This is a genomic window from Streptomyces sp. NPDC017890 (assembly GCF_044328675.1).
Taxonomy (GTDB): Bacteria; Actinomycetota; Actinomycetes; order Streptomycetales; family Streptomycetaceae; genus Streptomyces.
The window spans coordinates 40937-96394 of the sequence record NZ_JBIRHU010000013.1 but is presented as its reverse complement, the minus strand read 5'-3'; the positions used below and the strand labels follow the sequence as shown (position 1 = coordinate 96394).

51 protein-coding genes, 1 pseudogene and 1 riboswitch are annotated in these 55458 nt (G+C 73.5%); of the genes and pseudogenes, 26 read left to right on the top strand and 26 right to left on the bottom strand.

The annotated features are described in order from the left end of the window. Nucleotides 1-183: 183 nt before the first annotated feature. The 3 genes from ACH4F2_RS18755 to ACH4F2_RS18745 form a co-directional block, all read right to left on the bottom strand. Nucleotides 184-873: a copper homeostasis protein CutC gene (locus tag ACH4F2_RS18755; RefSeq protein ID WP_398133807.1), complete on the bottom strand. Its 690-nt coding sequence runs from the start codon at nt 871-873 to the stop codon at nt 184-186. Between the two features lie 94 nt (nt 874-967). After that, nucleotides 968-1651, bottom strand: coding sequence for a maleylpyruvate isomerase family mycothiol-dependent enzyme (locus ACH4F2_RS18750; protein ID WP_398133806.1), 684 nt, complete (start codon nt 1649-1651; stop codon nt 968-970). Between the two features lie 33 nt (nt 1652-1684). Continuing rightward, nucleotides 1685-2332 (bottom strand): TetR/AcrR family transcriptional regulator, encoded by a 648-nt coding sequence (locus ACH4F2_RS18745; RefSeq protein WP_398133805.1) that lies wholly within the window; start codon nt 2330-2332, stop codon nt 1685-1687. A gap of 207 nt (nt 2333-2539) precedes the next feature. Here ACH4F2_RS18745 and ACH4F2_RS18740 point away from each other — a divergent pair, with 207 nt between their 5' ends. Together ACH4F2_RS18740 and ACH4F2_RS18735 are read left to right on the top strand one after the other, a co-directional pair. Beyond that, nucleotides 2540-3202: a hypothetical protein gene (locus ACH4F2_RS18740; RefSeq protein WP_398133804.1), complete on the top strand. Its 663-nt coding sequence runs from the start codon at nt 2540-2542 to the stop codon at nt 3200-3202. 10 nt (nt 3203-3212) lie between these two features. After that, complete coding sequence (locus ACH4F2_RS18735) at nt 3213-4289, top strand: GNAT family N-acetyltransferase (protein WP_398133803.1); 1077 nt, start codon at nt 3213-3215, stop codon at nt 4287-4289. A 41-nt stretch (nt 4290-4330) separates the two neighbouring features. On the opposite strand, the gene ACH4F2_RS18730 is transcribed toward ACH4F2_RS18735, so the two are convergent. Continuing rightward, complete coding sequence (locus ACH4F2_RS18730; protein WP_398133802.1) at nt 4331-4603, bottom strand: DUF4031 domain-containing protein; 273 nt, start codon at nt 4601-4603, stop codon at nt 4331-4333. Nucleotides 4604-4612: 9 nt separating this feature from the next. Beyond that, on the bottom strand, nt 4613-4996 hold the full coding sequence (locus ACH4F2_RS18725) for a hypothetical protein (RefSeq protein ID WP_398133801.1): 384 nt from the start codon (nt 4994-4996) through the stop codon (nt 4613-4615). Between the two features lie 55 nt (nt 4997-5051). Between ACH4F2_RS18725 and ACH4F2_RS18720 the strand changes: the two genes are divergently transcribed. From ACH4F2_RS18720 to ACH4F2_RS18705, 4 genes are all read left to right on the top strand, one after another. After that, nucleotides 5052-6020, top strand: a complete 969-nt coding sequence (locus tag ACH4F2_RS18720; protein WP_398133800.1) for a MurR/RpiR family transcriptional regulator — start codon at nt 5052-5054, stop codon at nt 6018-6020. A 129-nt stretch (nt 6021-6149) separates the two neighbouring features. Then, nucleotides 6150-7085 carry an N-acetylmuramic acid 6-phosphate etherase gene (gene murQ, locus ACH4F2_RS18715; RefSeq protein ID WP_398133799.1) on the top strand — a complete coding sequence of 312 codons (936 nt, stop codon included), beginning with the start codon at nt 6150-6152 and terminating at the stop codon, nt 7083-7085. 15 nt (nt 7086-7100) lie between these two features. Continuing rightward, nucleotides 7101-8675 (top strand): PTS transporter subunit EIIC, encoded by a 1575-nt coding sequence (locus tag ACH4F2_RS18710; protein ID WP_398133798.1) that lies wholly within the window; start codon nt 7101-7103, stop codon nt 8673-8675. Next, nucleotides 8623-9192: a hypothetical protein gene (locus ACH4F2_RS18705; RefSeq protein WP_398133797.1), complete on the top strand. Its 570-nt coding sequence runs from the start codon at nt 8623-8625 to the stop codon at nt 9190-9192. Before ACH4F2_RS18710 ends, ACH4F2_RS18705 begins: the two co-directional genes overlap by 53 nt. Nucleotides 9193-9211: 19 nt before the next feature. Here ACH4F2_RS18705 and ACH4F2_RS18700 read toward each other — a convergent pair whose 3' ends face one another. Next, nucleotides 9212-9805, bottom strand: coding sequence for a dihydrofolate reductase family protein (locus tag ACH4F2_RS18700; RefSeq protein ID WP_398133796.1), 594 nt, complete (start codon nt 9803-9805; stop codon nt 9212-9214). 81 nt (nt 9806-9886) lie between these two features. Here ACH4F2_RS18700 and ACH4F2_RS18695 point away from each other — a divergent pair, with 81 nt between their 5' ends. Beyond that, nucleotides 9887-10471, top strand: a complete 585-nt coding sequence (locus tag ACH4F2_RS18695) for a TetR/AcrR family transcriptional regulator (protein WP_398133795.1) — start codon at nt 9887-9889, stop codon at nt 10469-10471. A gap of 12 nt (nt 10472-10483) precedes the next feature. On the opposite strand, the gene ACH4F2_RS18690 is transcribed toward ACH4F2_RS18695, so the two are convergent. Beyond that, entirely contained in the window at nt 10484-11233 is a 750-nt protein-coding gene (locus ACH4F2_RS18690; protein WP_398133794.1) for an SDR family NAD(P)-dependent oxidoreductase, read from the bottom strand. A 96-nt stretch (nt 11234-11329) separates the two neighbouring features. Between ACH4F2_RS18690 and ACH4F2_RS18685 the strand changes: the two genes are divergently transcribed. Then, a complete protein-coding gene (locus ACH4F2_RS18685) occupies nt 11330-11938 on the top strand; it encodes a TetR/AcrR family transcriptional regulator (RefSeq protein WP_398133793.1) in 609 nt (202 codons plus the stop codon). A 234-nt stretch (nt 11939-12172) separates the two neighbouring features. Here ACH4F2_RS18685 and ACH4F2_RS18680 read toward each other — a convergent pair whose 3' ends face one another. The 6 genes from ACH4F2_RS18680 to thrC form a co-directional block, all read right to left on the bottom strand. Further along, entirely contained in the window at nt 12173-13735 is a 1563-nt protein-coding gene (locus tag ACH4F2_RS18680) for a carboxylesterase/lipase family protein (RefSeq protein ID WP_398133792.1), read from the bottom strand. Between the two features lie 79 nt (nt 13736-13814). After that, entirely contained in the window at nt 13815-14945 is a 1131-nt protein-coding gene (locus ACH4F2_RS18675; RefSeq protein ID WP_398133791.1) for an NADH:flavin oxidoreductase, read from the bottom strand. Between the two features lie 247 nt (nt 14946-15192). Continuing rightward, on the bottom strand, nt 15193-16818 hold the full coding sequence (groL, locus tag ACH4F2_RS18670; RefSeq protein WP_104635421.1) for a chaperonin GroEL: 1626 nt from the start codon (nt 16816-16818) through the stop codon (nt 15193-15195). Between the two features lie 426 nt (nt 16819-17244). Then, the gene (locus tag ACH4F2_RS18665; protein WP_004929928.1) at nt 17245-17448 is read right to left on the bottom strand and encodes a cold-shock protein; all 204 of its coding nucleotides are present in this window, start codon (nt 17446-17448) and stop codon (nt 17245-17247) included. Between the two features lie 406 nt (nt 17449-17854). Further along, nucleotides 17855-18130: a MoaD/ThiS family protein gene (locus ACH4F2_RS18660; protein ID WP_125630580.1), complete on the bottom strand. Its 276-nt coding sequence runs from the start codon at nt 18128-18130 to the stop codon at nt 17855-17857. Beyond that, entirely contained in the window at nt 18127-19431 is a 1305-nt protein-coding gene (gene thrC / locus ACH4F2_RS18655; RefSeq protein ID WP_398133790.1) for a threonine synthase, read from the bottom strand. Before thrC ends, ACH4F2_RS18660 begins: the two co-directional genes overlap by 4 nt. 17 nt (nt 19432-19448) lie before the next feature. Next, a riboswitch (SAM riboswitch) is annotated at nt 19449-19596 on the bottom strand. Nucleotides 19597-19766: 170 nt separating this feature from the next. On the opposite strand from thrC, the gene ACH4F2_RS18650 reads away from it, so the two are divergent. Together ACH4F2_RS18650 and ACH4F2_RS18645 are read left to right on the top strand one after the other, a co-directional pair. Beyond that, complete coding sequence (locus ACH4F2_RS18650) at nt 19767-20711, top strand: glucosyl-3-phosphoglycerate synthase (RefSeq protein ID WP_398133789.1); 945 nt, start codon at nt 19767-19769, stop codon at nt 20709-20711. A gap of 104 nt (nt 20712-20815) precedes the next feature. Next, on the top strand, nt 20816-22219 hold the full coding sequence (locus tag ACH4F2_RS18645; RefSeq protein WP_398133788.1) for a trehalose-6-phosphate synthase: 1404 nt from the start codon (nt 20816-20818) through the stop codon (nt 22217-22219). 269 nt (nt 22220-22488) lie between these two features. Here ACH4F2_RS18645 and otsB read toward each other — a convergent pair whose 3' ends face one another. From otsB to ACH4F2_RS18630, 3 genes are all read right to left on the bottom strand, one after another. Further along, nucleotides 22489-23355 carry a trehalose-phosphatase gene (otsB, locus tag ACH4F2_RS18640; protein ID WP_398133787.1) on the bottom strand — a complete coding sequence of 289 codons (867 nt, stop codon included), beginning with the start codon at nt 23353-23355 and terminating at the stop codon, nt 22489-22491. A gap of 248 nt (nt 23356-23603) precedes the next feature. Further along, nucleotides 23604-23828, bottom strand: coding sequence for a DUF3263 domain-containing protein (locus tag ACH4F2_RS18635; protein ID WP_398133786.1), 225 nt, complete (start codon nt 23826-23828; stop codon nt 23604-23606). Between the two features lie 53 nt (nt 23829-23881). Beyond that, nucleotides 23882-25099 carry an ABC transporter substrate-binding protein gene (locus ACH4F2_RS18630; RefSeq protein ID WP_398133920.1) on the bottom strand — a complete coding sequence of 406 codons (1218 nt, stop codon included), beginning with the start codon at nt 25097-25099 and terminating at the stop codon, nt 23882-23884. Between the two features lie 191 nt (nt 25100-25290). Here ACH4F2_RS18630 and ACH4F2_RS18625 point away from each other — a divergent pair, with 191 nt between their 5' ends. From ACH4F2_RS18625 to ACH4F2_RS18615, 3 genes are all read left to right on the top strand, one after another. Next, nucleotides 25291-26331: an ROK family protein gene (locus ACH4F2_RS18625; protein ID WP_398133785.1), complete on the top strand. Its 1041-nt coding sequence runs from the start codon at nt 25291-25293 to the stop codon at nt 26329-26331. Continuing rightward, nucleotides 26331-27476 carry an N-acetylglucosamine-6-phosphate deacetylase gene (gene nagA, locus ACH4F2_RS18620; RefSeq protein WP_398133784.1) on the top strand — a complete coding sequence of 382 codons (1146 nt, stop codon included), beginning with the start codon at nt 26331-26333 and terminating at the stop codon, nt 27474-27476. The genes ACH4F2_RS18625 and nagA overlap by 1 nt, the downstream gene beginning before the upstream one ends. Before the next feature lie 261 nt (nt 27477-27737). After that, nucleotides 27738-28670 carry a 1-phosphofructokinase family hexose kinase gene (locus tag ACH4F2_RS18615; RefSeq protein WP_398133919.1) on the top strand — a complete coding sequence of 311 codons (933 nt, stop codon included), beginning with the start codon at nt 27738-27740 and terminating at the stop codon, nt 28668-28670. A gap of 19 nt (nt 28671-28689) precedes the next feature. Here the strand turns inward: ACH4F2_RS18615 and ACH4F2_RS18610 are convergent, their stop codons facing one another. Beyond that, entirely contained in the window at nt 28690-29673 is a 984-nt protein-coding gene (locus ACH4F2_RS18610) for a carbohydrate-binding protein (RefSeq protein ID WP_398133783.1), read from the bottom strand. Nucleotides 29674-29791: 118 nt separating this feature from the next. After that, a complete protein-coding gene (cdgB, locus tag ACH4F2_RS18605) occupies nt 29792-31489 on the bottom strand; it encodes a diguanylate cyclase CdgB (RefSeq protein ID WP_398133782.1) in 1698 nt (565 codons plus the stop codon). Nucleotides 31490-31814: 325 nt separating this feature from the next. Between cdgB and ACH4F2_RS18600 the strand changes: the two genes are divergently transcribed. Continuing rightward, complete coding sequence (locus ACH4F2_RS18600; protein WP_398133781.1) at nt 31815-32423, top strand: flavin reductase family protein; 609 nt, start codon at nt 31815-31817, stop codon at nt 32421-32423. Between the two features lie 47 nt (nt 32424-32470). Further along, the gene (locus ACH4F2_RS18595) at nt 32471-32944 is read left to right on the top strand and encodes a GNAT family N-acetyltransferase (RefSeq protein WP_398133780.1); all 474 of its coding nucleotides are present in this window, start codon (nt 32471-32473) and stop codon (nt 32942-32944) included. 26 nt (nt 32945-32970) lie between these two features. Here the strand turns inward: ACH4F2_RS18595 and arfB are convergent, their stop codons facing one another. Then, nucleotides 32971-33408, bottom strand: a complete 438-nt coding sequence (arfB, locus tag ACH4F2_RS18590) for an alternative ribosome rescue aminoacyl-tRNA hydrolase ArfB (protein ID WP_398133779.1) — start codon at nt 33406-33408, stop codon at nt 32971-32973. A gap of 156 nt (nt 33409-33564) precedes the next feature. Here arfB and ACH4F2_RS18585 point away from each other — a divergent pair, with 156 nt between their 5' ends. Next, nucleotides 33565-34140 (top strand): TerD family protein, encoded by a 576-nt coding sequence (locus tag ACH4F2_RS18585; RefSeq protein WP_398133778.1) that lies wholly within the window; start codon nt 33565-33567, stop codon nt 34138-34140. Between the two features lie 108 nt (nt 34141-34248). On the opposite strand, the gene ACH4F2_RS18580 is transcribed toward ACH4F2_RS18585, so the two are convergent. Beyond that, nucleotides 34249-34962 (bottom strand): response regulator, encoded by a 714-nt coding sequence (locus ACH4F2_RS18580; protein ID WP_398133777.1) that lies wholly within the window; start codon nt 34960-34962, stop codon nt 34249-34251. Beyond that, on the bottom strand, nt 34959-36197 hold the full coding sequence (locus ACH4F2_RS18575; RefSeq protein ID WP_398133776.1) for a sensor histidine kinase: 1239 nt from the start codon (nt 36195-36197) through the stop codon (nt 34959-34961). Before ACH4F2_RS18575 ends, ACH4F2_RS18580 begins: the two co-directional genes overlap by 4 nt. Nucleotides 36198-36466: 269 nt before the next feature. Here ACH4F2_RS18575 and ACH4F2_RS18570 point away from each other — a divergent pair, with 269 nt between their 5' ends. Then, nucleotides 36467-37036 (top strand): heme-binding protein, encoded by a 570-nt coding sequence (locus ACH4F2_RS18570; RefSeq protein ID WP_398133775.1) that lies wholly within the window; start codon nt 36467-36469, stop codon nt 37034-37036. Between the two features lie 104 nt (nt 37037-37140). Next, on the top strand, nt 37141-38544 hold the full coding sequence (locus tag ACH4F2_RS18565; protein WP_398133774.1) for a M1 family metallopeptidase: 1404 nt from the start codon (nt 37141-37143) through the stop codon (nt 38542-38544). Nucleotides 38545-38565: 21 nt separating this feature from the next. Here the strand turns inward: ACH4F2_RS18565 and ACH4F2_RS18560 are convergent, their stop codons facing one another. Then, nucleotides 38566-39546 (bottom strand): GNAT family N-acetyltransferase, encoded by a 981-nt coding sequence (locus tag ACH4F2_RS18560; RefSeq protein ID WP_398133773.1) that lies wholly within the window; start codon nt 39544-39546, stop codon nt 38566-38568. A 107-nt stretch (nt 39547-39653) separates the two neighbouring features. Then, on the bottom strand, nt 39654-41396 hold the full coding sequence (locus ACH4F2_RS18555) for a protein kinase (RefSeq protein WP_398133772.1): 1743 nt from the start codon (nt 41394-41396) through the stop codon (nt 39654-39656). A 158-nt stretch (nt 41397-41554) separates the two neighbouring features. Here ACH4F2_RS18555 and ACH4F2_RS18550 point away from each other — a divergent pair, with 158 nt between their 5' ends. After that, nucleotides 41555-42055 (top strand): hypothetical protein, encoded by a 501-nt coding sequence (locus tag ACH4F2_RS18550; RefSeq protein WP_398133771.1) that lies wholly within the window; start codon nt 41555-41557, stop codon nt 42053-42055. 41 nt (nt 42056-42096) lie between these two features. Here the strand turns inward: ACH4F2_RS18550 and ACH4F2_RS18545 are convergent, their stop codons facing one another. Further along, nucleotides 42097-42795, bottom strand: a complete 699-nt coding sequence (locus tag ACH4F2_RS18545) for a pentapeptide repeat-containing protein (RefSeq protein WP_398133770.1) — start codon at nt 42793-42795, stop codon at nt 42097-42099. Between the two features lie 75 nt (nt 42796-42870). Between ACH4F2_RS18545 and ACH4F2_RS18540 the strand changes: the two genes are divergently transcribed. The 4 genes and pseudogenes from ACH4F2_RS18540 (at nt 42871) to ACH4F2_RS18525 (ending at nt 47083) form a co-directional block, all read left to right on the top strand. Continuing rightward, nucleotides 42871-44109: an NAD(P)-binding protein gene (locus tag ACH4F2_RS18540; protein ID WP_398133918.1), complete on the top strand. Its 1239-nt coding sequence runs from the start codon at nt 42871-42873 to the stop codon at nt 44107-44109. A 76-nt stretch (nt 44110-44185) separates the two neighbouring features. Next, a pseudogene (locus ACH4F2_RS18535) lies at nt 44186-44485 on the top strand (zinc-binding dehydrogenase); the annotation flags it as partial. Nucleotides 44486-44563: 78 nt separating this feature from the next. After that, the gene (locus ACH4F2_RS18530) at nt 44564-46066 is read left to right on the top strand and encodes an MFS transporter (RefSeq protein WP_398133769.1); all 1503 of its coding nucleotides are present in this window, start codon (nt 44564-44566) and stop codon (nt 46064-46066) included. A gap of 135 nt (nt 46067-46201) precedes the next feature. Next, nucleotides 46202-47083: an aminoglycoside phosphotransferase family protein gene (locus ACH4F2_RS18525; RefSeq protein WP_398133768.1), complete on the top strand. Its 882-nt coding sequence runs from the start codon at nt 46202-46204 to the stop codon at nt 47081-47083. A gap of 36 nt (nt 47084-47119) precedes the next feature. On the opposite strand, the gene ACH4F2_RS18520 is transcribed toward ACH4F2_RS18525, so the two are convergent. Beyond that, nucleotides 47120-50419, bottom strand: a complete 3300-nt coding sequence (locus ACH4F2_RS18520; protein WP_398133767.1) for an AAA family ATPase — start codon at nt 50417-50419, stop codon at nt 47120-47122. A gap of 399 nt (nt 50420-50818) precedes the next feature. On the opposite strand from ACH4F2_RS18520, the gene ACH4F2_RS18515 reads away from it, so the two are divergent. The 3 genes from ACH4F2_RS18515 (at nt 50819) to ACH4F2_RS18505 (ending at nt 54500) form a co-directional block, all read left to right on the top strand. Continuing rightward, nucleotides 50819-51550: a LuxR C-terminal-related transcriptional regulator gene (locus ACH4F2_RS18515; RefSeq protein ID WP_398133766.1), complete on the top strand. Its 732-nt coding sequence runs from the start codon at nt 50819-50821 to the stop codon at nt 51548-51550. 197 nt (nt 51551-51747) lie between these two features. Beyond that, nucleotides 51748-52425, top strand: a complete 678-nt coding sequence (locus ACH4F2_RS18510) for a DUF4255 domain-containing protein (RefSeq protein ID WP_398133765.1) — start codon at nt 51748-51750, stop codon at nt 52423-52425. Then, nucleotides 52422-54500: an ATP-binding protein gene (locus ACH4F2_RS18505; RefSeq protein WP_398133764.1), complete on the top strand. Its 2079-nt coding sequence runs from the start codon at nt 52422-52424 to the stop codon at nt 54498-54500. The genes ACH4F2_RS18510 and ACH4F2_RS18505 overlap by 4 nt, the downstream gene beginning before the upstream one ends. A 154-nt stretch (nt 54501-54654) precedes the next feature. Here ACH4F2_RS18505 and ACH4F2_RS18500 read toward each other — a convergent pair. Next, nucleotides 54655-55458: RICIN domain-containing protein (locus ACH4F2_RS18500; protein WP_398133763.1), on the bottom strand; the 804-nt coding region annotated here is incomplete at its 5' end.

Sequence of the window (55458 nt, the reverse complement as noted above, 5' to 3'; positions counted from 1 at the left end):
GCAGTGCCCGGCGTCCCCGCCGGGGGGGCGGCTGACGCGGCCCGGCGCGGGGGGGGCGGGTGACGCGGCCCGGCACGCGCCGGGTGCCGCCGCGCCCACCCGTGCCGCCCGAGGCCGCACGACTGCCCGCGGTCCAGCGCGGCACGCGGGCACGCGGTCCAGCGCGGCACGCGGGCACGCGGGTTACCCGCCCAGTACCCGCCGCCACTCCGCGACCGCCGCCGCCGACACCGGCCCGTCCCACCCGGAGGGCCGCGCCGCGCCGCCGATGTGGAAGCCGTCGATGCCCGCGTCCAGCAGCCCCGGTACGTGCTCCAGCCGCAGCCCGCCGCCGACGAGGAGCTGCTGCTCGTACCCCGGCTCGCCCCGCCGCCGGGCCTCGGCGAGCAGTACGGTCAGGCCGTCGTCCACCCCGCCGGCCGACCCGGCCGTCAGGTAGGTGTCCAGGCCGGGGAAGTCCGCGAGCTGCTTGCGCAGGGCGTCCCGGTTCGCGGCACGGTCGATCGCGCGGTGGAACGTCCACCGGCATCCCTCCAGCGCCTCGGCGACCCGCTCCACCGCGCCGAGGTCCACGTCGCCGTCCGCGTCGAGGAACCCCAGCACGAACTGCGTGGCCCCGGCCTCCCGCATCTCCGCGGCGACCCGCGCCAGCCGCTCGACGTCCCCGGCGGCGAACCCGTCCGCGAGCCGCAGCATGACCCGTACGTCGATGTCGACGGCGGCGCGGATCGCGGCGACGGTCGCGGTCGACGGGGTGAGTCCGTCGGCCGCCATGTCGGTGACCAGTTCGAGGCGATCCGCGCCTCCGGCCTGGGCGGCGACCGCGTCCTCGACGTCGAGGGCGATCACCTCCAGGACTGCACGCTTGCTCATGGGACCCCATTCGTCGGCCTACTACAGGTCTAGTCCAATCCAAGACTACGCCCCGACGGCAGGCCAGGGGCCCCCTCGCCCCGGACGGGCGCGCTCAGCCGCCGAAGAGGTTCAGCTCCGCCGCCTCCACCCCGGCCAGCTCGTACCCGGCCGCGTCGTCCACGGGCCGGCCCGCGTACAGCCGTACGAGTGTGGCGGCGTCTCCGATGAACCGCCCCGGCGGCCGCTCACCGCTCACCTCGCCCAGCTTCAGCGGCTCGTCCACGTCGTCGAGGTCGGCGTGGAGCGGCACGTGTCCGCGGTCGCGGGTGAGCGCGCCGAGCAGCGCCAGCGCGTCCGGCAGCCCGCGCCCCGCGTACGCCCCCGGCTCGCCGAGGGCCACCCGCACGTCACCCGCGTGCACCCACTCGCCCAGTGCGAGCCCGTCCAGGGCGCCGCCCGCGCGGACGATCACCGGACCGGCCTCGGTCATGCCGCGCTCCAGCTCGTCGAGGACCTGGGCGTTGGTCCAGCCGGCGCGTTCGGCGATGTCGCGGTCGTTGGACTCGGGCGAGAAGACGCCGTCCTCGAAACGGTTCTCCACCACCCGGATCAGCGCGCTGGAGCAGTGCGCCAGCACGTCCCGCACGGTCCAGCCCGGACACGCGGTCACGGGCAGCGCGAAGTCCCCGTCCGCCCGGGACCTCAGCAGCGGCAGCAGTTCGTCCCGCTCGGTGGCCAGCAGCCGCCCGGGCAGCTCGGGGTCGCGTACGTCGTACACATCCGCAGGAGTCGTCATGGGCTCCACGTTAGGGGCGGCCCCGCCCCGCGGTCAGCGTTCCAGCAGGCCGTCCAGTTCGGCGTCGTAGAGGAGGGAGGGGTCGAACCGCATGCCGGTGAAGTGGCCCGCGAGTTCCAGGGACAGGACGCCGTGCAGCCGGGTCCAGACGGTCAGCGCCCGGTGCAGGACGGCGGGCGGGGCGTGGTGGCCGCCCGCCCACTGCCGGTGGCCTTCGAGGTACGTGCCGAACGGCGTGGCGGGGTGGTCCGAGGGCAGTGCGGCGCAGGCGTCGATGATGACCGCCATCGTCTCGGCGGCGACCCGGGTGACGTCGTCCGGCGCGCGGTAGCCGGGGACGGGAGTGCCGAAGACGAGGAGGTAGCGCTGGGGGTCGTCCAGCGCCCACGCGCGCAGGGCGTGCGCCAGCCCGGCCAGGTCGGCGCCCGCTTCGGAGGCCGCCCGGAAGGTGTCGGCGAGGCTTCGGTAGGCGTCCCTGACGAGTTCGGTGATCAGCTCGTCCCGGCCGGCGAAGTACCGGTAGAGCGCGGGTCCGCTCATGCCCATCCGCTTGGCGATCGCGTTGAGGGAGAGCGCGGACGCCCCCGCCGTCGCGATCTGCTCCCACGCGTGTTCCTTGATCTCCGCGCGCACCTGTGTGCGGTAGCGCTCGCGCGGGGTCTTCGTACGCGCGTCCGTCATGGTCCGCCACCCTCTCCGCTCGGCTGCGGCTGCGGCTGCGGCTGCGGCTGCGGCTGCAGCTGCGGCTGCGGCTGCAGCTGCGGCTGCAGCTGCGGCTGCAGCTGCGTCACTACAGTCTCAAGTTTCGGTGAGAAGCTATCACCACGGCTGCTCGCGCCCCGTCCCGGAGCCGGCGCCCCGCCGCCGCCCCGCTGGAAGAATGGGCCCATGGCCGACCTCGACGCCCTGCGCTCCCGTTTCGCCCGCGCCCTGGACGGAGCCGCCGCCCCCGGTGCCCGCCCCGACCCGGCGCCGTACGCCGACAACCTGCTGGCCCGCTGGCAGGAGCCCGCCCGGCGCTACCACACGCTCGCGCACCTCACCGCGGTCCTGGACCACATCGACGTACTGGAGGAGTACGCGGACGACGCCGACGTCGTGCGTCTCGCCGCCTGGTTCCACGACGCCGTCTACCTCCCCGACCGTTCCGAGAACGAGGAGCGCTCGGCCCGCCTCGCCGAGCGCGCGCTGCCCGAGGCCGGGGTCCCGGCGGAGAGGACCGCCGAGGTGGCCCGGCTGGTCCGGCTCACCGTCACCCACGCCCCGGCCGGCGACGACCGCGACGGGCAGGTGCTGTGCGACGCGGACCTGGCGGTCCTCGCCTCGCCCCCCTCGGCGTACGCCGCGTACACGGCGGCCGTCCGCGAGGAGTACCACTTCGTGCCGAACGACGCCTTCCGCGAGGGCCGTGCCGCGGTGCTCCGCCAACTCCTCGCCCTGCCCCGGCTGTTCCACACCCCGCACGGGCGGCGGGAGTGGGAGGCGACCGCCCGCTACAACCTCACCGGGGAGCTGGAAATGCTGTCGCCGGGCGGTGACCCTGCCCCGTAGCCTGCCCGGCATGCGGAACATGGGCGGGGAACAGGTGGAGGAGGCCGTCGCGGGCGCCGTCGCGCTGCTGCGGACGGCGACGGACCGGGACTGGGAGGGGGTGCGGGCCGGACGGCTGGAGTGGAGCTGCCGCTACACGGCGGAGCACATCGCGAGCGACCTCATCGCCTACGCGGGCCAGCTCGCCGGACGCGCCACCGAGGCCTACGTCCCCTTCGAGATCACCCTCGACGACGGCACGGACAACGAAGACGTCCTGCGCGTCGTCGAGACGACCGGCGCGCTGCTCGCCGCGACCGTCCGCACCACGCCGCGCGAGGTCCGCGCCTTCCACCCGTACCCGTTCCGCGGCGCGAACCGCGAGGGTTTCGCCGCGATGGGCATCACCGAGGTACTCGCGCACACCCACGACATCGCCGAGGGCCTCGGCCTCGCCTACGAACCGCCCGCCGAGCTGTGCGCGGACGTCCTCGCCCGGATCTTCCCGCACGTGAGGCCCGGCGCCGACCCCTGGCGCACCCTGCTGTGGGCCACCGGCCGCGGCGAACTGCCCGGACGCGCCCCGGTCACCGAGTGGCGCTGGCGCAACAACCTGGTGGTCCCGGCCGAGCGCCTCACCCTCCAGGGCGTCACCCCGGCCGCCGCCACCGACCTGGCCGCGGGCGGCGACGGCGGCTTCGCATGGGTCGAGGGCGGACCCTTCCAGGGCACCCGGGACGCCGCCGGAATGCTGCTGAAGGCGTACGAGGCGGGCGTGCACCGGCCGGAGTGGGGGGTGTTCACGCTGGTGCGCCGCGAGGACGGCCGCGCGGTCGGCGGCATGGGCTTCCACGGCCCGCCCGACGAGGACGGCCGCGTGGAGATCGGCTACGACCTCGCCGAGGCCGCCCGCGGTCACGGCTACGCCACCGAGGGCCTGCGGGCACTGTCCGCGTGGGCGCTGGCCCGCGAGGAGGTGACGTCCGTGTTCGCGACGACCGAGCCCGCCAACCTCGCCTCCCAGGCCGTGATCGTCCGCGCCGGTTTCACCCAGGTCGCCGGGGACGAGGAGCAACTCGCCTACGAGCTCCGGAGCCCGCGCGGCTGACGCGGCTGACGCGGCTGACGCGGCTGACGCGGCTGACGCGGCTAGCGCGGCTGACCGGAGCCCTTGCGCCGCCGCAGCCCCGCCCCGTGCAGCAGCCGCACCACCTCGCGGCTGCTGACCTCCAGCGCACCGGCGGACACGGCGTCGGCGTACCGCTGGGCGGGGATGTCGTAGTGGTCGCGTTCGAAGGCGCGGCGCGGCACGCCCAGGGTCTCGGCGAACGCGTGCAGTTCGGCGTAGGAGACGTCGCTGACGAGGTGCGACCACATGCGGCCGTGCCCCGGCCAGGCCGGCGGGTCGATGTAGACGCTCACCGTGCCGCCTCACGAAGGGCGGGTGCCGCCGACGGCACCGCCCAGCGAGCCGACCGGCGCGACCTTCACCCCCGCCTTGCCGCACACCCAGTGCGGGTCGGGACCGAGTTCGGGTTCGACGTCCAGCGCGTGCGGGTCGCCGGAGCCGCACACCGGGCACAGCGGCCAGCGGCCGTGCCGCTCCAGCAGGGCGTCCTGCACGTCCTGCGCGACCAGCCCGGCCACGAACTCCGCGCCCTCGGGCCACTGCTCGACCCACCAGCGCCGCTGCACGACGGACTCCTCGACCAGCGAGACGACGTCCGGATCGGCGACCTGGCCCGCCACCAGGTCGGCGAGCACGAGGGCGCGCGCGGCGTGCAGCGTCTGCTCCAGGGGGCTGATGGGGTCCATGCCCCCATTGTGCGCACTCTTGACCCGCGGACCGAAACGAAAATATCTTTCATGAGTGACCGATGAAGTGAAGGAAACTTTCGGGAGCGCGCGCGGCGGTGCGACCGGTGACCGCCGCGGGGCCGGAAGCAAGGGCACGCCGCCCGCGCCCGGCGCCCTCGCCGCCAAGGTGCGCACCCTGGCGCCGTCGATGACGCGTTCCATGCAGCGGGTCGCCGAGGCCGTCGCGGGCGACCCCGCCGGCTGCGCGGCCCTCACGGTCACCGGCCTCGCCGAGCTCACGGGCACCAGCGAGGCGACCGTCGTGCGCACCGCCCGGCTGCTCGGCTACCCCGGCTACCGCGACCTGCGCCTCGCGCTCGCCGGGCTCGCCGCCCAGCAGCAGTCCGGTCGCGCGCCCGCCATCACGACCGACATCGCGGTCGACGACCCGATCGCCGACGTCGTCGCCAAGCTGGCCTACGACGAGCAGCAGACCCTCGCCGACACGGCCGCCTCACTGGACACCGTCCAGCTCGGCGCGGCCGTCACCGCCCTCGCCGCCGCCCGCCGCACCGACGTGTACGGCATCGGCGCCTCCGGCCTGGTCGCGCAGGACCTCACCCAAAAGCTCCTGCGGATAGGGCTCATAGCCCACGCCCCGAGCGATCCGCACCTGGCCGTCACCAACGCGGTGCAGCTGCGCGCCGGGGACGTCGCCCTCGCCATCACGCACTCCGGGTCGACCGGCGACGTCATCGAGCCGCTGCGGGCCGCCTTCGAACGCGGGGCGACGACCGTCGCCATCACCGGCCGCCCCGACAGTCCCGTCACGCAGTACGCCGACCACGTGCTGACCACGTCCACGTCACGGGAGAGCGAGCTGCGGCCGGCGGCGATGTCGTCGCGGACCAGTCAGCTGCTGGTCGTGGACTGCCTGTTCGTGGGGGTGGCGCAGCGGACGTACGAGTCGGCGGCGCCGGCTCTGGCGGCGTCCTACGAAGCGTTGGCGCACCGGCACGGCGGGTCGCGCGGGAGACCGTAGGGCCTGATCGTGGAGGGCGGCTGACGGCCGAGTGCGGCTGGTCGCGCCCACGCGGCGGAGCCGCACACCGATACAGTCCCGCGCCCCTGGGCAAGTACACGGACCGAACGTCGAAGAGAGCCGCTTCCCATGACCTCAACCCCCCACCGTCCCGAACTCCGTTCGCAGTTGGAGACCCTTGCCACTGAGGCGTTCCGCCCCGAGCTGGCCGAGATCGATCAGTGGGCCACGCTCGACATCGCGCGGGCGATGAACGGTGAGGATGTGACCGTGGCCGCCGCCGTCGCCGAGCGGCTGCCCGAGATCGCCGCCGCCGTCGACGCCGTGGCCGCCCGGATGGCGCGCGGCGGACGGCTGGTCCACGCGGGCGCCGGTACGGCCGGCCGGCTCGGCGTGCTGGACGCCTCCGAATGCCCGCCCACCTTCAACACGGCCCCCGGCCAGGTCGTCGGCCTCATCGCGGGCGGCCCGGAGGCCATGGTCACCTCCGTCGAGGGCGCCGAGGACTCCGCCGAGCTGGCCCGCGCCGACCTGGACGCCCTCACCCTCACCCCCGACGACACGGTGGTCGGCGTCTCCGCCTCCGGCCGCACCCCGTACGCCATCGGCGCCGTCGAGCACGCCCGCGCGCTCGGCGCCCTGACCGTCGGCCTCGCCTGCAACCGGGGCAGCGCCCTGGCCGCCGCGGCCGAGCACGGCATCGAAGTCGTCACCGGACCCGAACTGATCACCGGCTCCACCCGCCTGAAGGCCGGTACGGCGCAGAAGCTGGTCCTGAACATGCTGTCGACGATCACGATGATCCGGCTCGGCAAGACGTACGGGAACCTGATGGTGGACGTCCGCGCCTCCAACGAGAAGCTGCGCGCCCGCTCCCGCCGTATCGTCGCCCTCGCCACCGGCGCCGACGACGACGACATCGAGCACGCCCTGACCGCCACCGACGGCGAGGTCAAGCACGCGATCCTGGCCCTGCTGGCCGACGTGGACGGCCCGACGGCCGCCCGCCTTCTGGAGGACTCCGGCGGCCACCTGCGCGCCGCGCTGGCGGCGGCGCGGGGCTGACCGCACGCTCGGGGGGTGCACAAGGACGCCCCCAAGGACCCCGCCGCCACGGCCGCCGCCCTCCTCCCCCTGGTCGGCGGCCCCGCGAACGTCACCTCCGTCGCCCACTGCATGACCCGCCTCCGCCTGGGCCTGGCCGACCGCTCCCGGGTCCGGGACGTGGCGCTGCGGGCACTGCCCGGCGTGCTCGGGGTGGTCGAGGGCGGCGACTCGTACCAGGTGGTGCTGGGCCCGGGGGTGGTCGGCCGGGTGACGGAGGCGTTCGAGGCGCTGCTGGCGGCGGACGGCGGGGCTGCGGCGGACGGCGGCGGGGCGGCGGCGGACGCCCCGGCGGGCGGTGAGTCGCCCGGCACCGCGGACGGTGAGTCGCCCGGCCCGGCAGACGCTCCCGCCGGCACCGCGGACGCCCTCGCCCGGCGCGGCGCCGCACTGAGGGCACGCCGGAAGCAGCGCAACGCGACCCCGCTGAAGACGGCCCTGCGCCGCGTCGCGGACATCTTCGTCCCCCTCATCCCCGCCCTGATCGGCTGCGGGATCGTCGCGGGCGTCGCCGGCCTGCTGACGAACCTGGGGTGGCTCCCCGGCATCACCCCCGCCCTGACCGCCCTCTCCTCCGCCTTCATGGCGCTCATCGCGGTGTTCGTCGGCCACAACACGGCGAAGGAGTTCGGCGGGACACCCGTGCTGGGCGGCGCGGTCGCCGCCGTCGTCGTCTACCCGGGCGTGGCGAAGGTGACCGCGTTCGGCGCCGCGCTCGCCCCCGGCCAGGGCGGCGTCCTGGGCGCACTGGCCGCGGCACTGCTGGGCTGCCAGGTCGAGAAGTGGTGCCGCGCCCGCCTCCCCGGCACCCTGGACGTCCTGCTCACCCCGACCCTGACCGTGCTGGTCTCCGGCCTGGTCACCCTCTACGTCCTCATGTACGCGGCCGGCGAGGTCGCCACCGCCATCGGCACGGCCGCGAACTGGCTCCTGACGACGACGGGCGCCCTGGCCGGCCTGGTCCTCGGCGGCCTCTTCCTCCCCCTGGTGATGCTGGGCCTGCACCAGGCCCTGATCCCCATCCACACCACCCTCATCGAGCAGCAGGGCCACACCGTCCTGCTCCCCGTCCTGGCGATGGCGGGCGCGGGCCAGGTCGGCGCGGCGGCGGCGGTCTACGTCCGTCTGCGCCACGACACGACCCTCCGTACGACGATCAGATCGGCGCTCCCGGCCGGCCTGCTGGGCGTCGGCGAGCCCTTGATCTACGGCGTGTCCCTCCCCCTCGGCCGCCCCTTCCTCACCGCCTGCGTGGGCGGGGCGGCGGGCGGCGCCTTCGTCGGCCTGTTCGCGATGCTCGGCACCGGCGTGGGGGCGACGGCGATCGGCCCGTCGGGCTGGGCGCTGTTCCCGCTCCTCGCGGGCGGCGGAGGCTGGGCGGTGACGGCGGGGGTGTACGGCGGCGGACTGCTCACCGGGTACCTGGTCGGCTTCGCGGCGACGTACTTCTTCGGTCTGGGCGACGGCGCCGTCCGCGCCGTGTGCGACGCTGGGGAGCATGAACCACGCCCAGCTGACCGCCCTGGGCCGCGCCCTGCGTCTCCTCGGTGAGCACGGCGAGGCCCTGACCACCGACACCCCGGACGCCAAGCTGCACGAGGTCCGCGCGGACCTGAAGCGCGCGCTGGACCAGCTGGAGGAGAGCGTCACGGCGGCGGCCCCCACCACCCGCTGCCCCGAGCACCCGAACGGCCCGGTCGACAAGGCCGCCCCCGACCTGTGCCTCCTGTGCGAGACCCGTCGCCGCACCGCCCGCCGCACCGAGTACAACGGCGGCCCCCTGCCCGCCCGGCCCACCGAGCCGGTCCAGTCCCGGTACGGGGTGCGCGGCGACCGGCCGCAGCCCCAGCAGCGCTGGCTGCCCGAGCTGTGGAACGGGCAGGCGTGGCAGCTGTGCGGCACCCCGCGCCGCGACCGCCGCGAGGCCGAGCTCTACATCGCCGCCCGACTGCGGGCCCCCCGCGCGGCCATGGCGTACCGGCTCGTCCACGAGTTCACGGACTACGAGGTGCTGCGGGTCTGGGGTACGCCGGTACGGGTGGACATCGAGCCGATGGGCGGCATCTGAACCAGGCCGCACCTTCCCCCTACCGGCGGGTGAGGCGGGTGAGCGTGACGCCGTTGGCGAAGGCGGTGCGCTCGGCGACGTCGAACAGGGTGGGGTCGAACACGCCGTCGACCAGCGGAACCCCGGCGCCGGCGATCACCGGGTAGCTCTTGATCACCAGTTCGTCGATCTCGGGCAGCAGGGCGCCCGCGAGCTTGCCGCCGCCGCAGAGCCAGATGTCCAGGCCGGTTTCCTCCTCCGCCTTGAGTTCGCGGACGAGGGCGAGCGGATCGCCCGGCACGACGGTGACGGCGGGGTCGACGCCGGGCTCGAGGGTGCTCGACACCACGTACTGGCGCAGGTGCGCGTACGGGCTGGTGATCCCGGTGTCGAGGGCGGGACGGTAGGAACCGAGCCCCATCAGGATGGTGTCGAAGCTCCGGTTGGGAGCGTCGCCGACACCGGCGGCGGCGCGGAAGGCGGTCGGCACGGTCTCGGGGTAGCGCGAGTTGGCCCAGGCGGAGTAGGCGGCGGCCTGCCGCTCGTCGCCGAAGGGGAAGAAGTCGAACTCGCCGCCGGGGCCGGCGATACGGCCGTCGAGGGTGACGGCGACGTAGTACACAAGCTTGCGCAAATGGACTCCCCACGTAGTACTCTGCTTGAAGTGGTTCGACCGTAGTACTACGAACGGAGTGGTGTCAATGGAGTTGTGCTCATGGTGAGACGGAACGACCAGCGCCGCGCCGCCCTCGTCGACGCCGCGATCGAGGTCCTGGCCGAGCAGGGCGCCCGGGGCCTGACCTTCCGGGCCGTGGACACGGAGGCCGCCGTCCCGGGCGGCACCGCGTCCAACTACTTCGCAAACCGCGACGACCTGCTCACCCAGGCCGGTGCCCGCGTCTACGAGCGGCTCCACCCCGACGAGGCGACCATCACCCGCCAGCGCACGGCCGGCCGCGACCGGGACACCTACGTCGCCTTGATGCGCGAACTCGTCGACCGCATCGCCTCGTTCCGCACCGGCTACCTCGCGCTGCTGGAACTCCGCCTGGAGGCCACCCGCCGCCCTGAGCTGCGCGCGGTCCTGACCGAACGCATCCGCGCCGACGTCGCCGCGAACGTCTCCTACCACGAGGCGTCCGGCCTCCCCGGCGACGCGATGGCCGTCAAACTCCTCTACCTCGCCCTGAACTGGCTGATCGTCGAGCAGCTCACCCTGCCGGACGTCTTCACCCCGGCCGAGCGCGACGAGCTCGTGGCGGCGGCGGTCGAACGCATCGTGGCGCCGGACCGGGACTGACGGTCCGCCGGGTCAGATCTGGTTCTCACCGCCGTCGACGTACCAGTTGGCCCCGAGGACGAAGCTGCTCTGCCCGGAGGCGAGGAAGGCCACCACCGCGGCCACCTCCTCGGGACGCCCCATCCGCCCGATCACGGTGTCCCCGGCGAGCTTCGCCAGGACGTCGGGCGCGTTCTCCGCACCGAAGAGGTTCGCGATCCCGGGGGTGTCGACCGGCCCCGGGGAGACGGCGTTGACCCGGATGCCGCGGCCCTTGAGTTCATTGGCCCAGCCCCGCGCGAAGGACCGGACGGCGGCCTTGGACGCGGCGTACAGACTGAACGCCTCCGCGCCGTTGTCACCGGCGGTGGAGGCGTTCAGTATCACCGACGCACCGTCGTTGAGCAGCGGCAGCGCCTTCTGCACGGTGAAGAGCGTGCCCCGCACGTTGATGCCGAAGATCTGGTCGAACTGCTCTCCGGTGATCCGCTCCAGCGGCACGAGCGAGGCGATCGCCGCGTTGGCGAAGACGACGTCCAGCCCCCGGCCCCGGGCGCGGACCGCGTCGTAGAGCCGGTCCAGGTCGGCCAGGTCCGTGACGTCCCCGGCCACCGCGGTGGCCTTCGCCGAACCGATGGTCTCCACGGCCGCGTCCAGTTCGGCCTTGCGCCGGCCGGTGATGAACACGTGCGCGCCCTCGGCCGCCAGCCGCACCGCGGTGGCGAGGCCGATTCCGGTGCCGCCGCCGGTGACGACGGCGGTCTTGCCTTCCAGCTGTCCCATGACGGGTGCCCTCCACAAGGTTTCAGTACCGATCGGTACTGAATGCGACCGTAACACATCTGCACCGTCCGGTACGGAAGGCGTAGACTGGTGTGCATGGAGACGCGACAGAAGGGGCCGATCGGCCGGCCGAGGGGATTCGACGCCGACGAGGCCCTCGAACAGGCCATGCGGGTCTTCTGGAAGCAGGGCTACGAGGGCGCGAGCCTCACCGACCTGACCAGCGCCATGGGCATCACCCGCACCAGCATGTACGCGGCCTTCGGCAACAAGGAGGACCTGTTCCGCAAGGCCCTGGAACGCTACGAGGAGGGCCCCGCCGCCTACGTGGCCCGCGCCCTGCGGGAGCCGACCGCCCGCGAGGTGGCCACCGCGTTCCTGAACGGCGCCGTCCGGACCTGCACGCGCCCCGACTGCCCGCCCGGATGCCTGGGCGTCCAGGGCTCCCTCGCCGCCGGCGACACGGGACTCCCCGTCCGGAACCTGCTCGCCGACTGGCGCAACGGAGGCGTCTCCCACCTCGGCGACCGCTTCCGGCAAGCCGTCGACGACGGCGACCTGCCCCCCGGCACCGACCCCGTGGACCTCGCCCGCTACCTCATGACCGTCGCCAACGGCATCGCCGTCCAGGCCGCCGGGGGCGCCGGCCGGGAAGACCTCCAGCGGGTGGCCGACATGGCCCTGCGGGGCTGGCCACCCGCCTGACGACAACGCGGAGCAACGCCCTGGGAGGGGGCCGCACGCTCTCACGGTCCGTCCCGCGCAGCCGTGCACTCAGCGCCTCCTCCGGCTGCGCCACCGCCACCGAAGCGGCTCCTCGCCGCGCACCCCGGCCGCGGGCCGTCCACCCCCGCGCCCGTCGGCCCGGTCCTGGAAGAACACGACTCGCGGTCGGCCTGACCGGGCCGAAGACCCGCCGGACAAGGCGGTGTCCCCGCCTCACACCCCCGGGCTCTGCGGCTCCAGCAGAGGCAGCGCCGCGAACTCGTAGCCCTCCCACAGCCGCCGCGACGCCTCCCCCGGGTACGGCACGACGACCGGCTCCGCGTCCAGCACCCGCACCAGGCGCCGCTGCGTGTCGTACGCGGGCCAGCCGGGGTCACCGGTGCGGGCGAAGGACGTCCAGGAGGCACGGAAACAGGACGACAGGGCCAGCGCCTCCGGGGACGGCTCCGCGCCCTCGAAGAGGAGCGGCCCGAGGTCGGCCCGGAAGGTGCCGAACAGGAGCGGGAGGTCCAGGGCGTGACAGGCACCGAGGGCGCCGCCGTTGCCCGGGGCCGGCCAGGTCAGCTCGTAGACGTGGGCCCGGCCGCCGCCCGCCAGGTGGGCCTCGGCCAGGTGCAGGGACGGCATGGCGAACAGCCAGTCGGTCCGGACGCGTTCGTACAGGTCGTTCGCGGACGCGTCGGGGTACGCGGCGCGGTAGGCCGCCTCGCCGCCCGGCGCGTACAGGCCGAGGGCCGCGCTCGCCCGCTCGTCGGTGATCTGGCCGAGCTTGCCCGCCATGGCGGTGAAGAGCCGGTTCTCGTCGCGGTTGTGGCCGACGATCAGGTCGACGTCCCGGGACGCGCCGGCCGCGAGCGCCTGCCACGGCATGACCGGCAGTACGTCTCCGTCGACGACCGGCGAGTACGGGGTCACCGTGGGCGCGGCCTGCCCCCACCGGTCCACGCACCCGGGCATCTTCGGGGCGAGGGCCTGCCCCGCCTTGACCAGCCGCTCCGGGTCCACGGCCGCCAGGTCGGCGACGGTCGGGCGAAGTCCGATCTCGGCGGCGAGGGCGGCGGCGACGTCCCGGGCGAGTCCGTCGGAGAAGAACGTGCCCGGCACGCTCTGGGCGATGGCCCGCCGGAACAGCCCAGAGGCGCGTGGCATGGCCAGCAGCGAGGCGATCGAACCGGCGCCCGCCGACTCGCCGAACACGGTGACCTGGTCCGGGTCCCCGCCGAACGCCGCGATGTTGTCCCGTACCCACTCCAGCGCGGCGACCTGGTCGAGCAGGCCCCGGTTGGCGGGGGCGCCCTCGATGCGGGCGAAGCCCTCCATGCCGAGGCGGTAGTTGAAGGTGACCACGACGAGGTCGCCGTCCTCGGCGATGCGGCGGGCGTCGTAGCCGGGGCTGCCGGCGTGGCCGAGTTTGTAGGCGCCGCCGTAGATCCACACCATCACCGGCCGGTGGGCCGCCGGGTCCGCGGCGGGAGTCCAGACGTTGACGGTCAGCCAGTCGTCACCCTCGGGCGCGTCGACGACGCCGGTGGTGGTGCCCGCGATGCCGAGGTCCTGCGGGGGCGGCGGTCCGAAGGCGTACGCCTCACGCACCCCGTCCCAGGCCCGGGCCGGGCGGGGAGCGGCGAACCGGCCCTCCCCCACCGGCGGTTCGGCGAACGGGATGCCGCGGAAGACGGTCAGGCCGCCCTCCCGCCGCCCGCGCACCGAACCGCTGACGGTGCGTACCGCGGGGCCTGCTGATTCCACTGATTCCACGGGTCCGGGGAAGGTCATCCCACGGACCCTACGCCGCGATGCGCGTCCAGGGCAGGCGGGTACGGGTCAGGGACAGCGGCCGGCTGACGGGCAGCGGTCAGCTCAGGGTCTGCAGCGCCGCCGCGTCGAACGGTGAGAGCTCGTCGAAGCGGCCCGACAGGACCTTCCGGGCCCAGCTCGGGTCCTGGAGCAGCGCGCGGCCGACGGCGACGAGGTCGAACTCGTCGCGTTCCATACGGTCCAGGAGGTTGTCGAGGCTGCCGAGCGTGGCTCCCTCGCCCTGGAAGGACTTGGTGAACTCGCCCTCCAGGCCGACCGAGCCGACCGTGATGGTGGGCCTGCCGGTCAGCTTCTTGGTCCAGCCGGCGAGGTTGAGGTCGGAGTCGTCGAACTCGGGCAGCCAGTAGCGGCGGGTGGACGCGTGGAAGGCGTCGACGCCGGCCGCGGCGAGCGGCGCGAGGATGGCCTCCAGCTCCTCGGGGGTCTCGGCGAGGCGGGCGTCGTAGGCGTCCATCTTCCACTGCGAGTAGCGGAAGATCACCGGGAACTCGGGCGAGACGGTCTCGCGTACGGCGGCCACGATCTCGGCGGCGAAGCGGGTGCGGGCCACCGGGTCGCCGCCGTAGGCGTCGGTGCGGCGGTTGGTGCCCGCCCACAGGAACTGGTCGAGAAGGTAGCCGTGGGCGCCGTGGATCTCCACGCCGTCGAAGCCGATGCGCTCGGCGGCGGCAGCGGCCTCGGCGAAGGCGCCGATGACGTCGTCCACGTCGCGCTGGGTCATCGCCTTGCCGGTGACCTCGTCCTCGCCGATCCGCAGACCGGACGGGCCGACGGCAGGGGCGTCGGGGAAGGGCTGGTCGCCCTGCTTGCGGACCATGCCGATGTGCCACAGCTGCGGCACGATCGTGCCGCCGGCCGCGTGCACCGCCTCGGCGGCCTTCGCCCAGCCGGCCAGCTGCTCGTCACCGTGGAAACGCGGTACGCGGTCGCTCAGCCCGGCCGAGTCGTGGCCGACGTAGGTACCCTCGGTGACGATCAGGCCGACACCGGCGGCGGCGCGACGGGAGTAGTACGAGACCACGTCCTCGCCGGGGACGCCGCCGGGCGAGAACATCCGGGTCATCGGCGCCATCGCGATGCGGTTCGGCACGGTCAGGCCGTTGATGGTGGCCGGGCGGGCGAGGACCTGGGCGGCGCGCGAGGCGGCGTCGGCGGCGGTGACGGTCACGTGGGGGCTCCTCTGGAGGTACCGGTCAGTATGTGCAGATGCATGCACCTGCACGGGACAACGGGCCGGCCCGTCGCACGCATTCCGGCCGCCCGGCATCAGTGGCCCAGGTCATAGTCCGACGAGGCCGTCGACCGGCGGCGCCGGTCGGGGCCGTCCCCGGACAACGCCCGAGGGCGGCACCCCCTGCCGGAACAGGGGATGCCGCCCTCGGTACGTGAAGGACGCTTGATCAGCCGGAGGCCGATCAGAAGTCCATGTCACCGCCCGGCATGCCGCCCGGGGCGCCGCCCGCGGCGGCCTTCTCCGGCTTGTCGGCGATGACGGCCTCGGTGGTGAGGAACAGCGCGGCGATGGAGGCGGCGTTCTGCAGGGCAGAGCGGGTCACCTTCGCCGGGTCGATGATGCCTTCGGCGATCATGTCGACGTACTCACCGGTCGCGGCGTTCAGGCCGTGGCCGACGGTCAGGTTGCGGACCTTCTCCACGACGACGCCGCCCTCGAGACCACCGTTGACGGCGATCTGCTTCAGCGGGGCCTCCAGGGCGAGCTTCACGGCGTTGGCGCCGGTCGCCTCGTCACCCGTCAGCTCCAGCTTCTCGAAGACCTGGGAGGCCTGGAGCAGGGCCACGCCACCACCGGCGACGATGCCCTCCTCGACGGCCGCCTTCGCGTTGCGAACGGCGTCCTCGATGCGGTGCTTGCGCTCCTTGAGCTCGACCTCGGTGGCGGCACCGGCCTTGATGACGGCCACGCCGCCGGCCAGCTTCGCCAGGCGCTCCTGGAGCTTCTCGCGGTCGTAGTCCGAGTCGCTGTTCTCGATCTCGGCGCGGATCTGGTTGACCCGGCCCTGGACCTGGTCGGCGGAGCCGGCGCCGTCCACGATCGTGGTCTCGTCCTTGGTGATGACGACCTTGCGCGCGCTGCCCAGCAGGTCGAGCGTGGCGTTCTCGAGCTTGAGGCCGACCTCCTCGGAGATGACCTCGCCGCCCGTGAGGATGGCGATGTCGCCGAGCATGGCCTTGCGGCGGTCGCCGAAGCCCGGGGCCTTGACGGCGACGGACTTGAAGGTGCCGCGGATCTTGTTGACGACCAGGGTCGACAGGGCCTCGCCCTCGACGTCCTCGGCGATGATCAGCAGCGGCTTGCCCGACTGCATGACCTTCTCCAGGAGCGGCAGCAGGTCCTTGACGTTGCCGATCTTGGAGTTGGCGATGAGGATGTACGGGTCGTCCAGGGACGCCTCCATACGCTCCATGTCGGTGGCGAAGTACGCCGAGATGTAGCCCTTGTCGAAGCGCATACCCTCGGTGAGCTCCAGCTCCAGACCGAAGGTCTGGGACTCCTCGACGGTGATGACGCCTTCCTTGCCGACCTTGTCCATGGCCTCGGCGATGAGCTCGCCGATCTGGGTGTCGGCGGCGGAGATGGAGGCCGTGGAGGCGATCTGCTCCTTGGTCTCGACGTCCTTCGCCTGCTCCAGCAGGGCGGCGGAGACGGCCTCGACGGCCTTCTCGATACCGCGCTTCAGGGCCATCGGGTTGGCGCCGGCCGCGACGTTGCGCAGGCCTTCCTTGACCAGGGCCTGGGCGAGAACGGTCGCGGTGGTCGTACCGTCACCGGCGACGTCGTCCGTCTTCTTGGCGACTTCCTTGACCAGCTCGGCGCCGATCTTCTCGTACGGGTCCTCGAGCTCGATCTCCTTGGCGATGGACACACCATCGTTGGTGATCGTGGGGGCGCCCCACTTCTTCTCGAGGACGACGTTGCGGCCCTTGGGGCCGAGCGTCACCTTGACGGCGTCCGCGAGCTGGTTCATGCCGCGCTCGAGGCCGCGCCGTGCCTCCTCGTCGAACGCGATGATCTTGGCCATGTGAAGTGGTCCCTCCAGGACTGGGGGTGATTCCTTCGGACCGCGCCCGCGCCCGCGACGGACGGCTCGCCTGCCTTGTGGTTCCTTCCCCACCCGGCCTGCGGGCCTCACCGACCCGGTCCTTCGTTGTCACTCTCACCTTCAGAGTGCTAACGCAATGATTAGCACTCGCCCCTGCCGAGTGCAAGCGCCTCTCGGGGATCGACACCTGCTCTCAGCCGCCCGCGAACAAGGGTCCGGGCGGGTCCGAAGCGGGTGCGAAGCGGGTGCGGGGCAGGTCCGGGGAGGGCTCCGGGGCAGGTCCGGGGAGGGCTCCGGGGCAGGTCCGGGGAGGATTCCGGGGCAGGTCCGGGCAGGCCGAAGGGCCCGTACCCCGGGAGGTACGGGCCCTTCGGATGAAGACCAATGCTGCGGTGGCCGCGCGTCTCAGGCGCTGAGGCGAACCATGTCGGCCTGCGGGCCCTTCTGACCCTGCGAGATCTCGAACTCGACCCGCTGGCCTTCTTCGAGGGTGCGGTAGCCGTCCATCTGAATCGCGCTGTAGTGGACGAAAACATCCGCACCACCGTCGACCGCGATGAAGCCGTACCCCTTCTCCGCGTTGAACCACTTGACGGTGCCCTGAGCCATGCCTAACTCCCCTATTACTGGCCCTTGCACAGATCCGCACTTCGCGGACCCGGGTCAGACCTCGCCCCCCACGACTGGGGGCGTGCGCCGGAACGCGTCGACCGCGGCTGAATGTATCTGTCCAACTGCCGTCTGCAACAGGTCAATTGGACGAGAAATCTGGACGCACCCGGTCCGGAATGTGGCGAGAATTCGCCTGAATTCGGGTCAAGTCGGGGCACACAAAAAGAACAAAAGCCGCGAAAGACGCCCACACTTTGGCTACATCTTGTCGGGCGTGCGGCAGGAATCGAGGGTTCCCGATCTTGCGAACGGGAGCGCTTTCCCCAACTCTACCGTGCTCAACCACATGGAATTGCCCCCTCCGTTTCTCTTACGGAGAGGGCAATTCGCGCTACGACGCGTATCAGCCGCCGGCGACGGCCGGGATGATGGAGACGCCCGCGCCGTCGGGGGTCGAGGTCTCAAGGCCCTGCTCGAAGCGGACGTCGTCGTCGTTGACGTAGACGTTGACGAAGCGGCGCAGCTTGCCCTGGTCGTCCAGGACCCGGGCGGCGATGCCGGTGTGGTTCTTCTCCAGGTCGGAGATGACCTCGCCGAGGTTCGCGCCCTCGGCGCTGACCTCCGCCTTGCCGCCGGTGTAGGTGCGCAGGATGGTCGGGATGCGAACGGTCACGCTCATGCGAGGCCAGCCTCTCGGAAGGAGTCCAGGTTCGGGCGGATGGTGGCGGTGAGGCCGGTGCCGGCCACCGCGTCGAGGGTCTTCAGGCCGTCGCCGGTGTTGAGGACGACGGTGGTGAGCGACGGGTCCAGGACGCCGTTCTCGATCAGCTTCCTGGTGACGCCGACCGTCACGCCGCCCGCCGTCTCCGCGAAGATCCCCTCGGTGCGCGCGAGCAGCTTGATGGCGTCCACGACCTGCTCGTCGGTCACGTCCTCCACGGCGCCGCCGGTGCGACGGGCGATGTCGAGGACGTAGGGCCCGTCGGCCGGGTTGCCGATCGCCAGGGACTTGGCGATGGTGTCCGGCTTCTGCGGGCGTACGACGTCGTGACCGGCCTTGTACGCGGTGGACACCGGCGAGCAGCCCTCGGCCTGGGCGCCGAAGATCCGGTACGGCCTGTCCTCGACCAGCCCGAGCCTGATCAGCTCCTGCAGCCCCTTGTCGATCTTCGTGAGCTGGGAACCGGACGCGATCGGGACGACGATCTGGTCGGGCAGCCGCCAGCCGAGCTGCTCGCAGATCTCGTACGCGAGGGTCTTGGAACCCTCCGCGTAGTACGGCCGCAGGTTGACGTTGACGAAGCCCCAGCCCTCGCCCGCCGGGTCGCCGATCAGCTCGGAGCAGAAGCGGTTCACGTCGTCGTAGTTGCCCTGGATACCGACGAGTTCACCGCCGTAGACGGCGGCCATGACGACCTTGCCCTGCTCCAGGTCGTGCGGGATGAACACGCAGGAGCGGAAACCGGCGCGGGCGGCGGCGGCGCCGACGGCACCCGCGAGGTTGCCGGTGGAGGAGCAGGAGAGGGTCGTGAAGCCGAAGGCGCGGGCGGCCTCGATGGCCTGCGCGACGACGCGGTCCTTGAAGGAGTGCGTCGGGTTGCCGGAGTCGTCCTTGACGTACAGACCGCCGGTGACGCCCAGCTCGCGGGCCAGGTTGTCGGCCTTGACCAGCTTGGTCCAGCCGGGGTTGATGTTCGGCTTCTCGGCCACGTCGGCGGGGACGGGCAGCAGCGGAGCGTAACGCCAGATGTTCGCGGGGCCCGCCTCGATGCGCGCGCGGAGCTCCTCGGTGTCGTAGGCCGAGAAGTCGTAGGCGATCTCCAGCGGGCCGAAACACTCCTCGCAGGCGAAGACCGGGCCGAGCGGCACACGGTGACCGCACTCGCGGCAGGAGAGCGCGTCGGCGGGGCCCAGATCGACGGAGCCGGCGGGAGCGGAAGCGTCGGGGGTGGTGGTGCTTTCGGCAGTCTGCACAGCCATGGAGGCGAGGCCCTTTCTCCTCATCTTCCTCACGACGCATCTCGCCGTGAGACGGATTTGGCACCTTCCCTAGTCGGGAGCCTCGCCACGTCTGCGTGACAAGAACCGACTGGAGGGTTGCCGGGGCTTCAACGGGCCGTATCCCTCTGCCCCTCTGGATGAGCGGTATTCGGTTGTTGAACGGTGGTGCGCTTGTCGTGCGATGGTGCGCGCGTGACCCCCGGCATGCGGTAGGCCTCCGCGTTGTTCAAGACTGTAACCGAAGGCCAGGGCGGTTGAGACAGTCGTCCGCACCGCGAGATGGATCACAACGGATCACGAAGGAGCCCCCGGACGTGCTGGAAGAAGTCGAGCGCTGGTTGAGCGCACGCTCCTGGTCCGTGGCGGACCGGCCGATCCAGCAGCTCCTCGCCGCCAAGCACGCCACCGGGCAGTCGGTCAGCGTGGTGCTGCCCGCCCTCGACGAGGAGGCGACGGTCGGCGACATCGTCACGGTGATCCGCCGCGACCTGATGGGGCGGGTCCCGCTCGTCGACGAGATCGTCGTCGTGGACTCCGGATCGAGCGACCGTACGTCGGCGGTGGCCGCGGCGGCGGGCGCGCGCGTCGTGCACCGTGACGCGATCCTCCCCCGCATCCCGGCCGTGCCCGGCAAGGGCGAGGTGCTGTGGCGCTCGCTGCTGGTCACCGGCGGTGACATCGTGTGCTTCGTCGACGCCGACCTGCGCGAGTTCTCCGCCGACTTCGTCTCCGGGATCGTGGGCCCGCTGCTGACTGACCCGGACGTGCACCTCGTCAAGGCCATGTACGACCGCCCGCTGGGCGCGGCGGCCGGGCAGGGCGGCCGGGTCACGGAGCTGATGGCCCGGCCGCTGCTCAACATGCACTGGCCGCAGCTGGCCGGTTTCGTCCAGCCGCTCGGCGGCGAGTACGCGGCCCGCCGCTCCCTCCTCGAGCAGCTTCCCTTCCCCGTCGGCTACGGGGTCGAGCTGGGCATGCTGGTCGACTCCCTGCACCTGGTGGGTCTGGACGCCCTCGCGCAGGTCGACGTCGGCGTGCGCCGGCACCGGCACCAGGACGGCCAGGCGCTGGGCCGCATGTCCGCCGCGATCTACCGCACCGCCCAGCTCCGGCTGGCCCGCGGCCACCTGGTCCGCCCGTCCCTCATCCAGTTCGAACGGGGCGCCGACGGCTTCGAGCCGCGTACGTACTCCGTGGACACCGAGGAGCGGCCCCCGATGACGGAGATCGCGGAGTACGCGGCCCGGCGGGTGGCCTGAACACCGGCCGGGCGGGGGCGTGGGCCGGTGCGGAGGCCGGTGTGGAAGCCGGTGTGGAAGGTGACCACGTTTGAGGGTTTCGGGACCGGGCTAGGTTGAGGCGTATGGCTTCAAGCTTCGGTGCTGCTCAGGTGCTGGTCGCCTCCAACAGGGGGCCGGTCTCGTACGAGGTGCGTCAGGACGGTTCGCTGCACGCCAAGCGCGGCGGTGGCGGACTGGTCTCCGGACTGTCGGCCATCGGGCCGGACGCGGGGGCGCTGTGGGTGTGCTCCGCGCTCGGCGACGGTGACCGCGAGGCGGTGCGGCGCGGGATCGGCGAGGACGGCGTGCGGATGCTGGACGTACCGGCCGACGTGCACGCGGACGCGTACAACGGGATCGCCAACAGCGTGCTGTGGTTCGTGCACCACATGCTCTACCAGACGCCCGTGGAGCCGGTCTTCGACGCGGAGTTCCGGCGGCAGTGGGCCTCCTACGAGGCCTACAACCGGGCGTTCGCCCAGGCGCTGGCCGAGGAGGCCGCCGAGGGCGCGGTCGCGATCGTGCAGGACTACCACCTGACGCTGGTGCCGGGGATGCTGCGCGAGCTGCGGCCGGATCTCAGGATCGGGCACTTCTCGCACACGCCGTGGGCGCCGGTCGACTACTTCCGGATGCTGCCGGACGACATCGCCGAGCAGGTGCTGCGCGGCATGCTCGGCGCCGACCGGCTCGGCTTCCTCACCCGGCGCTGGGCCGACGCGTTCACCGCGTGCTGCGAGGCGCTGGTGGGCGGGCTCGGCTCCACGGAGACCGGCGTGCACGGGCTCGGCGCGGACGCGGACTTCCTGCGGCAGCGCTCGCACGAGGCCGACGTGGACGAGCGGATGGCGGCGCTGCGGGCGGAGATCGGCGAGGGCCCGGACGGGAGCGCGCGGAAGACGATCGTGCGGGTGGACCGGACCGAGCTGTCGAAGAACATCGTGCGGGGGCTGCTGGCGTACCGGGAGCTGCTGGCGGGGCGGCCCGAGTGGCGGGAGCGGGTCGTGCACGTCGCGTTCGCGTATCCGTCGCGGCAGGACCTCGCCGTGTACCGGGAGTACACGGCCGAGGTACGGCGGGTGGCCGAGGCGATCAACGCCGAGTTCGGGACGGCCGGGTGGACGCCGGTCGTACTGCATGTGAAGGACGACTTCGCGCGGTCGCTGGCGGCCTACCGGCTGGCGGACGTGGCGCTGGTCAATCCCGTCCGGGACGGGATGAACCTCGTCGCGAAGGAGGTACCGGTCGTCTCCGACGAGGGGTGCGTGCTGGTGCTGTCCCGGGAGGCGGGGGCGTACGAGGAGCTGGGCGAGGACGCGGTGGTGGTGAATCCGTACGACGTGTCGGGGACGGCCGAGGCGCTGCACGAGGCGTTGTCGGTGGGGGCCGGGGAGCGGGCGGAGCGGTCGAAGCGGCTGGCGGCGGCGGGTACGGCGCTGCCTCCGGCGCGGTGGTTCCTGGAGCAGTTGGAGGCGCTGCGGTCTTGATGGCCGGGTGACCGGCGCGGGGGGCTGGGGCTGGGCTGGGCTCAGGGCGAGGCTGGGCTCAGGGCGAGGCTGGGGCTCGAATCGGGGCCAGGGCTGGGATCGAGGCCGGGGCTGGGCTGAGCCCAGGGCGAGGCAGAGCTGGGCTGGGCTGGGCTGGGCTCAGGCCGGGCTCGGGGGCGGGACTGGGATCGGGGCCGGGCTGAGGTGGGTCGCGGGGCCCGGTGCTGCCGGGTGCCGCCGCGCCCACCCTGCGGCGGGACCGCCCGCGGCTACGTGGCGTCCGCCAGGGCACGGACGAGTGCCACCACTCCCGCTGGGCCGTCGACCACCAGGTCGGCGCGTTCGCGGAGGTCGGGGACCTCGTCGCTGCCGCTGCAGACCAGGAGGCCAGGGGTGCCCTCGGTGCGGAGCCGGTCGACCGCCGCGAAGGCGGGGAGGTCACCCAGGTCGTCGCCGGCGTAGAGGACGGCACCCGCGTCGACCTCCCGGACGTACTCCCGCAGGGCGGCGCCCTTGTCCATGCCGGGCGGGCGCAGTTCCAGGACCATGCGGCCCGGTTCGACGATCAGGCCGTGGCGGGAGGCCAGGTCGGTGAGCGGGGCGCGCAGGGTGTCGAAGGCCGCCTGGGGGTCGGGGGCGCGGCGGGTGTGGACGGCGACCGCGTGGCCCTTCTCCTCGGTCCACGTGCCCTGCTCCGCCCCGGACCGCGCCAGCAGTCCCGGCAGCTCGGCGCGGACTGCGGCGACGCCGGGGTGCGGGTCGGGGGTGGTGAGGGTGCCGGTGGCGGCGTCCCAGCGTTCGGCGCCGTAGTGGCCGAGGACGACGAGGTGGTCCAGGCCGGGGACGTCGGCGAAGCCGCCGTGGCGGACCGCGACCTCGGCCGGGCGGCCGGTGATCACCGCGACGGAGGCGACCTGCGGGGCGAGGGCCGCGAGCGCCGGTACGGCGTCCGGGTGGGCGCGGGCCCGGTCGGGGTCGGCGACGATCGGGGCGAGCGTGCCGTCGAAGTCGAGCGCGACCACCGCGCGGCCGGGACGGGCGAGAAGGGCGTGGAGCCCTTCGCGTCCGGCCGCCGTCGCGGGCGTCGGCAGGTGGTCCGGGAAGTCGTCGCGGGTGGAGTCCTGGTGGCTGCCCATACCGCGAACCTATCCCGCCGGCGCGGGGCCCACGCATCGCTCGCACACCTCTGCCGCACACCGGCCGCACACCGCACCGGCCGAACGGGCACCGGACGGCCCGCGTCTCGCGGACGGCCCGCGTCTCGCGGACGGCCCGGCGAATGCGGGCCCCGCGATCGCGCCGCGGGTCACGCCCGCCCGGGGGACGCCGGAGGCTCCCGGGGGACTCCCCCGGGGGAGGCTGTCCCCGTCCGTGCCAGGCGGCGTCACCGCTCCGAGCGCCGCGACTCCCGTATCCGGCGCAGCCGGTTGACCGTCACCGGGTCGGCCGCCAGGGCGCGGGGGTCGTCCAGGAGGGCGTTGAGGAGCTGGTAGTAGCGGACGGGAGCCAGGCCCAGTTCCTCGCGGATGGCGCGTTCCTTCGCGCCGGGGCCGGGGAATCCGCGGCGCTCCAGCGCGAGGATGTTCCGCTCCCTCTGTCCCAGGTCCATGTACGGCACCGTAGCGCCCGCCGCCGACAGCGGCGCCCCCGCACTCCGCGCCGCTACTCCGCGCTGCCCGCCCGCATCGCCGTCGCCTGGATCTGGCCGAGCACCTCCTTGGTGCTGCCGCCGGGGGCGACCGCCTGGCCGATGCGCTTCTTGACGTCCGCGCTGACCGAGGCCCAGGAGCTCTTGCCGACCGGGTAGAGCTCGGAGAGCAGCAGCTCGTTCAGGAACGGCTGGAGGTCCTTGTCCTCCGCCGCGCTGCTCATCACCTGGGACGCGGAGGTGGTCACCGGCAGCAGGTCGTACTGGCGGGAGAAGGCGAGGACGTTCTCGTCGTTGTAGACGAAGTCGAGGAAGTCGCCGATCTCCTCCCGGTGGCCGTTCTCCTTGAAGGCGGTCATCCAGTCGGTGACACCGAGCGTGTTCCTGCTGGCGCCGTCGATGCCGGGGGTCGGCACCATGCCGTACTTCACGCCCTTGCCGGACGCCGTCTTCATCAGCGTGGGGTGCCCGTTGAGCATGCCGACGTCGCCGTTCGCGAAGGCGGCGAAGGCGTCGGCCCGGTTGAGTCTGCCGGGGGCGACCGGGCCGGTGAGGCCCTTGCCGACCAGTTCGTCCTTGAGCCAGGTGAAGGTGGTGACGTTCTGCGGCGAGTCGACGGAGTAGGTGCCGACGTCGTCGGTGTAGCCGCCCCCGCCGCTGAGCATCCACTGCATCGTCTCGGCCGGTGCCTCCTCGGGGCCCAGCGGCAGCGCGTACGGGTACTTCACGCCCTCCGCCTTGAGCTTCCCGGCGGCGTCGGCGAGGTCGTCCCAGGTCTTCGGCGGGGTGACGCCGGCCTTGTCGAAGAGGGTCTTGTTGTAGAAGAGCACGCGGGTGGAGGCCGCGAAGGGCAGGCCGTACTGCACGCCGTTGACCTGGCCGGCGCCGGCGAGCTGCGAGACGTAGTTGGCCTGGACCGGGATGGAGAGCAGGTCGTCGGCCCGGTAGAGCAGGTCCTTGTCCGCGTAGTCGGAGTAGGCGCCGATCTGCGCCATGTCGGGCGCCTTGCCGGCCTCGACCATCTCGCGGACCTTGCGGTCGACGTCGTTCCAGGAGTACACGGTGACGTCCACGTGCACGTCGGAGTGGGTGGCCTCGTAGGCCTTGGCCAGCTCGTCCCAGTAGGCCTGCGAGCTGTTGGCCTTGCTGTCGCCGTAGTCGGCGGCGACCAGCTTCAGGGTCACCTCGCCGGAGTCCCCGGTGAGTCCGCAGCCACCGAGGACCGCTGTCATGCCCAGTGCGGACACCACCGCGATCGTTCCTGTCCTACGCCGCTGCACCCTGATTCCCCAACCCTGCCGACGACTTGCCGTTCGCCGCTTTGCTTGTGCGTTCGCTTGTTCGCTTGTCCGTTTAACGGATTAAGGTCTACACCACGACAGTGGACTAGACCTCTCCCGGGTCGACGGGCCACACTGTCCCCGTGAGACATGTCATCGCCCTCGACGTGGGCGGCACCGGGATGAAGGCCGCCCTGGCCGGGCCTGGGGGCGAGCTGCTGCACCAGGCGCGCCGGGCCACCGGCCGCGACCGCGGGCCCGAGGCGGTCGTCGCGGGCATCCTGGACTTCGCCGCCGAACTGCGCGCCTACGGTGCCGACCGGTTCGGCGAGCCCGCCCGCGCCGCCGGGGTGGCCGTCCCCGGCATCATCGACGAGGAGAGCGGCACCGCCGTGTACGCGGCCAACCTCGGCTGGCGCGACGTACCGCTGCGGGCGCTGCTCGGCGAGCGGCTCGGCTCCGTCCCGGTCGCCCTCGGCCACGACGTGCGCACCGGCGGGCTCGCCGAGGGACGCATCGGGGCGGGACAGGGCGCCGACCGGTTCCTGTTCGTGCCGCTGGGCACCGGCATCGCGGGTGCCATCGGCATCGACGGCCGGGTGGAGTCGGGCGCCCACGGCTTCGCGGGCGAGATCGGCCACATCGTCGTACGTCCCGGCGGCACCCCGTGCCCGTGCGGGCAGCGCGGCTGCCTCGAGCGGTTCGCGTCCGCGTCGGCGGTCAGCCAGGCCTGGGCCGAAGCGTGCGGCGACCCGGACGCGGACGCCGCCGACTGCGCCAAGGCCGTCGCGTCGGGCGACACCCGGGCGCTCGCCGTGTGGCAGGACGCCGTGGACGCGCTCGCCGACGGGCTGGTCACCGCGCTCACTCTGCTGGACCCGCGCGTCCTGATCATCGGTGGCGGCCTCGCCGAGGCGGGGGAAACCTTGTTCACACCGCTGCGGGACGCGGTCCGGCGGCGCGTCACCTTCCAGAAGCTGCCAGAGATCGTCCCCGCTGCCCTGGGGGACACCGCCGGCTGCCTGGGTGCCGGGCTCATGGCCTGGGACCTGGTCGAGGCCGACCGGTTCGGCACCGGCCCGCTCGGCACCGGCCGGACCGGCACCGAACCGCTCGGCACCGAGCCCCACGGCACCACTTCTTCCGTTTCCACGACCGCGACTCCCCCGGAGGTAACCACCTGATGGCCCCAAGCAAGGTTCTCGCCGGTGCCCGGGTGGTACTGCCCACCGGGACCGTGGACGACGGCCGCGTCATCGTCGACGGCACGCGGATCGCCGACACGGCGCCCCCTCGGGCCGAAGTCCTCGACCTGTCGGGCCTCTGGGTGGTCCCCGGCTTCGTCGACATCCACAACCACGGCGGCGGCGGAGCCTCCTTCACCGGCGGCACCGCCGAGGACGTCCTCAAGGGCGTCGAGACCCACCGCCTGCACGGCACCACCACGGTGGTCGCCTCCGCCGTCACCGGTGACCTGGACTTCCTCGCCCGGCACGCCGGGCTGCTCGCCGAGCTGGCCCAGCAGGGCGACATCGCCGGCATCCACTTCGAGGGACCGTTCATCTCCCCGTGCCGCAAGGGCGCCCACGACGAGCAGCTGCTGCGCGATCCCGACCCGGCCGAGGTCCGCAAGCTCATCGACGCCGCGCGCGGCCACGCGAAGATGCTGACGCTGGCCACCGAGCTGCCGGGCGGCCTGGACTCCGTACGGCTGCTCGCGGAGCACGGCGTGATCGCGGCGGTCGGGCACACGGACGCGACGTACGAGCAGACGCTCCAGGCCATCGACGCGGGCGCCACGGTCGCCACGCACCTCTTCAACGCGATGCCGCCGCTCGGCCACCGCGCCCCCGGCCCGATCACGGCGCTGCTGGAGGACGAGCGGATCACCGTCGAGCTGATCAACGACGGCACCCATCTGCACCCGGCCGCGCTGCAGCTGGCCTTCCACCACGCGGGCGCCGCCCGGGTCGCCTTCATCACCGACGCGATGGACGCGGCCGGCTTCGGCGACGGCCGCTACCTGCTCGGCCCGATGGAGGTCGAGGTCGCCGACGGCGTGGCCCGGCTGGTGGAGGGCGGCTCGATCGCGGGCTCCACGCTCACCCTGGACCGCGCCTTCAAGCGGGCGGTGACGGTGGACGGGCTGGCCGTGGAGGACGTCGTCGCGGCGATCTCCGCCAACCCCGCCCGACTGCTCGGTCTGGGCGACCGGGTCGGCTCCCTGGAGCCCGGCAAGGACGCCGACCTGGTGGTCCTGGACGCCGCGTTCGACCTGGTGGGCGTCATGCGCCGGGGCGAATGGGTGGTCGATCCCCAGCTGGGCTGATCCGTCCCCCGGCCGGTCTCCGGACCGGCCCGGAGACCGGCCCGTCTCCGGCCTCGTTCCCGGACCGGCCCCAAACCGGCCTCGATCCGGCCCCGGGTCCGGCCGGCGGTAGCCGGACCGGGAGCTGGACCGGGGGCTGGACCGGGGGCTGGGCCGACCGCCGTCCTTTTGGCATGATCGTGTCCACGGAAGGCAGCCTGCCCGCGGAAGGCGGCCGCAGGCGATCGGGGGAGGTCGGCGCAGGTGACACGGGCGACACGGGTGGTCCTCACCGTCACACTGAACACCGCTCTCGACATCACCTACCGCGTCCCGCGTCTCAGGCCCCACGCCTCCCACCGGGTCACCGAGGTGACGGAGCGGCCCGGCGGCAAGGGGCTGAACGTGGCCCGGGTGCTGGCGGCCCTCGGGCACCCGGTGACGGTCACCGGCTTCGCGGGCGGCGTCACCGGTGACGTCGTGCGCGAAGGGCTCGCCGGCGTGCCCGGGATGTCCGACGCGCTCGTGCCGGTCGCGGGGGCGACCCGGCGCACCATCGCCGTCGTCGACGAGCTCACCGGCGACACCACCCAGCTCAACGAGCCGGGCCCGGCCGTCGCACCCGCCGAGTGGAACGCCTTCCAGGACGTCTACGAGGACCTGCTCACCGGCGCCTCGGCGGTCGCCCTGTGCGGCAGCCTGCCGCCGGGCGTCCCGGTGGGCGCCTACGCCGGGCTGGTGCGCGCGGCACGCGCCGCGGGCGTGCCGGTGCTGCTGGACACCAGCGGTGAGCCGCTGCGCCGGGGGGTCGCCGCCCGCCCGGACCTGATCAAGCCGAACGCCGACGAACTGGCCGAGCTGACCGGCTCGCACGAGCCGGTGCGGGCCACGCAGGCCGCCCGGCGCCGCGGTGCCCGCGCCGTGGTCGCTTCGCTGGGCGCCGCGGGGCTGCTCGCGGTCGCCCCGGAGGGCCGCTGGCGTGCGGCCCCGCCCGCCCGTGTCCGGGGCAATCCGGCCGGTGCGGGCGACTCGGCGGTCGCGGGGCTGCTCTCCGGTCTGGTCGAGAACCTGCCCTGGCCGGACCGCCTGGCCCGCGCGGTCGCCCTGTCCGCGGCGACGGTGGCGGCACCGGTGGCGGGCGAGTTCGACCGGGCGGCGTACGAGGAGCTGCTCGGACGCGGGGTCGCGGTGACGGCGGAGGCCGGCGCGGCGTGACGCCCCGGCCTGCGGCGCCCTACTCCTTGACCTGGCCCTTCTTCAGGGAGAACTCGTCCAGCAGCACGTTGCACTTGTCGCCGCCGGCGCAGGAGAGCGTGATGGTGTTGGTGCCCTTGTTCAGGGTGGGCCAGGCGTAGGTGGTGGTCCAGCCCTTGGCGAAGTCGCCGTCCTTGGCGCCGGTGAAGTTGCCCATGTTCAGCTTGCTGCCGAACTCCTTGCCGTTGACCGTCAGGGTCATCGACTGGTCCTCACCGGCCGCGCTGTACCCGGCGAAGAAGGTGTAGAGGCCGTCCTCGGGGATGCCGTCCACGGTCCAGGTGACCGAGGCACCGGGCTGGTTGAGATTGGCCACGTAGACGCCGCCGTCCGACCGGGCGCCCTCTATGTCCGACGCCGTCGCCACGCCGGGCGACAGCCGCAGCGCCTTCGCGTCGATCGCGGGCAGCTCCACCTCTTCCCCGGCACCGTCACTGGCCGACGGGCTCGGGTCGGTGGTCTCGGACCGGGTGGGGGCGGGGTCGCCGCCGGCCTCGTTGCCGCCCTTGTCGTCGTCCGAGCTGCTGCTGGTCATGGCCACGGCGATGCCGATGACGACCGCGGCGACCACCGCGACCGCGCCGATCAGCAGGCCCTTGGTGTTGGGGCCGCGGCGTCCGCCGCCCCCGCCGTGCCCCGACTGCTGCGGGGCGGTGGGAGCACCGCCGCCGGGGAAGGTCTCCGGCGCGGCGTAGTGCGCGTTCGGCCGGCCGTGGGCGCCCTGCGGCTGACCGTAGGCGCCCTGCTGCTGCGGTGCGGCCTGGCCGTAGGCGCCGGTCGGCGCGGCCTGGCCCTGCGGTGCCCCGTACTGCCGTGTGCCGACGGGACGCACCCGGTTGACGGAGTTCGGGTAGCCGTAGCCACCGGACGGCGGCTGGGCTCCGTTGGCCTGCCCGTCGGCGTAGAGGTAGCCGAAGGGGTCGTCGTCCTCGGGCGTGCTCGCGCCGTTGTTGCCGGGCGTCATCCCTAGGTCTCCTAACCAGATGCGGTGCGTGTGCGGTACGGGTGTGAGACAGCGAGCCTACCCGCTCCTACTGACCCGAAGGGGTGACTCGGACCGCACCAGGGCGCCGACCTGGTGATCATCCGGCTCGGCGATGCTGTTTGGGACGAGATCGTTTCTCGACGTACATCCGTTCGTCGGCGGACTTCAGTACCTCGTCCGCCGTCATGCCGCAGTGGGCCCACCCGATGCCGAAGCTGGCGCCCACGCGGACGGCCCGCCCCTCGGCCCGGATCGGCTGGATGATCTCGCCTCGCAGTCGTACGGCGAGGTCCTGGGCGTCGGCCCGGCCGAGCCCGTTGGCGAGGATGACGAACTCGTCACCTCCGAGCCGGGCCACCGTGTCGCCGTCGCGCACGCCGTCGCTGAGCCGGCGGGCGACCTCGATGAGGACGGCGTCGCCGGCGTTGTGCCCGAACCGGTCGTTGATCGACTTGAAGCCGTCCAGGTCGCAGAAGAGGACCGCGAGCCCCTTGGTGCCGTCGTCCCGGCCATCCTCGGGGGCGACGGCGTGCACATGGTGGTCGTAGGCGCCGTACGGATCGGCGGCCGCCGCCCCGAAGTCGAAAGTGTGGCCGCCGGAGTCGAAGACGGCGGCGTCTCCTCCGCCGGAGTCGAACACGGCGGCGTCTCCGTAGGCGGCGTCCATGGCGTCCACCACGCCCGCGTGGGACGACTGGGGGCGCCGGCACAGCCGGGCGGCGAGGCGGGAGCGCAGCTCGGCGGAGTTCGGCAGGCCGGTGAGGGAGTCGTGGGAGGCGCGGTGGGCGAGCTGGAGCTCGCGGCGCTTGCGCTCCTCTATGTCCTCGACGTGGGTGAGCAGGAAACGCGGCCCGTCGGCGGCGTCGGCGACGACGCTGTTGCGCAGGGAGACCCAGACGTAGGTGCCGTCGCGGCGGCCCAGGCGCAGCTCGGCCCGGCCGCCCTCGGCGGAGGTGCGCAGCAGGGTGCCGATGTCCTCGGGGTGGACGAGGTCGGAGAAGGCGTAGCGGCGCATCGCGGAGGCGGGGCGGCCGAGCAGGCGGCACAGGGCGTCGTTGGTGCGCAGGATGCGGCCGTGCTGGTCGCCGCCCATCTCGGCGATGGCCATGCCGGAGGGGGCGTACTCGAAGGCCTGGCGGAAGCTTTCCTCGCTGGCCCTGAGGGCCTGCTGGTCGCGTTCCAGGCGGACCAGGGCGCGCTGCATGTTGGAGCGGAGCCGGGCGTTGCTGATCGCGATGGCGGCCTGGAACGCGTACATCTGCAAAGCCTCGCGGCCCCAGGCGCCGGGGCGGCGGCCGTTGCGCGGCCGGTCCACGGACAGGACGCCGACCAGCTCGCCGCTGTTGCCGCCGCCCTGCGGGCCGGGCGCGTACATCGGGGCGAAGAGCCGGTCCGAGGGGTGCCACTCGTCCTCGAAGCGGGGCGCGGGTCCGTCGGTGTACCACTGGGGGACGTCGTCGTCGTCGAGGATCCAGCCCTCGGTGTGGGGTATGAAGATCAGGTCGCCCCACTGCTCGCCCATGCCCAGGCGGCGGTCCCAGGAGTCGCGGGAGCCGACGCGGCCGGTGATCAGCGCCTCGGCGGCCTGGTTGCCCGCGAAGGCCGCCACGACGAGGTCGCCGTCGGGGCGGACCAGGTTGACGCACGCCAGTTCGTACCCGAGGGCGTGGACGACGCCGTCGGCGACGGTCTGCAGGGTGTCGGCCAGACTGCGGGCCGTGTTCATGTCGGCCATGGCCTGGTGCAGCTGACGCAGGGACGCAAGACGGACGTAGGGCTCCGACTCGGTCTCCATGCTCGCCCTCCCCCCGAGACCTCGCAGTGAATCAAGGGTTCTCTTCGGCGCCTTTACTGATGGTGCCCTTGCAGGTTCCCCGCCACTGAATCACAGCGCGCTCCCCACTCGGTACACAGGGTCAACAATTACCGCTCCTTGTGACTCAAGTCACAGCGAAAGATGAACAATTGAGTGGTGTTTCTGCGTTTTCCCTGTGCGTTTACCGAACGCAAAGTTTGTAGGTATGCGCACGTCTCGTTCTGTGGTCCTAGGTCCCGGTTCGCGCCCCGGTTCGGTCCGGGGGCCGATGCGGGGCCGACGGCCCGGCGATTAGCGTGGCGGCGTGCCGAATTCTCCGTCTCTCACGTCCCCCGAGGCCTCCGCGTCCCCCGCCTTCCCGTTGCCGTCGCCCGCCCCCGGGCATGCTGAGGGGGTGAGCAACGAGGAGTTCCGCGCCGCCATGTCCCGGCTGGCCTCGGGCGTGGTCCTGGTGACCGCGCAGGAGCCGTCGCTCGACCCGGACGACCCGCGGGCGCCGAGCGGCGAGGACGTCGGGATGACGGCGACGGCGTTCATGTCGGTGTCCCTGGACCCGCCGCTGGTCCTGGTCAGCCTGCGCGAGGGCTCCCGCATGGACGACCTGCTCGACGAGCAGCCCCTGTGGGCGGTCTCCGTGCTGTCGGAGAACCAGCGGCACATCGCGGGCCGCTTCGCGATGAAGGGCCGCGTCAGCGACCGGCTCCTCTTCGCGGACATTCCCCACCGGCGGGGCGAGGCGTCCGGGGCACCTCTGGTGGGCGGCGCGCTGGCGGCCCTGGAGTGCCGTACCGAGCAGCGGGTGCCGGCCGGGGACCACACCCTGGTGATCGGCCGCGTGCTGACCGCCGCGCTGCCGAGCGCGGACGGGGGGCCGCTGGCGTACTTCCGGGGGCGGTACCGGCAGCTGGGCTGAGCGGTAATTCGCTCGTCCCGCGCAAGGCGCCCGCCTAGGGTGCGCGCATGACTACCGGCACCGCGCTCCGCCTCGAAGAGATCACCCCCGCGAACATCGAGGCCGCCCTCGCCATACGCGTGCGCCCCGAGCAGGAGTTCGCCGTCTCCCCGGTGGTGAAGTCCCTCGCCGAGGCCTACCTCCACCCCCACAAGGCCTGGCCCCGTCTGATCGTCGACGGCGACCGTCCCGTCGGCTTCCTCATGGGCTTCTTCGACATCGACTGGTACGACGACGGCAGCGCGCTGCGCTCCGGCCTGTGGCGCCTGAACATCGCCGCCGACGAGCAGGGACGGGGCTACGGCCGCTTCGCCGTGGAGTCGGTGGCCGCCGAGATCCGCCGCCGCGGCGGCACCGAGTTCTTCGTCACCTGGCACCCCGGTGCGGACGGCCCCGAGGACTTCTACCTGGGCCTCGGCTTCCGTCCGAACGGGGAGAAGGCCGAGGAGGAGACGGTCGGCGTGCTGGACCTGGACCGTTAGCGGCACCCGCACGGCCGGTGCGGTGGTCAGTCCCAGCTCTTCGGGGAGCGTCCCCGCTTGGTCTGCGAGCGCTGCTTCTTCTCCCGCAGCCGGCGTTCGTTGATGCCGCGCGGGATGCGGGTCGGTCTGCGGGGCCTGGGCGGGGGCGCGGTGGCCTCGGCGAGGAGGGCGGCGAGGCGTACGGCGGCACTCTCGCGGTTGCGCCACTGCGAGCGGTGCTCGGAGGCGCGGACGGTGACGATCCCGTCGGTCAGGCGCCCGGCCAGCCGCTCCAGCGCCCGCCGCTTCCACACCTCGGGCAGGGACTCGGTCCTCGCCAGGTCGAAGCGGAGCTCCACCGCCGTGTCCGTGGTGTTGACGTGCTGCCCGCCGGGCCCCGAGGAGCGCGAGAAACGCCAGACGAGCTCGGCCTCGGGCAGGGAGACGGAGCCGCGGATGACATGGGGACCGGACATGCCGTCCATGTTCCCGTCCCCGGACGGCCCACGTCACCCCAATATCCTGACCCGGGCCTCGGTAAAGAAAGTAAAGAGAGCAGGAACCTTGCGTACCCCTCTCGTCGTTCATGGGGTAGCTGTAGCTTTCTTGCCGTAAGTAAACGAAGGAAGGGACTCCCAACAATGGCTGTAAGCCTGTCCAAGGGTGGCAACGTCTCGCTCACCAAGGAGGCTCCGGGCCTGACCGAAGTCACCGTGGGCCTCGGCTGGGACGTCCGTACCACCACCGGCACCGACTTCGACCTCGACGCGTCCGCGATCGCGGTCAACACGCAGGGCAAGGTCTACTCCGACGCCCACTTCGTCTTCTTCAACAACAAGCAGACGCCGGACAACACGATCGTCCACACCGGTGACAACCGCACCGGCGAGGGCGCCGGCGACGACGAGGCGATCAACGTCAACCTGGCCGGCCTCCCGGCCGACATCGAGAAGATCGTCTTCCCGGTCTCGATCTACGACGCCGAGAACCGCTCGCAGAACTTCGGCCAGGTGCGCAACGCCTACATCCGCATCCTCAACAAGGCCGGCGGCGCCGAGATCGCCCGCTACGACCTGTCCGAGGACGCGGCCACCGAGACCGCGATGGTCTTCGGCGAGCTGTACCGCAACGGCGCCGAGTGGAAGTTCCGCGCCGTCGGCCAGGGCTACGCCTCGGGCCTGGTGGGCATCGCCCAGGACTTCGGCGTGAACGTCTGACGTTCACCCGCTCGTTCGTTCCGTACGAAGGCCCCCCGGTCGTGCGCCGGGGGGCCTTCGGCGTCCCGGGAGCGGGCGTCACGGCAAGGGCGTCACGGCAGCGGGGCGTCACGGCAGCAGGCGCCGCTCCTTGGCGACTGCGACCGCGCCCGCGCGGGTGTCGACGCCCAGCTTGTCGTAGATACGGCGCAGGTGGGTCTTGACCGTGGCCTCGCTGATGAACAGGGCCCGGGCGATCTCCCGGTTGCCGAGGCCGGTGGCGAGCTGGGCGAGGATGTCGCGTTCGCGGTCGGTGAGGGAGGGGCGTGGGCTTCGCATGTTGGCCATGACCCGGCTGGCGACCGGCCCGGACAGTGCCGTGCGGCCCTGGGCGGCGGCGTGGATGGCGGCGAAGAGCTCCTCGGGGCGTTCGGCCTTCAGCAGGTAGCCGGTCGCGCCGGCCTCGATGGCGCGGGTGATGTCGGCGTCGGTGTCGTACGTGGTCAGGACCAGGACGTGCGGGGCCGCCGCCCCGGTCCCCCCGGTTCCCCCGGGCCCCCTGATCCCCCCGGTCTCCGCCGTCTCCGCGGTGGCCGTGAGGCGGCGGGTGGTCTCCACGCCGTCGATGCCGTCGCCGAGCTGAAGGTCCATCAGCACCACGTCCGGTGCCAGCCGCGCGGCGAGGGCGAGCGCCTCCTCGCCGGTTCCCGCCTCCCCGGCCACCTCGATGCCGGGGGCGCTGTCGAGCAGGGCGAGCAGCCCGGCCCGTACGACGACGTGGTCGTCGCAGACCAGGATGCGCACGGGGGCCGGGGCGGGGCCGGGGCCGGCCGGGTCGGTCATCGGGGTCTCTCCAGCTGGTCGGCGGGGGCGGGGCGGGGCGGTTCCAGGGGGACGGCGGCGGACAGGACGGTGCCCTCGCCGGGCGCGGACTCGACGGTCAGGGTGCCACCGAGCTGACGCAGCCGGGCGCGCATGGCGGGCAGCCCGTGTCCGCGCGCACCGGCGGGGGCGCCGGGCAGTCCGGCCGGGTCGAAGCCGTGCCCGTCGTCGGTGACGTCCAGGACGACCTGGTCGTCGAGGAGCGTGAGGGTGAGCGCGACGGCGGACGCGTCGGCGTGTTCCCGGACGTTGGCCAGGGCGCCCTGGGCGATGCGCAGCAGGGCCGACTGGACGCGGTCGGGCAGCGGCGGGACGCAGGCGCCGTCGTCGACGTGGACGCGCACATCGAGGGGGTCGCCGGACTCCCGCGCGGCCAGGGCGCGCAGCGCCGCCTCGAGGCCGCCTCCGCGAGCCAGGTCGGCGGGGGCGAGGTCGTGGACGAAGCGGCGGGCCTCGGTGAGGTTGTGCTCGGCGACGGATGCGGCGCCCCGGACGTGGGTGCGGGCCTTGTCCGGGTCGGACTCCCAGACCCGCTCGGCCGCCTGGAGCAGCATCCGCTGACTGGACAGGCCCTGGGCGAGACTGTCGTGGATCTCCATCGACAGCCGCTGGCGTTCGGCGAGGGTGCCCTCGCGGCGCTCCGAGGCGGCGAGTTCGCGGCGGGTGCGGATCAGGTCGTCGATCAGGGCTCGCTGCCGGGCCGCCTGCCGTTCGGTGTGCCAGAACACGGACGCCGCGATCGCGGCGACGGCGGGCGGCGCGAGCAGCAGGTTCGGGTCGAGGCCGGACAGCCGGTACTGCGCGGCGACGACGAGCACCGTCAGCAGGGTGACCAGCACGAGCGCCGCCCTGGCGGGCAGGGTGCGCAGACCGGTGTAGAAGAGGGGCACCGCGCACCACGAGAAGCTGGGCGCGAGGACGACCAGCACCATCCACACCACGACCACCAGCCCCAGCCAGACCAGGCGCCGCCGGGCCGGCCGCGCCCCGGGGCCGCTCGGGACGGGCCCGAGCAGGACGGGCCCGAGCAGGTGCAGCAGGGCGAGGGCGAGGGACAGGGCGAGGATCCACGGGGTGCGGGGTTCGCCGGGGTGCCGCAGCAGGAAGCGGGCCAGAGCACCACCGAGCAGGAGGAAGAACGCCGCGTGCATGACGGCGCCGAGCCACCGGGGGTCCGGGTCGTACGGCTTCGGCATCCCGCGCACCTTCCTTTCACCTGCCCGCTCCACCCTGCTGTCTCTGTTTCGCGCCGCCTGCTCCACAACGTGCCGTGGGAGACCTTGAGCTGGGCGGACACTCCCATGGTGGCCCTTCCGGACGCCCGGCGGGTCAGCCGATCGGACGACCCCGCCGTCATCCGTTCCGTCGCCCACGAGCAGCCGGAACGGCGACCGTGCGCACCGGGTGCGGGGCGGAGGGTGGAGAGCGGACGGAATCCCGTCCCCATCCCGAGGAGCAGACCACCATGAAGAAGACCTTCTCCCGGCGCGCCCGTATCGCCACCGGCGGGGCCGTCCTCGCCGCCGTCGCGGCCGGCACGTTCGGCACGGTGGCGGCGAACGCCTCCGCACCGGACGCCGCCCCGGGCTCCGCGGTGGCCGCCGCCCCCGCCGCCGCGGCGGGCAAGCGCGACACCACCACTTCCACGCATCTGACGATCGACGCCGCGAACGAGGCGGCGCGGGCCGCGCTGAAGGCCGCCGAGAAGGAGGGCCAGCGGATCACGGTCGCGGTCGTCGACCGCAACGGCAACACGATCCTCACCATGCGCGGTGACGGCGCCGGCCCGCAGTCGTACGAGTCGGCCGTGAAGAAGGCGTTCACCTCGGTCGCCTGGAACGCCTCGACCACCGAGCTGGAGGGCCGCCTGGAGAACGCCCCGAACCTGAAGGACATCCCGGGCACGTTGTTCCTGGGCGGTGGTGTCCCGATCACCGCCGGCAAGGCGCCGATCGCCGGCATCGGCGTGGCGGGGGCCCCGTCCGGCACGCTGGACGAGAAGTTCGCGCAGGCGGGTGCGGAGGCACTCGGCTGAGGCCCCGCGCCTGCCCCGGCAGGCGCGACAGCCGGCCTCGACAGCCGGCCTCGACAGGCGATCCCAACGGGCGTTTCACGTGAAACGCCTCATAGGATCGCGACGTGCGCACCCCCCGTCTGCTCGTAGCCGCCGCCACCGTCACCGTCCTCGCGGCGTGCAGCGGTGGCGGGGCGGTCGACGGCACCCCCGGCGGCTCGGGCGTGCGTGACCCGTACTTCCCGAAGGCGGGCAACGGCGGCTACGACGTCGGCCACTACGACCTGGCCCTGGACTACGGCCCCGACACCGGGCACCTCACCGGAACCGCGACGATCACCGCCCGCGCCACCCGGGAGCTGTCCGCCTTCAACCTCGACCTCAAGGGCCTGGACGTCGAGAAGGTCACCGTCGAGGGCCGCAACGCGCGCTTCAACCGGGCCGGCCAGGAGCTGACCGTCCGCCCGGCGGACGAACTGGACGACGGGGAGACGGTCCGCGTGAGCGTCCGCTACTCCGGCGACCCGGTGACGGTGACCGACCCCGACGGGTCCGAGGAGGGCTGGCTGCCCACCACCGACGGCGCGGTCGCGCTGGGTGAGCCGACCGGGTCGATGGCCTGGTTCCCCGGCAACCACCACCCCTCCGACAAGGCCACGTACCACCTCGCGATGACCGTGCCGGAAGGCCTCGGAGTCGTCTCCAACGGCGAGTTGACGGACGAGGACACCCGCGACGGCCGTACGACCTTCACCTGGCACACCGCCGAGCCGATGTCGAGTCACGTCGTCACGGTCGCCGTCGGTGACTGGGAGACCGACCGCTCCACCACCGGCGACGGCCTGGCGGTGTACACGGCCGTCGACCCGGAGCAGGCCGACGCGAGCCGGAAGGTCCTGGGGAGGATCCCCGAGGTCGTGGAGTGGGCCGAGGAGAACTTCGGCCCGTACCCGTTCTCCTCCACCGGCGCGATCGTCGACCGCGTCGAGGACGCCGGCTACGCCCTGGAGACCCAGAACCGCCCCTACTTCCCCGGCGCCCCCGACACCGTCCTGCTCGTCCACGAACTCGCCCACCAGTGGTACGGGAACTCCGTCAGCCCGAAGACCTGGCGGGACATGTGGCTCAACGAGGGCTTCGCCACCTACGCCGAGTGGCTGTGGGAGGAGGACGAGGGCGGCGACACCGCGCAGGAGACCTTCGACGCCCTCTACGACGGGACCTACTACCCCGACGAGGATGCGGACGACTCGATCTGGGCGTTCCCGCCCGCGGACCCGCCCGACGCGGAGCGCATCTCCGCGAGCCCCGTCTACCAGCGCGGCGCGATGGTCCTGCACAAGATCCGCCAGGCGGTCGGCGACGAGGCCTTCGGTGCGCTCCTCGAGGGCTGGGCCACCACCCACCGTCACGGCAACGCGGACACCGGGGACTTCACGGCGTACGTGGAGAAGTCGGCGCCGGACGAGGACTTCACGGAGATCTGGGAGGACTGGCTGTACGGGGACGGCCGGCCGGAGAGCCCGTGAGCCACCGCCCCGGCCACAGCCCTACGCCTCGGGGGCCTCGAACGCGTCGAGCAGCCGGGCCAGGTCCGGCGGCCAGAGGGGCTCGGCGGCCTCGGCGAGTTCCTCGCGGGTCCACCAGCGCCAGGTGAGGATGCCGTCCTCGGCGTGGGCGGCGGCCAGGTGGGGGCCGGTCGGTTCGCGGCGCGGGCCGTGGGCGACGTAGATGTGCTCGTGCTGGCGGACGGGGCCGATGCTCAAGTGGGTGAAGTCGTGTTCCCAGGTGCACAGCAGCGGGCCGGGCTCCAGGTCGGTCCAGCCGGTCTCCTCGCGCACCTCGCGCAGGGCACCCTCGCGGGGGCTCTCGTCCGCTTCCAGGCCGCCGCCGGGCATCGCCCAGTGCACGCCGACCTCGACGTTGTCGTAGCGGAAGAGGAAGACGGCGCCCCCGGGGTCGAGCACGGCGACGCGGGCGGCGCGGCGCGGGGTGCGCGGCGGCTCGCCCGCCGGTACGCCCAGCGGTTTGCGCAGCACCGTGCACGGGCGGCCCCCGCTCAGGTCCGGGCGGTGGTCGACGGCCGCGTAGCCGAGGGCGGCCCAGAAGGCGAGTCCGTCGGTGTTGGCGTCGAGGACGGCGAGCCGTACGGCGGTGCGGCCCTCGGCCCGGAAGCGGTCCTCGACGAGGGACGCGAGCCGTCTGCCGTACCCCTGCCGCCGCAGCCCCGCGTCCACCATCAGCAGCCCGATCCACGGGTCCGGGTCGGCCGGGTCCGGATGCCGGACGAGCGTGACCGCGACCCCGACCGGCCGGCCCGCGTCCCGGGCGAGCAGCACCTCGGCGCCCGGCCGCGCCAACTCGTCGGCCAGCGCGGCCGCCACCTGCTCCGGACGGATGTCGTCCGGGTCCGGGAAGTCGCCGCCGAGCGCGTGGAAGGCGCGGTTCGAGGCGTAGAGAGCGGTGACTTCGGTGAGGAGGGGGCCCGGGATGTCGCGGTCGGCGGTGAGCGGGAGGGGGGTGAGAATCACGGGGGCAACCTATCCGGTCCACGCGTCCGTGAGGCGTGTCCGCGGGGCGCTCCGGGCCGGACGGGCGCAGGCCGGGCCGACGGGCGCCCGCGCCTCCCTCGCGCCGCTCAGGCGGCCTGGGCGGCGCGGGCCCGCTGGCGCGAGGTCAGCCGGGAGACCAGGACCAGCGCCAGCACGGTGCTCACGATGCCGACAACGTTGGCGCCCTGGGAGTTGAGGATGCTCTCCCTGGCGTCCACGACCCGTTCGTCCTCGCTCCAGACCTGGAACGAGTCGATCATGAACATCACGAAGTGGGCGAGCCAGAACCACCACCAGGTGTGCACCAGCCACCGCCCGGCGCCCTTCGGACGGCCGGTCGTCGCCGTCCAGATGTCGTTGGCGATCTGCTTGGGCAGGTAGAAGTTGACGACGGGAATGAACCAGGCGCCCGCCGCCAGACCGGGGCCGTAGCGGATCCGGCCCGGCGCGAGCGCGTCGGCGTTCAGCCACATGTGGCGGAACCAGCACACCCACATGGCCGCCGCCCCCATGATCGCCAGTCCGCTGAGGCCGGAGAGCAGTTCGGACCCGAGGACCCAGTCGTCGAAGTTCGCGATGGCGCGCGGGGACTCGTCGCTGTCGAGATCGCCGAGTTGGACGCGCACCTGCCCGAGGACGGCACCGCGGGCCAGCAGCAGGAAGGCGTACACGCCGAGCAGGGCGTTCAGGGCCAGGGCCAGCCCCCGGAGCGGGCGCAAGGGCCGTCGGGCGTACGGGGAGGGGGTGGCGGCCGGCCCGGGGACGGGCGTGGCGTACGCCGGAGACCGCTGGGGGCCCGGCTGGGCGCCGAACGGCGTGGGGACCGGCCCCGGAGGTGTCGACGGGCCGTAGGCGGTGGGCGGCGGGCCGAAGCCCGCGACGGGCGCCCCGACCGGCACACGCTTCTCCGGGTCCTCGCTGTCCAGGAGTTGCACGGCGTGCCGGCCCAGCTCCGCCAGCACCTCGCCGGGCAGCCACGCGCCGCCCCGTGTGCCGTCCGCGCCTTCCATGTCCTCGATCGACGTGAGCAGCTCGTCCGGGGTGGGGCGCTTGTCGGGGTCCTTGACCAGGCAGGACGCGACCAGCCCCTGCCAGGGATCGGGTACGCCGGAGAGGTCCGCCTCCTCGGTCGCGATGCGGAAGAGCAGCGAGTGCATCCCGCCCTCGTCGGTACCGAAGGGCATCCGGCCCGTCGCGGCGTAGGCCAGCACCGCGCCGAGGCAGAAGATGTCGCTGGCGTACGACACCTTCTCCCCGCGCACCTGCTCGGGGGACATGAACCCCGGGGAGCCCACGACGGCCCCCGTGCGGGTGAACCCGTCCGCGGACTGCGTGGACACGTCCAGCGCGCGAGCGATGCCGAAGTCGATGACGCGGGGTCCGTCGATGGTCACCAGGATGTTGGAGGGCTTGAGGTCGCGGTGCACGAGACCGGCGCCGTGGATGGTCTGCAGCGCCCGCAACAGGCCCACCGCCAGCACCCGCAGGGAGGCGGGGGGCAGCGGCCCGTACTGCTGGTCGACGACCTCGGCGAGCGAGGGCCCGGCGACATATCCGGTGGCGACCCAGGGAGTGGGCGCCTGGGTGTCGGCATCCAGCACGGGCGCGGTCCACTCGCCGCCGACGCGCTGCGCCGCCTTCACCTCCTGCGCGAAGCGCCGCCGGAAGTCGGGTTGGCGGGCCAGCTCCTCGCGGACGGTCTTGACGGCCACCGTCCGGCCCCGGTCGGACCTCGCCAGGTACACCCGGCCCATACCGCCCTCACCGAGCCTGCCGAGCAGTCGGTAGGTACCGATCCATTCGGGATCGCCCGGCTCCAACCCGTTCATTCGTGCTCCCTCGTTCCTGGCGACACCGTGCGCATGAGGATAGAGACACGAGGTATCCCTGACAGAACCCGGTGCGGCACGGGCAGTTGATTCGACCACCGTCATGACTCACGAGCGGCGGGCGCGGCCGGTTCCACGGCCGTGACACCATCACCTGCGTGCTCGACATCGGCTACGCCCTCTCCACCCGCTTCCCCGACCCCCCGCAGACGGACTACCGCCGTGCGGACGTCCACGCGCTGCGGCACGACCTGTTCTGCGGGGACGTGTACCTCGCCGACACCAAGGCGGACCGGGAGATCTCCACAGCCTGGGGATGGGTGCCGGTGCTCGACTTCGCCTGGGCGCTGTGCGACATCGTGGAGCGCGTCGACCGGGACCCGGCGGGCTCCCGGGCCGCCCGGCCGCAGTGGGCGGAGCTGGACTTCACCGAGTCCGCCGACCGCCTGCTCTTCGAGCGCCGCTTCGGCTGGGTCGACATCGAGGCCGAGTGGCTGCCGGAGAGCGAGCCCCCGCTCTCCTTCTCCCACGCCGAACTGCGCCGGGAGGCCCGCGACTTCCTGCACGACCTGATCGCCGACCTCACCGACATGCACGACGACCTGGCGGACAACCCGGCGATCTGGACCCTCCAGGCCCGCTTCCCACGGGTCTCCTGAGCGCCACGGACCACCGCCCGGCCGCCACCCGGCCGCCGCCCCTACCCCGGCGCCACCACCCGCACCCCCAGCTCCGCCGCCAGCACCGGTGCCAGGTCCAGCAGCTGGGCCGGGCTGATCACCGCCCCCGACAGCCGGTCCACGCCCCGGGCCAGCTCCAGCGGTGCGGCACCGCGCAGATCGACGTCCGTGAGGGTCGCCGCGCTGAAGTCCGCCCCCTTCAGGGCGCAGTCCACGAACTCCACCCGCTCCAGGCGGGCGCCCCCGAAGTCCGGCTCGACCAGGACGCAACTCTCGAAGACGACGTCCTTGAGCCGGGCCCGGCGCAGATTCAGGTAGTCGATCTTGCCGCCGCGGATCAGCACCCGTTCCAGGACGGCGCCGTGCAGCTGGGTGCCGCCCAGGCGGGCGTCGACCAGCTCGACGTCGCGCAGGGTCGCCTCGGCGAGCCGCGTACCGACGCCCCGGACGCCGGTGAGGACGGAGTCGAGCAGCCGGGCCCGGGTCAGGGTGGCCTCGTCCAGCGCGCACCCCGTCAGGGCGCAGTCCATGAAGCGGGCGCCCGCGCCGTCCTGCCCGGCGAGGACCGTATCGCGGAACTCCAGCGCGTCGTAGTCCCCGTCCGGTTCCAGCCCACCGCCGTCGTACGGCTCCAGCGGCGGCAGCCGCAGCTCCGGGCGCCGCGCCGCCCGCACCCTCGTCGCACCCGTACCGCCGCCGCCCGTCGCTCTCCTCGCCATGCCCCCATGCTGCCCCCCGCCACTGACAACCGCCGCTGAGCTGCGCGTACGCCGTTCCTCCCGCCTTCATGTCACATTCGGTGCCGCGCCGGACGTCGTACTGGCGGACAGGCATCAGCCAGCCGACTGCGACCCCGAGGGAGACCCCCAGCCATGCAACGCATCACCGTCATCGGCGGCGGCTTCGCCGGACTCACCGCGGCCATCACCGCCGCCGAGGCGGGCGCCGAGGTCACCGTGCACGAGGCCCACCACACACTCGGCGGCAGGGCCCGGACCGCCGACGGGCCCTACCGGACCAACGACGGCCCGCACGCCCTCTACAACGGCGGTCCGCACTGGGCGTGGCTGCGACAGCGCGACCTGATCGGTCCCCTCGCGCCGCTCCCGCCCCTGGAGGGGGCCCGGCTGCGGCTGCGTCACAAGGGCGCGCTGCGCCGCACCCCGCCCTTCGCCATGCTCAAGCTGCTGCGCCGGGGTGCCGGACCGGCACCCGTCGACACCGACTTCCTGACCTGGGCGACCGGCATCGCGGGCGAGGAGGGCGCCCGGGCCGCCGCCCACTACTGCGCCGTCGCCCTCTTCCACCACGATCCCGGTTCGCTGTCCGCCGCCTTCGTGCAGGAACGCCTGCGCCGGGCCGCCAAACTGCCGCCCGAGGCGCACTACCCGCGCGGCGGCTGGTCCGGGGTGGTCGACCGGATGGCGGCCCTCGCGTGGAACCTCGGAGTCCGGGTGGAGACGCTCTCCCGCGTCGACGCGGTCCCGGCCGGCTCCCCGGTCGTCGTCGCCACCTCCCTGGACGCCGCCCGCCGCCTGCTGGGCGACCCCGCGCTGACCTGGCCGAGCGGGCGCACCACCCTGGTCGACCTGGCCGTACGCACCCGGCGCGGCGACGCCTTCGCGGTCTCCGACCTGGACGCGCCGGGCTGGATCGAGCGGTTCACGGCGCAGGACCGCACCCTGGCACCGGCGGGCGAGCAGCTGATCCAGGGACAGATCCCCATCGCGCCCGACGAGTCGAAGGCCGACGGCACCGCCCGTGCCGAGCAGCTGCTCGACCTCGGCTTCCCCTGCTGGCGCGAACGCCTCACCTGGCGGCGCGAGGCGGTCGCGAACGGCCGCACCGGCGCCGTGGACCTGCCCGGCACCACGTGGCGCGACCGGCCTGCCGTCGACCGCGGCGACGGCGTCTACCTCGCCGGTGACCAGGTCGCCGCGCCGGGCCTGCTGTCGGAGGTCTCCTTCAACAGCGCCCTGACGGCGGTCTCCCTGGCGCTCGGACGGCGGGAGCTTGACCTCAAGCGTGCTTGAGGTCGTTGAGCAGGACCCGCGGCCGGGCCCGGGCCAGGTCCGGATCGCCGTCCGCGCGGCGGGCGTCCGCCTCCTGGCCGTCGCCCTGCTCGGGCCCGGCGGCAGGCACCTCGTCCTCGGCTGGTCGGGCGAAGGGCTGCACGACGGTACGCCCTGCCTCGTGGACGGCGTCTCCCAGCAGGTACTCGGTCCGGTGATGACGGAGAAGGCCGGCGGCACCAACCCCGTACGCACCCTCGAACTGCGCGCCCTCGCCGAGGCCGCCGAGGGCCGGCTCACCCCGGCCGTGCACCGCTTCCCGCTCGCGAGGGCCGCCGCCGCGCACCGCGCGCTGGAGAACCGGGACACGACCGGGAAAGTGGTCCTGGAGCCGTGAGCGGCAGCGGGTGACAGTGAGTGACGGCAGCTCACGGAACGGGATGCGGTACGTCCCGTTTCATGGTCTTCTGGCCAGATGAGTGGCACCTGGACAGCTGAGCCGGCCGCGCCCGCGGCGGCCGATCCCCGCCGCTGGTGGGGGCTGATGGTGATCGCCCTTGCCCAGCTGATGGTCGTCCTCGACGCGACCATCGTGAACCTCGCGCTGCCCTCCGCGCAGCGCGACCTGGGCATGACCGACGCCAACCGCCAGTGGGTGATCACCGCCTACACCCTCGCCTTCGGCGGGCTGCTGCTGCTCGGCGGCCGGATCGCGGACCTGGTGGGACGCAGACGCACCTTCGTCGTCGGGCTGGTCGGCTTCGCCGCCGTCTCCGCGATCGGCGGTGCCGCCACCACCCCGGCGATGCTCTTCGGCGCCCGCGCCCTCCAAGGCGTGTTCGCCGCCGTCCTCGCGCCGTCCGCGCTGTCCCTGCTGGCGACGACCTTCACCGACCCGAAGGAGCGCGGGAAGGCCTTCGGCATCTACGGCACGCTGGCCGGCAGCGGCGCCGCCGTCGGTTTCGTCGTCGGCGGTGTGCTCACCGAGTACCTGAACTGGCGCTGGTGCCTGTACGTCAACATCCCCATCGCCGTCGCCGCCGTGACCGGCGCCCTGGTCCTGCTGCGCGACCGTCCCGCCCGCACCGGCGCCCGCCTCGACGTCCCCGGGGCGTTCCTCGGCTGCGGCGGCCTGGCCGCCCTCGTCTACGGTTTCGGCGAGGCGCAGCCGCGCGGCTGGACCGACCCGCTGGTCCTGGCGCTGTTCGCCGCGGGCGTCGCGCTCCTCGTGGTCTTCGTGTGGTGGCAGACCCGTGCCCCGAGCCCCCTGCTGCCGCTGCACGTCATCCGCGACCGCAACCGCGCCGGCTGCTTCCTGACGATGATGCTGGCCGTCATCGGCATGTTCGGGATGTTCCTGTTCATGACCTACTACCTCCAGACCATCCTCGGCTACTCCCCCGTGCGGACCGGCCTGGCGTTCCTGCCGATGACCGCCTCGATCCTCATCGGCTCCACCCAGGTCTCGGCCCGGCTGCTGCGCCACGTGGGCCCGCGCACGCTGATGGTCCCCGGCATGCTCCTCGCCTCCGGCGGCATGGTGATCCTCACCGGGATGACCGTGGACTCCGAGTACGTCTCCGACATCCTGCCCGCGCTGATCCTGATGGGCCTCGGTATGGGCCTGACCTTCATGCCGGTCTTCTCCACCGCCACCGCCGGCGTGGCCCCGCGGGACTCCGGCGTGACCTCGGCGACGGTCAACACCTCCCAGCAGGTGGGTGCCTCGATCGGCACGGCACTGCTCAACACCGTCGCCACCAGCACCGGCGCGTCCTACATCACCTCCCACCTCACCGGCCCGTCGCAGCGGGAGTCGGTCGTCCGGGAGGGCATCGTCCACGGCTACACGGTCGCGATCGGGCTGGCCGCCGGCATCATGCTGCTGGCGGGCCTGATCGCGGGTCTGATGGTGACCGCCAAGGCTCCCAAGCACAGCGCCCCGGCCGACCGGCCGGTGCCGGAACCGGTGGCCTGAGGGGCCCGCCACCGCGTGTTCCCGTCCGGTACCGCCGGTATCCTCGGTGCCGCCGGTGGTCCCGGTCCCGCCGCTCCCGCCGGTGGTCCGATATTCGCGTGACCGCTCGGCCGTGCCCCGGTAGCGTCGGCCGACGTGATCGACGTTCCGCACGCGCTCGCCGCCACGCAGGCGAAGTACAACGGAGAGGCGGGCCGCGCCTTCATCGCCGCGCTGCCCGCACTGGCCGCCGACTTCCTGGACCGCTGGGAGCTGCGCCTCGACGGGCCCTCCATGCACGGCTGGGCGGCCCTCGTACTGCCCGTCGTACGCCGCGACGGCACACCGGCCGTGCTGAAGCTCCAGATCGCCGACGAGGAGAGCGAGGGCGAGCCCGTCGCGCTGCGACTGTGGGACGGCGACGGCGCGGTACGGCTGCTCGACCACGACGCGGCCACCGGCACCATGCTCCTGGAGCGCCTGGACGCGGCCCGCATGCTCAGCCACGTCGAGGACTCCCGCGAGGCCGTCCTCGTCATCGCCCGGCTCCTCGCCCACCTCACCAGGGCCCCCGCGCCGCCCGGCGTCCGCCGCCTCGGCGACATCGCGCGGGGCATGCTGGAACGGACGCCGCGGGCCCTCGAACGCATCCCGGACCCCGGGGACCGCCGCCTGGTCGCCGACTGCGCGGCCGCCGTGCGCGAGGTCGCGGACGAGCCCGGTGACCGGCTGCTGCACTGGGACCTGCACTACGAGAACGTCCTCGCCTCGGGTCGCGCCCCCTGGCTCGCCATCGACCCCAAACCGCTGGCCGGCGACCCCGGTTTCGACCTGCTGCCGGCCCTCGACAACCGCTACGACCCGGACGAGACCCAGTGGCGTTTCGACGCCATGACCGGCGTCCTCGGCCTGGACCGCGAGCGGGCCCGCGCCTGGTCCCTCGGCCGCGTCCTGCAGAACTGCCTGTGGAACGTCGAGGACGGCAACCCGCTGGAGACCGAGCAGCTGGAGATCGGGCGGCTGCTGCGAGGGGCCTGAGCCGCGAAAGGCCTGAGCCGCGGACGGTGTGAGATGTCAGGATCCGCGGCAGTCCTGGACCGTGGGATGCGTTCCGCCGAGCCTGCCCCTGCCCAGCGCGCGGGCCAGCTCGGTCCTGCGGCGTATCCGCAGTTTCCGGTAGGTGCTGGTCAGGTGGGTCTCCACGGTGCGGCGGGCCAGGTGCAGCAGATCGGCGATCTCGGTGTTCGTCCGGCCGTCGGCCGCCAGTTCGGCGATACGGCGCTCGCTGCCGGTCAGCGCCTCGGAACCGGTCCTGGCCGTCGCCGGCCCCCGGGCGCCGCTCTCCCGCAGGGCCTGCCCGGCCAGGTCGAGCAGCCGCACGGCACCCTCGCGTTCGGCCAGCTCCGCCGCCTCGCGCAGGCAGTCGCGGGCGCGGCCGCGCTCACCGGCGGCGGTGAGCTGACGGCCCTGGTCGAGCAGTGCCGGGATCAGCTCCATGGCCGCGTCGGCGGGCGCGTCCCGCAGGGTGCGTACGGCCTCCCCGGCCAGTTCCAGGCCGCGCCGCCCACCGGTCGCGGTGCCGAGCACGCGCAGGGCGCGGCCCACCGTGCGCGGGGTGTTCCACACCCGGGCCAGCCGCAGTTCCTCCGTCGCCAGCGCCAGTGCCTCCCGGCTGCCGCCCAGCGCAAGCCGGCACTCCGCGATCGCCGACCGCCACGGGGTGACGACCGGGCTGACGACCTCGCGGGCGGTCTGGCGCCGTCCGCACTCCAGGAAGTCGTGGAGCGCGCCCGCCGGGTCGCCGGCGGCGGCCCGCTGCACGCCCCGCGCGTACAGGAAACGGTTCAGCTCCCAGGACTCCGGCGCCCGGCGCAGGTCGAAGGCGTCCGCGAGCCGCCCGGCCTCGGCGGTGCGGCCGGTGTGGACGAGGGCCAGCAGGGCGTGGGCGTCCCGGTTGGTGGGCCCGGTGCGGGACTGTGCCGGGCCCACCGCGCCGTCGGCGGCGAGCAGACGGGCGTGGTCTCCGCGGGCCGCGGCGATGTCGGCGCGGGTGTTGAGGAGCGCGTGGTGCATCGGGTGGAGCAGTGCGGGGTGCTGTCCGGCCAGGCCGCGCTCCACGAGCCGGTCGGCCTCGTCGAGTTCGTCGGCCCACTGGGCGACCGCGGCGGCCGTACCCAGCAGGAAGGGCTCGGCGAGCGGGTCGGTGGGCTGCGCCAGCAGGGCCCGTATCCGGGTCATCGCCTCCTCGGCCGAGATCAGCGCGGCCGTCGCCGCGTACCGCACGAGCAGGGCCTGGCCCGCGGTGCCCACCAGTTCCGGGGAGTGCTCACCGGTCTCGCACAGCCGCCGGTACACCTCCTGCCGGGTCGTCAGGTCCACGTCGGACAGCAGCGCGCCGGCGGTCTGCACGGTGCGGGACAGGCCCGGGTGGCCGGACAGCCGGCTCTCCGTGCGGCGCAGCACCTCCATGGCCGTACGGATCTCGCCCTGGCCGGCCAGGGCGGTGCCGAGGGCGACGGCCGTACGCACCCGGTCGCGGGGGTCGGCCGGCAGGTGCTGGGCCTCGGCGAGGCGCGCGATGGCCGCCGGGGTGTCGGCCGACGCGTACTCCAGGGAGCCCAGTTCGGTCAGCAGCCGCTGGCGGAGACCGTCCGGCAACGGCTCGTCCAGGACCCGGCGCAGATAGCCGACGGCGTCGTCGGGCCGGGCGTCGTGCACGGCGACCGTGACCGCGTCCCGCAGGACACGCAGCGCCCAGGGCAGGCCGACGGCCGGCGTCCGCAGCAGATGCCGGGCGACCGCCTCGACCCGGTCGCCCCGGCGCAGCATCGCCTCCGCCGCCGCCCGGTGCGCCGCCTCCCGGCGGGGCCGGGGCCAGCCGGCGAGCACGGCGTCGCGCAGCAGCGGATGCGCGTAGCGGGGGCGGCCTGCGGTGTCGGGGCGCAGCAGGCCCAGCCGGGTCATGGCGGCGAGCCACCCGGCGACCCGCGCGGGGTCGGCACCGGCCGCCTCGGCGAGCAGGTCGGCCGGGTCACCGGCCCCCGCACGGCCCCGGGATGCGGGTTGCGGGTAGTGGCCGCCCTCCACGTACGGGCCGCCCCCCGCGTACGGGCCACGCTCGGCGGGCTGACCGCCGCCCGCGTACCGGTCACCCTCCGCGTACTGACCACCGCCCGCGTACGGGCCACGCTCGACGTCCTGGCCGGCCCCCGCGTACCGGTCACCCTCCGTGTACTGACCACCGCCCGCGTACGGGCCACCCCCCACGTACGGGCCGCCCTCCGCGTCCTGGGCGGCCCCCGCGTACAGCTCGCGCCCGGCGGGCTGAGCGTCCTGGTGGTGGCGCCCCGCATACCCCGCCCACTGGTGGCGCCACACGTCTTGGGCACGCCGCGTGGACCGCGCACCCCGGCCGTCCGCAGCGGGCCCCGCGTCCTGGGCATACGGCCCGGGTACGAGGGCATGCCGGAACTCCCCGCGTCCCCTCAGGGGGTCCGCCGGGTCGTCCGCCGGGTCGCCGTCAGCGTCCTGCGGCCACGCCTGTTCCAGTGCCGCGAGGCACCGGGCCACGTCGGCCGTCGCGGGCCCGGCGCTGTTCAGCCACCAGGAGACGGCCGCCGGGTACGTCCCGGGGTACAGCGCTGCGCTGGTGGCGGGCAGGGGCGGGGCGCCGTCGGGCGCCGGACCGTCCTGCCCCGGGATGCCGCGCAGGTCGTCGAGCAGGGCGTGCAGCAGCAGCGGACTGCCGGCGCCGGCCCGGACGCACTGAGCCGTCCAGCGCGCTCCGGCCGTGGGGAAGACCGCCCGGACCAGCCCGGCCGCCGCCGCGTCACTGAGCGGGGCGAGGGTGTGGGTGCGCACGAGGGAGGGCGACAGGGCCTCGGTGAGTCCGGCGGGCCGCGGCGCGATGTCGTACTGGCTGCGCTCGGTGGCCACCAGCAGTACCGGTAATCGGTCGACGCGCCGGGCCGCCTCGACCAGCCAGCGCCGCGAGGCCTCGTCGGCCAGGTGGACGTCGTCCACGGCCACCAGCAGCGGCCCCTCGTCCGCGTACGAGCGCAGCAGCCGCCACAGCCGGGCCGCGCTGCCGCGGTCGTCGCCGCAGGGTGTCGGGTCCGTGAACTCCGGTACCGGGCCGAGGAGCTGGAGGACCGTGGCGAAGGGCACCCCGGTGTCCTCGGGCGAGCAGCGTGCGCTCAGCACCCGCAGCCCGCGGTCCGCGGCGTGCCGGGCGGCGGCCTCCAGTACGGCGGTGCGGCCGGTGCCGGTGGCCCCGCGCAGCAGGACGAGACCGCCGGTGCCGGTCCGGGCGCGCTCGGTCTCGGCCGCGAACAGCGCGTGGGCGTCGTCGCGTTCGCGGAGCGGTCCGGTCATCGGTGCCTCCTGTGGTGGATGATGCTCCCCCGATCTGTGAGACGTACGAATGCGGACCCGGGTGGTGTGAAGTGGCCCACGCGTGGCAAGAGTCTTTCCAGGGCCGGACGATGACCGTGACCGTGGCTAAGGCTGTGGCTGTGGCTGTGGCTGTGGCTGTGGCGAGGCTCACGGTGGTGCCCGCCCGGCGCCACGGGCTCGCGCGCCGTTGCCCAAGACCCTTCTGACCTGCTGAAATGCCCGAGCGGGAGCCCGTTCGTGGCGGTCTTCCCCTTGGTCTCGTGGTATGCCTCGTGGTGCTCCACGATTGCGCAGTCCCAGCCGTCACAGAAGTGTGGAACACGCTCATCCGCTACCGGCCTGCGCCGGATGGCGGGCTCGTGAACAGGGGGGAAACGGTTGCTCAACTCACCCCGGGCCACCACTGCATCCGCCATCGGCACCACCACATCCGCCACCGGCACCACCACGACAGCCATCGGACCCGGCACCGGCACGGCCTTCACCGTCACCGAGCGACGCGTCCCGGTGGCCGTGTCCGCTCCGGACCCGATCAGCCGCGAGGGCGCGGTCAGCCAGTTGCGACGGCACCCGGAGATCGACCTGCGCGAGGAGTCCGGCCCCGGCACCGTGGCCCTGCTCGTGGAGGACGCCCTCGACGAGGCGGCGCTCACCCGGCTGCGCCGGATCGTGCGCAGCGAGGGCGCGCGTGCCGTCCTCGTGGTCGGCGCGATCCGTGAGAGCGAACTGCTGGACGTCGTCGAGTGCGGCGTCGGCGCCATCGTCTGGCGCCACGAGGCCACCGCCCACCGGCTGGTGCAGGCGGTGCTCGCGGCCTCCCGCGGCGACGGCGACCTGCCCGCCGACCTGCTCGGGCGGCTCATCAGCCAGGTGGGGACGCTGCACCGGGGCGCGGCGGGCCGGCCCGGCGCCCCCTCACTGGGGCTCGCGCCCCGCGAGGTGGACGTCCTGCGTCTGGTCGCCGAGGGTCTCGACACCGGAGAGATCGCTGGCAAGCTGTCCTACTCCGAACGAACCGTCAAGAACGTCATGCACGGACTCACCACGCGGCTCCACCTGCGCAACCGCGCGCACGCAGTGGCCTATGCCCTTCGGGAAGGCTACATCTGACCGAAAGGGCATTCGAGAGCGCCCCCTCGGGAACCAACGGGCAAGGCGGCCTGCCCGGCCGCCGTCCCCGGCGCGCGTGCGGGCGGAACGCTGCCCGGGGCACGATCGGGGCACGATCGGCGACAGTCGACAGGTGACAGGCGGCGGCCGAAGGCGGGCCGGCGGTACGGCAGTGCGGGCAGGGCGGGAGCACGGGTGTGATCCACGAGGTGGACGAGGTCCTCAAGAGCCTCCTGGGCAGTGGGGCGTTGACGGGCTCGGGCATCGAAGTGGCCTTCGAGGCACCCACCCGTGACTGGGCCGCCCGGCGCAACGCCCCGGTGATCAACACGTACCTGTACGACATCCGGGAGGACGTGAGCCGGCGCCACCGCGGCCAGATGGCGGTGCGCGACGAGCGGGACGTCGTGGTCCGGCGCCGCCAGCCGCCGCGCTGGTTCCGGCTGTCGTACCTGGTGACGGCCTGGACGAAGACCCCGCAGGACGAACACCGGCTGCTGTCGGCCGTGCTGGCGACCCTGCTGCCCCGCGAGATCCTGGCGCCCGGTGAACTCCCCGGCTCGCTGGGAGCGCTGGGCCTGTCGGTGCCGCTGACCGTGGCCGGGATCCAGACGGAGTCCCGTTCACTCGCCGAGATCTGGTCCGCCCTGGGCGGCGAGCTGAAGCCGTCCCTGGACCTGGTGGTGACCGCGCCCTTCCCGGCCTTCCCGGAGTACGACGCCGGGCCGCCGGTCACCGAGGGTGCGACGGTCCGGCTGCGCGGGCTGGACGGCGACCCGCCGGAGACGGAAGGCCGCTCCCACCGGCCCCACCAGGTGGCGGCGGCCCGTGCCGCCCGCAAGGAAGCGGCGGACCGCCGTACGGACCAGCGGTGAACGCTCCCTCGGCACAGACGCCGGCCGCCGTCGACGCCCCCGCGCCCGGCCCCGACCCGTACGGCGATCCCGCCCAGGTGCTGATCGCCCGCCTCGCCGCTCTGCGGGAACAGGTGGCCGCGCTGGTCGGGCACCGCTCCGCCACCGATCCGACGGCCGACGACCCGCTGCGCGGCCTGTACCTGTCCGACGAGGCCGTACACCACCTGCTGCGCACGTGGCCGTCCGGCGACGCCCACGAGACCGCCGATGCCCTCGGCGCCCTCGACTCCGCTGCGCCGTACGGGTCCGCCGAGGGGCCGGCCGGCCCGGGTGACCGGCTGGCGTGGCTGGCCGGGCGGACGAGGCTCACCGAGCTGGACACCGCGCTCCTGCTCATCGCCCTCGCCCCCGACATCGACCGCACCTTCGAGCCGCTCTACGGCTACCTCAACGACGACGTGAGCCGCCGCCGCGCCACCGTGGGCCTCGCCCTCGACCTGTGCGGGGTGCCCGCGCACCTGGCGGCGGCCCGCGCCCGGTTCCACACGTCGGCACCGCTGCGCGCCCTCGGCCTGCTGGAGGTGGAGGAGCTCGACCGCCCCTTCCTCACCCGTTCGCTGCGTGTCCCGGACCGGCTGATCGGCCATCTGCTCGGTGATGACAGCCCCGACGCCGCCCTGCTCGACCTGTTGCGCCCGATGCCGGACCCGCTGCCCGGCGCGGACGCCGGCGCCGACGACTTCGCACGCCGTCTCGCCGCCCGGTTGCGCGGCGGCCCCCTCGCCGCCTACCTGCGCGAGCCGCGCGAGGGAGACGGCCTGGCCGTGCTCGCCTCCGTCCTGCACACCGCGGGCATCGACGCGCTGCGCTGCTCCGGGCCCGAGGAGCACGTCCCCGAGCTGCTGCGCGAGGCCCGCCTGTCCGGCCGGGCCGTCGTGGTGTCGGGTCTGCCCGAGAAGCCGGGCCCGCTGGTGCGGGCGCTGACCGCGGCGACGGACGTGACCGTGCTGCTCACCGACCCCCGCCCGTACGACCCGCACTGGTCCCCGGCCGACCCGCTGGTCCTGGACGCGCCGGGCCGCCGGGCCGGCGGTGCGGCCGCCTGGCGGGCCGTGCTGGGTCCGGACGCCGACAGGTTCGACCTGGCCGGCGCCGTCGCCCCCTACCGGCTCGGCGGCGACCGCATCCAGCGGGCCGCGCACGCCGCCAACGCCCTCGCCGCGTTCGACGGCACCCCGGTCACCGCCGCCCACGTCCGGCTCGCGGCCCGCCGGCAGTCGGCCTCCGGCCTGGAGAGCCATGCCCGGCGGATCCGGCCCGACGTGGACTGGGGGGACCTGGTCCTGCCCGAGAAGCCCCTCGTCCAGCTGCACGAACTCGCCCTGCGCGCCCGCCACCGCGACCGTGTCCTCGGCGACTGGCGGCTCAGCGCGGGCGGCGGACGCGGCCGGGGCGTCCTCGGCCTGTTCGCGGGCGAGTCGGGCACCGGCAAGACCCTGTCGGCGGAGGTGGTCGCGGCCGACCTGGGCCTCGACCTGTACGTGGTCCAGCTGTCGTCGGTCGTGGACAAGTACGTCGGCGAGACCGAGAAGAACCTCGAACGGATCTTCACGGAGGCCGACCGCACCGACGCCGTGCTGCTCTTCGACGAGGCCGACGCCGTCTTCGGCAAGCGTTCCGAGGTCAAGGACGCGCACGACAAGTACGCCAACATGGAGAGCGCCTACCTGCTCCAGCGCCTGGAGTCCTTCGACGGCATCGCCCTGCTCACCACCAACCTGCGGGCCAACATCGACGAGGCGTTCACCCGGCGCCTGGACCTGGTGGTCGACTTCCCGTTCCCGGACGCCGGTCAGCGGCTGGCGCTGTGGCGGCACGGCCTGTCGCACGTCCCGTCCGCCGACGGCATCGACCCGGCCCCGCTGGCCCGGGACTTCGAGCTGGCCGGCGGTTCGATCCGCAGCGCGGTGGTCACCGCCGCGTACCTCGCCGCCGGGCGCGGTGACCTGGTGACGGCGGACGACCTCCTGGAGGGCGCCCGCCGTGAGTACCGCAAGGCCGGGCGGCTGGTGCCGGGCGAGGCGGTCTGGTAGACGCCCGCCGTCGCTCCCCGGCCGGCAGGGCCGCCCCACGATCGTCACCGGAAACGGTGACGGCCCTTCGGTCACCGGCCCCGTGAGGCGGGGCCGGTGACCGAAGGGCCGGTGACCGAGGGGCCGGTGACCGAGGGGCCGGTGACCGAGGGGCTCAGGTCTGGTTCGACGGGAGGATCTGCCACTCCGCGTCGTCGGAGTTGGCGCAGTCGTAGAGCATCATCTTGGCATCGATGACGCGGACGCTTGATCCCGCGACGTCCAGGCACGCGTTGTTGCTGGCGAAGTTGCGGATCCAGTAGGCGCCGCTCTCCTGCTTGTCGACCCACCAGAGCTGGTTGTCGCCCTGCGTGCCGTCGCAGGTGAACTCGGTGACCGGCGTCCTGATGGGGTTCGCTCCGAGGCCGGGGAGGTCCATGCAGAGCTGGTCCTTGATGTTCCGGATCTGGAAGAGCGCCGCCCCGCCGGGTCCCGCCTCCGGGTACTTCACCTCCAGGTTCCAGAGCTGGTTGTCGGCATCGGTGGGATCGCAGATCGACTGCCACACCGGGCCGTCGATCTGCCCCTTCTCGTGCCCGGGAAGCTCGGCGCAGAACTCGGTGGTGGTGTTGCGCAGCAAGACCCTGCTGGCGGGCACCACGTCGGGCTCCTTGGCCGGTTCCTCGGTCTGCTTCTCACCACCGTCGCCACCGCCACCCTTCTCGCCACCGCCACCGCCACCGCCGCCGCCGCCGTCGTCCTTCGGTTCCTCGGAGGTCTGCTGCGGCGCGGGCTGCTGCAGGGGGGCCGACTCGCCCGCACTGGGCAGCTTCTCCCCGCCGGCGCTGGGGCTGGGTGCGAGCGCGGTGCCGGCCTGTTCGAGCTGCTCGGTGGCGCTGGTGCGGACCTGGGGCTTGTACGCGATCCAGATCATCACGAACGCGAGGGTCAGTGCCAGGGCGATACCGAGGAACGTGGC

Excerpts from the sequence above, each read along its gene's own strand:
- ACH4F2_RS18755 (WP_398133807.1), bottom strand. The coding sequence starts at position 873 with ATGAGCAAGCGTGCAGTCCTGGAGGTGATCGCCCTCGACGTCGAGGAC.
- ACH4F2_RS18750 (WP_398133806.1), bottom strand. The coding sequence starts at position 1,651 with ATGACGACTCCTGCGGATGTGTACGACGTACGCGACCCCGAGCTGCCC.
- ACH4F2_RS18745 (WP_398133805.1), bottom strand. The coding sequence starts at position 2,332 with ATGACGGACGCGCGTACGAAGACCCCGCGCGAGCGCTACCGCACACAG.
- ACH4F2_RS18740 (WP_398133804.1), top strand. The coding sequence starts at position 2,540 with ATGGCCGACCTCGACGCCCTGCGCTCCCGTTTCGCCCGCGCCCTGGAC.
- ACH4F2_RS18735 (WP_398133803.1), top strand. The coding sequence starts at position 3,213 with ATGCGGAACATGGGCGGGGAACAGGTGGAGGAGGCCGTCGCGGGCGCC.
- ACH4F2_RS18725 (WP_398133801.1), bottom strand. The coding sequence starts at position 4,996 with ATGGACCCCATCAGCCCCCTGGAGCAGACGCTGCACGCCGCGCGCGCC.
- murQ (WP_398133799.1), top strand. The coding sequence starts at position 6,150 with ATGACCTCAACCCCCCACCGTCCCGAACTCCGTTCGCAGTTGGAGACC.
- ACH4F2_RS18705 (WP_398133797.1), top strand. The coding sequence starts at position 8,623 with ATGAACCACGCCCAGCTGACCGCCCTGGGCCGCGCCCTGCGTCTCCTC.
- ACH4F2_RS18695 (WP_398133795.1), top strand. The coding sequence starts at position 9,887 with ATGGTGAGACGGAACGACCAGCGCCGCGCCGCCCTCGTCGACGCCGCG.
- ACH4F2_RS18690 (WP_398133794.1), bottom strand. The coding sequence starts at position 11,233 with ATGGGACAGCTGGAAGGCAAGACCGCCGTCGTCACCGGCGGCGGCACC.
- ACH4F2_RS18685 (WP_398133793.1), top strand. The coding sequence starts at position 11,330 with ATGGAGACGCGACAGAAGGGGCCGATCGGCCGGCCGAGGGGATTCGAC.
- ACH4F2_RS18680 (WP_398133792.1), bottom strand. The coding sequence starts at position 13,735 with ATGACCTTCCCCGGACCCGTGGAATCAGTGGAATCAGCAGGCCCCGCG.
- groL (WP_104635421.1), bottom strand. The coding sequence starts at position 16,818 with ATGGCCAAGATCATCGCGTTCGACGAGGAGGCACGGCGCGGCCTCGAG.
- ACH4F2_RS18665 (WP_004929928.1), bottom strand. The coding sequence starts at position 17,448 with ATGGCTCAGGGCACCGTCAAGTGGTTCAACGCGGAGAAGGGGTACGGC.
- ACH4F2_RS18660 (WP_125630580.1), bottom strand. The coding sequence starts at position 18,130 with ATGAGCGTGACCGTTCGCATCCCGACCATCCTGCGCACCTACACCGGC.
- thrC (WP_398133790.1), bottom strand. The coding sequence starts at position 19,431 with ATGGCTGTGCAGACTGCCGAAAGCACCACCACCCCCGACGCTTCCGCT.
- ACH4F2_RS18645 (WP_398133788.1), top strand. The coding sequence starts at position 20,816 with ATGGCTTCAAGCTTCGGTGCTGCTCAGGTGCTGGTCGCCTCCAACAGG.
- otsB (WP_398133787.1), bottom strand. The coding sequence starts at position 23,355 with ATGGGCAGCCACCAGGACTCCACCCGCGACGACTTCCCGGACCACCTG.
- ACH4F2_RS18635 (WP_398133786.1), bottom strand. The coding sequence starts at position 23,828 with ATGGACCTGGGACAGAGGGAGCGGAACATCCTCGCGCTGGAGCGCCGC.
- ACH4F2_RS18630 (WP_398133920.1), bottom strand. The coding sequence starts at position 25,099 with ATGACAGCGGTCCTCGGTGGCTGCGGACTCACCGGGGACTCCGGCGAG.
- nagA (WP_398133784.1), top strand. The coding sequence starts at position 26,331 with ATGGCCCCAAGCAAGGTTCTCGCCGGTGCCCGGGTGGTACTGCCCACC.
- ACH4F2_RS18610 (WP_398133783.1), bottom strand. The coding sequence starts at position 29,673 with ATGACGCCCGGCAACAACGGCGCGAGCACGCCCGAGGACGACGACCCC.
- cdgB (WP_398133782.1), bottom strand. The coding sequence starts at position 31,489 with ATGGAGACCGAGTCGGAGCCCTACGTCCGTCTTGCGTCCCTGCGTCAG.
- ACH4F2_RS18595 (WP_398133780.1), top strand. The coding sequence starts at position 32,471 with ATGACTACCGGCACCGCGCTCCGCCTCGAAGAGATCACCCCCGCGAAC.
- arfB (WP_398133779.1), bottom strand. The coding sequence starts at position 33,408 with ATGGACGGCATGTCCGGTCCCCATGTCATCCGCGGCTCCGTCTCCCTG.
- ACH4F2_RS18585 (WP_398133778.1), top strand. The coding sequence starts at position 33,565 with ATGGCTGTAAGCCTGTCCAAGGGTGGCAACGTCTCGCTCACCAAGGAG.
- ACH4F2_RS18580 (WP_398133777.1), bottom strand. The coding sequence starts at position 34,962 with ATGACCGACCCGGCCGGCCCCGGCCCCGCCCCGGCCCCCGTGCGCATC.
- ACH4F2_RS18575 (WP_398133776.1), bottom strand. The coding sequence starts at position 36,197 with ATGCCGAAGCCGTACGACCCGGACCCCCGGTGGCTCGGCGCCGTCATG.
- ACH4F2_RS18570 (WP_398133775.1), top strand. The coding sequence starts at position 36,467 with ATGAAGAAGACCTTCTCCCGGCGCGCCCGTATCGCCACCGGCGGGGCC.
- ACH4F2_RS18555 (WP_398133772.1), bottom strand. The coding sequence starts at position 41,396 with ATGAACGGGTTGGAGCCGGGCGATCCCGAATGGATCGGTACCTACCGA.
- ACH4F2_RS18545 (WP_398133770.1), bottom strand. The coding sequence starts at position 42,795 with ATGGCGAGGAGAGCGACGGGCGGCGGCGGTACGGGTGCGACGAGGGTG.
- ACH4F2_RS18530 (WP_398133769.1), top strand. The coding sequence starts at position 44,564 with ATGAGTGGCACCTGGACAGCTGAGCCGGCCGCGCCCGCGGCGGCCGAT.
- ACH4F2_RS18520 (WP_398133767.1), bottom strand. The coding sequence starts at position 50,419 with ATGACCGGACCGCTCCGCGAACGCGACGACGCCCACGCGCTGTTCGCG.